At 55.5% G+C, this 46,832-nt stretch carries 40 protein-coding genes, 1 tRNA gene and 2 CRISPR repeat arrays; of the genes, 25 read left to right on the plus strand and 16 right to left on the minus strand.

Annotated elements, in window-relative coordinates; translation table 11 throughout:
• From HJW02_RS11590 to HJW02_RS11610, 4 genes are all read left to right on the plus strand, one after another.
• The coding region (locus HJW02_RS11590) for an RHS repeat-associated core domain-containing protein (protein WP_208050643.1) at nt 1–911 on the plus strand (911 nt) is incomplete at its 5' end.
• Between the two features lie 3 nt (nt 912–914).
• The gene (locus HJW02_RS11595; protein ID WP_146018220.1) at nt 915–1,358 is read left to right on the plus strand and encodes a hypothetical protein; all 444 of its coding nucleotides are present in this window, start codon (nt 915–917) and stop codon (nt 1,356–1,358) included.
• A gap of 609 nt (nt 1,359–1,967) precedes the next feature.
• Nucleotides 1,968–2,198, plus strand: coding sequence for a hypothetical protein (locus HJW02_RS11605; RefSeq protein ID WP_146023782.1), 231 nt, complete (start codon nt 1,968–1,970; stop codon nt 2,196–2,198).
• A gap of 6 nt (nt 2,199–2,204) precedes the next feature.
• On the plus strand, nt 2,205–2,672 hold the full coding sequence (locus HJW02_RS11610) for a hypothetical protein (RefSeq protein WP_146018218.1): 468 nt from the start codon (nt 2,205–2,207) through the stop codon (nt 2,670–2,672).
• A 100-nt stretch (nt 2,673–2,772) separates the two neighbouring features.
• Here the strand turns inward: HJW02_RS11610 and cimA are convergent, their stop codons facing one another.
• Nucleotides 2,773–4,407, minus strand: a complete 1,635-nt coding sequence (gene cimA, locus HJW02_RS11615; protein ID WP_102722259.1) for a citramalate synthase — start codon at nt 4,405–4,407, stop codon at nt 2,773–2,775.
• A gap of 121 nt (nt 4,408–4,528) precedes the next feature.
• Here cimA and HJW02_RS11620 point away from each other — a divergent pair, with 121 nt between their 5' ends.
• The 6 genes from HJW02_RS11620 (at nt 4,529) to HJW02_RS11645 (ending at nt 17,492) form a co-directional block, all read left to right on the plus strand.
• The gene (locus HJW02_RS11620) at nt 4,529–6,673 is read left to right on the plus strand and encodes a M3 family metallopeptidase (RefSeq protein WP_180971055.1); all 2,145 of its coding nucleotides are present in this window, start codon (nt 4,529–4,531) and stop codon (nt 6,671–6,673) included.
• A 224-nt stretch (nt 6,674–6,897) separates the two neighbouring features.
• The gene (locus HJW02_RS11625) at nt 6,898–8,157 is read left to right on the plus strand and encodes an efflux RND transporter periplasmic adaptor subunit (protein WP_102722257.1); all 1,260 of its coding nucleotides are present in this window, start codon (nt 6,898–6,900) and stop codon (nt 8,155–8,157) included.
• 68 nt (nt 8,158–8,225) lie between these two features.
• Nucleotides 8,226–11,441, plus strand: coding sequence for an efflux RND transporter permease subunit (locus HJW02_RS11630; protein ID WP_022397992.1), 3,216 nt, complete (start codon nt 8,226–8,228; stop codon nt 11,439–11,441).
• A gap of 42 nt (nt 11,442–11,483) precedes the next feature.
• Complete coding sequence (locus tag HJW02_RS11635; protein WP_102722256.1) at nt 11,484–12,923, plus strand: efflux transporter outer membrane subunit; 1,440 nt, start codon at nt 11,484–11,486, stop codon at nt 12,921–12,923.
• Nucleotides 12,924–13,624: 701 nt separating this feature from the next.
• A complete protein-coding gene (locus HJW02_RS11640; RefSeq protein ID WP_102722255.1) occupies nt 13,625–14,395 on the plus strand; it encodes a PEP-CTERM sorting domain-containing protein in 771 nt (256 codons plus the stop codon).
• A 91-nt stretch (nt 14,396–14,486) separates the two neighbouring features.
• The gene (locus tag HJW02_RS11645) at nt 14,487–17,492 is read left to right on the plus strand and encodes a GDSL-type esterase/lipase family protein (protein ID WP_102722254.1); all 3,006 of its coding nucleotides are present in this window, start codon (nt 14,487–14,489) and stop codon (nt 17,490–17,492) included.
• 137 nt (nt 17,493–17,629) lie between these two features.
• Here the strand turns inward: HJW02_RS11645 and HJW02_RS11650 are convergent, their stop codons facing one another.
• Both HJW02_RS11650 and HJW02_RS11655 read right to left on the minus strand, forming a co-directional pair.
• Nucleotides 17,630–18,250: a hypothetical protein gene (locus tag HJW02_RS11650; RefSeq protein ID WP_022397996.1), complete on the minus strand. Its 621-nt coding sequence runs from the start codon at nt 18,248–18,250 to the stop codon at nt 17,630–17,632.
• A gap of 98 nt (nt 18,251–18,348) precedes the next feature.
• A complete protein-coding gene (locus tag HJW02_RS11655) occupies nt 18,349–18,888 on the minus strand; it encodes a YcxB family protein (RefSeq protein WP_022397997.1) in 540 nt (179 codons plus the stop codon).
• 217 nt (nt 18,889–19,105) lie between these two features.
• Between HJW02_RS11655 and HJW02_RS11660 the strand changes: the two genes are divergently transcribed.
• The 3 genes from HJW02_RS11660 to HJW02_RS11670 all read left to right on the plus strand — a co-directional run bounded on the left by HJW02_RS11660 (nt 19,106) and on the right by HJW02_RS11670 (nt 22,835).
• Nucleotides 19,106–19,549 carry a PTS sugar transporter subunit IIA gene (locus tag HJW02_RS11660; RefSeq protein WP_180971054.1) on the plus strand — a complete coding sequence of 148 codons (444 nt, stop codon included), beginning with the start codon at nt 19,106–19,108 and terminating at the stop codon, nt 19,547–19,549.
• Nucleotides 19,546–21,336, plus strand: a complete 1,791-nt coding sequence (locus HJW02_RS11665) for a chloride channel protein (protein ID WP_022397999.1) — start codon at nt 19,546–19,548, stop codon at nt 21,334–21,336. The genes HJW02_RS11660 and HJW02_RS11665 overlap by 4 nt, the downstream gene beginning before the upstream one ends.
• Nucleotides 21,337–21,824: 488 nt before the next feature.
• Nucleotides 21,825–22,835, plus strand: coding sequence for a transposase (locus tag HJW02_RS11670; RefSeq protein ID WP_102722250.1), 1,011 nt, complete (start codon nt 21,825–21,827; stop codon nt 22,833–22,835).
• Nucleotides 22,836–22,966: 131 nt separating this feature from the next.
• Here the strand turns inward: HJW02_RS11670 and HJW02_RS11675 are convergent, their stop codons facing one another.
• Nucleotides 22,967–23,692, minus strand: coding sequence for a PEP-CTERM sorting domain-containing protein (locus HJW02_RS11675; protein ID WP_102722249.1), 726 nt, complete (start codon nt 23,690–23,692; stop codon nt 22,967–22,969).
• Between the two features lie 20 nt (nt 23,693–23,712).
• Here HJW02_RS11675 and HJW02_RS11680 point away from each other — a divergent pair, with 20 nt between their 5' ends.
• Both HJW02_RS11680 and gdhA read left to right on the plus strand, forming a co-directional pair.
• Nucleotides 23,713–23,961: a hypothetical protein gene (locus HJW02_RS11680; protein WP_146018216.1), complete on the plus strand. Its 249-nt coding sequence runs from the start codon at nt 23,713–23,715 to the stop codon at nt 23,959–23,961.
• A gap of 190 nt (nt 23,962–24,151) precedes the next feature.
• Nucleotides 24,152–25,507 carry an NADP-specific glutamate dehydrogenase gene (gene gdhA / locus HJW02_RS11685; RefSeq protein WP_102722248.1) on the plus strand — a complete coding sequence of 452 codons (1,356 nt, stop codon included), beginning with the start codon at nt 24,152–24,154 and terminating at the stop codon, nt 25,505–25,507.
• Nucleotides 25,508–25,893: 386 nt separating this feature from the next.
• On the opposite strand, the gene lpxB is transcribed toward gdhA, so the two are convergent.
• Entirely contained in the window at nt 25,894–27,000 is a 1,107-nt protein-coding gene (lpxB, locus tag HJW02_RS11690; RefSeq protein WP_240454313.1) for a lipid-A-disaccharide synthase, read from the minus strand.
• Between the two features lie 122 nt (nt 27,001–27,122).
• Between lpxB and HJW02_RS11695 the strand changes: the two genes are divergently transcribed.
• On the plus strand, nt 27,123–27,797 hold the full coding sequence (locus HJW02_RS11695) for a DedA family protein (protein WP_240454312.1): 675 nt from the start codon (nt 27,123–27,125) through the stop codon (nt 27,795–27,797).
• Nucleotides 27,798–27,814: 17 nt separating this feature from the next.
• A complete protein-coding gene (locus HJW02_RS11700; RefSeq protein ID WP_102722245.1) occupies nt 27,815–28,291 on the plus strand; it encodes a C-GCAxxG-C-C family protein in 477 nt (158 codons plus the stop codon).
• 56 nt (nt 28,292–28,347) lie between these two features.
• On the opposite strand, the gene HJW02_RS11705 is transcribed toward HJW02_RS11700, so the two are convergent.
• The 3 genes from HJW02_RS11705 to HJW02_RS11715 all read right to left on the minus strand — a co-directional run bounded on the left by HJW02_RS11705 (nt 28,348) and on the right by HJW02_RS11715 (nt 30,028).
• The gene (locus HJW02_RS11705) at nt 28,348–28,692 is read right to left on the minus strand and encodes a ferritin family protein (protein ID WP_102722244.1); all 345 of its coding nucleotides are present in this window, start codon (nt 28,690–28,692) and stop codon (nt 28,348–28,350) included.
• 296 nt (nt 28,693–28,988) lie between these two features.
• Nucleotides 28,989–29,333 carry a ferritin family protein gene (locus HJW02_RS11710; protein ID WP_022398007.1) on the minus strand — a complete coding sequence of 115 codons (345 nt, stop codon included), beginning with the start codon at nt 29,331–29,333 and terminating at the stop codon, nt 28,989–28,991.
• Nucleotides 29,334–29,524: 191 nt separating this feature from the next.
• Nucleotides 29,525–30,028, minus strand: a complete 504-nt coding sequence (locus tag HJW02_RS11715; protein ID WP_022398008.1) for a thioredoxin family protein — start codon at nt 30,026–30,028, stop codon at nt 29,525–29,527.
• Nucleotides 30,029–30,200: 172 nt separating this feature from the next.
• Here HJW02_RS11715 and HJW02_RS11720 point away from each other — a divergent pair.
• Nucleotides 30,201–30,275 (plus strand) — tRNA-Val (locus HJW02_RS11720).
• Nucleotides 30,276–30,690: 415 nt separating this feature from the next.
• On the opposite strand, the gene HJW02_RS11725 is transcribed toward HJW02_RS11720, so the two are convergent.
• Genes HJW02_RS11725 through HJW02_RS11740 form a run of 4 tightly spaced genes read right to left on the minus strand, consistent with a single transcriptional unit; the run spans nt 30,691 to nt 33,692 of the window.
• Nucleotides 30,691–31,572: a hypothetical protein gene (locus tag HJW02_RS11725; protein WP_146018215.1), complete on the minus strand. Its 882-nt coding sequence runs from the start codon at nt 31,570–31,572 to the stop codon at nt 30,691–30,693.
• Nucleotides 31,565–31,846, minus strand: coding sequence for a hypothetical protein (locus HJW02_RS11730; protein ID WP_102722242.1), 282 nt, complete (start codon nt 31,844–31,846; stop codon nt 31,565–31,567). The genes HJW02_RS11725 and HJW02_RS11730 overlap by 8 nt, the downstream gene beginning before the upstream one ends.
• The gene (locus HJW02_RS11735) at nt 31,843–33,477 is read right to left on the minus strand and encodes a portal protein (RefSeq protein ID WP_102722241.1); all 1,635 of its coding nucleotides are present in this window, start codon (nt 33,475–33,477) and stop codon (nt 31,843–31,845) included. Before HJW02_RS11735 ends, HJW02_RS11730 begins: the two co-directional genes overlap by 4 nt.
• Nucleotides 33,478–33,485: 8 nt before the next feature.
• Nucleotides 33,486–33,692, minus strand: a complete 207-nt coding sequence (locus tag HJW02_RS11740; RefSeq protein ID WP_146018214.1) for a hypothetical protein — start codon at nt 33,690–33,692, stop codon at nt 33,486–33,488.
• A gap of 289 nt (nt 33,693–33,981) precedes the next feature.
• Between HJW02_RS11740 and HJW02_RS11745 the strand changes: the two genes are divergently transcribed.
• The 3 genes from HJW02_RS11745 to HJW02_RS11755 are packed head-to-tail and all read left to right on the plus strand — an operon-like array spanning nt 33,982 to nt 35,206.
• Nucleotides 33,982–34,602, plus strand: a complete 621-nt coding sequence (locus tag HJW02_RS11745; protein ID WP_022398013.1) for a hypothetical protein — start codon at nt 33,982–33,984, stop codon at nt 34,600–34,602.
• Nucleotides 34,603–34,652: 50 nt separating this feature from the next.
• Nucleotides 34,653–34,946, plus strand: coding sequence for a BlaI/MecI/CopY family transcriptional regulator (locus HJW02_RS11750; protein WP_022398014.1), 294 nt, complete (start codon nt 34,653–34,655; stop codon nt 34,944–34,946).
• Nucleotides 34,943–35,206: a hypothetical protein gene (locus HJW02_RS11755; RefSeq protein ID WP_022398015.1), complete on the plus strand. Its 264-nt coding sequence runs from the start codon at nt 34,943–34,945 to the stop codon at nt 35,204–35,206. Before HJW02_RS11750 ends, HJW02_RS11755 begins: the two co-directional genes overlap by 4 nt.
• A 60-nt stretch (nt 35,207–35,266) precedes the next feature.
• Nucleotides 35,267–36,574: a CRISPR direct-repeat array (repeat unit 33 nt; unit sequence GTTTCAATCCACGCACTCCTTGCGGAGTGCGAC).
• Between the two features lie 202 nt (nt 36,575–36,776).
• On the opposite strand, the gene cas2 is transcribed toward HJW02_RS11755, so the two are convergent.
• From cas2 to cas4, 3 genes are read right to left on the minus strand one after another with little or no spacing between them, the layout of a single operon-like run.
• Nucleotides 36,777–37,067 (minus strand): CRISPR-associated endonuclease Cas2, encoded by a 291-nt coding sequence (cas2, locus tag HJW02_RS11760; protein WP_102722925.1) that lies wholly within the window; start codon nt 37,065–37,067, stop codon nt 36,777–36,779.
• 14 nt (nt 37,068–37,081) lie between these two features.
• Nucleotides 37,082–38,101, minus strand: a complete 1,020-nt coding sequence (gene cas1c, locus HJW02_RS11765; RefSeq protein ID WP_102722926.1) for a type I-C CRISPR-associated endonuclease Cas1c — start codon at nt 38,099–38,101, stop codon at nt 37,082–37,084.
• Nucleotides 38,098–38,769: a CRISPR-associated protein Cas4 gene (cas4, locus tag HJW02_RS11770; protein WP_102722927.1), complete on the minus strand. Its 672-nt coding sequence runs from the start codon at nt 38,767–38,769 to the stop codon at nt 38,098–38,100. The genes cas1c and cas4 overlap by 4 nt, the downstream gene beginning before the upstream one ends.
• A gap of 123 nt (nt 38,770–38,892) precedes the next feature.
• Here cas4 and HJW02_RS11775 point away from each other — a divergent pair, with 123 nt between their 5' ends.
• The 4 genes from HJW02_RS11775 to cas7c are packed head-to-tail and all read left to right on the plus strand — an operon-like array spanning nt 38,893 to nt 44,692.
• Nucleotides 38,893–41,268, plus strand: coding sequence for a CRISPR-associated helicase/endonuclease Cas3 (locus HJW02_RS11775; RefSeq protein WP_102722928.1), 2,376 nt, complete (start codon nt 38,893–38,895; stop codon nt 41,266–41,268).
• Between the two features lie 2 nt (nt 41,269–41,270).
• Entirely contained in the window at nt 41,271–41,984 is a 714-nt protein-coding gene (cas5c, locus tag HJW02_RS11780) for a type I-C CRISPR-associated protein Cas5c (RefSeq protein ID WP_102722929.1), read from the plus strand.
• A 1-nt stretch (nt 41,985) separates the two neighbouring features.
• Entirely contained in the window at nt 41,986–43,845 is a 1,860-nt protein-coding gene (gene cas8c, locus HJW02_RS11785; protein WP_102722930.1) for a type I-C CRISPR-associated protein Cas8c/Csd1, read from the plus strand.
• Nucleotides 43,832–44,692, plus strand: coding sequence for a type I-C CRISPR-associated protein Cas7/Csd2 (gene cas7c, locus HJW02_RS11790; protein ID WP_102722931.1), 861 nt, complete (start codon nt 43,832–43,834; stop codon nt 44,690–44,692). The genes cas8c and cas7c overlap by 14 nt, the downstream gene beginning before the upstream one ends.
• Before the next feature lie 86 nt (nt 44,693–44,778).
• Here the strand turns inward: cas7c and HJW02_RS11795 are convergent, their stop codons facing one another.
• The gene (locus HJW02_RS11795; RefSeq protein WP_102722932.1) at nt 44,779–45,291 is read right to left on the minus strand and encodes a GNAT family N-acetyltransferase; all 513 of its coding nucleotides are present in this window, start codon (nt 45,289–45,291) and stop codon (nt 44,779–44,781) included.
• A gap of 286 nt (nt 45,292–45,577) precedes the next feature.
• Nucleotides 45,578–46,777: direct repeats of the CRISPR family, unit length 31 nt; unit sequence GTTTCAATTCACGCACCTGTGAAGGTGCGAC.
• Nucleotides 46,778–46,832: the final 55 nt, after the last annotated feature.

The raw sequence follows: 46,832 nt of genomic DNA on the forward strand, positions 1-46,832 counted from the left end.
ATCCCGAACCTTTGCTGGTAAAGAGCTACCTGTGGGACCCGACGGAACCCATGGCCACACGCCTTTTGGCAGTGAACTGTTGGAAGAACAGCAGTAAGGAAATTGATAAACATTTTTACTTCATACACGATGCCATTAAAAATGTTACTTCCATCTTCGACGGACAGCAGACGAGAAGGGCTCTCTATGAATATGCATCCTTTGGTGATCTGCTGGCTACTGAAGGAGACATGGCTCAGGAAAACAAGTTTCGTTTTTCCTGTGAATATGTAGACGACGAACTGGGACTTGTGTATTATAATTACCGCTATCTCAATCCCACAGACGGAAGATGGATTAGCAGGGATCCTATCTCGGAACAGGGTGGGCGGAATTTGTATGGGTTTGTAAGAAATAATTCTATTATTGATTTTGATTTATTAGGAAAAATAACCTACCAAGAATGCACTAAAGAAGTTCAATATTTATTGAATAATCCTTCCGGATATCTAAAAGCTTCAATTAAAGCTATAAAAAGTAATAAAAAATGTGCATTTCCTTCAACGATATGTATGTGCAATCTGAATAAAAAGTCTACATTTTTAGGTGTTTATTATGCAATAAAAAATATCATAAATATTTATTACAATAAAATTAAAAACAAAACAACATTAGAGCAAATTTTAACACATGAATATATTCATGCATATCAGGAATGCGAAAGGCCTGGCAAGACAGGATGTAGAGAAATGGTAAAGAGAGAAATAGTAGCATATAAATATGATGGTAGATGTAAGGTTTTGCATAATACAATTCCTAATTTTGACGAATGTGTTAAAAAAGGTGCAACAAGGTCTGCAGCTCCTTCCTGTGGTGGAGAAACATCTGCAAGAAAAGTAGTAGATGAGATTTATCCTCAAATAAAAATATAGTTTATGAAAAAATATTCTATAGTATTATCTATATTATTTTTAATTACCTCGATTTCTCATGGGGAAGACAAAGATATAATTGAAATGCAAAAAAACACCTACAAAGAAATAGTAAAAATATCTAAATGTTGTAGCAGCATTAAATTATATTATTCCGACGACGAAGGAAAAAGAGAACTGGAGTTAAAAAATAACGATAAAGAACGTATAGCTAATCTACTGACAACTGTTTCTTATAAAAAACCATTAATAAATAAAGGTGTCCATGTATATCCTTCCTATTCTTTATCATTAAATATTATTAGCAAAAAGGAAGGAGAATACTCCATTGATATTACTCCAATGGGCGATATTCCGGAATATATGCCAATTGATCTTTCTGAGGATAGGAAAAAAACAATAAAAGAAATCATCAAACCATACATTAAACTTATTCTTTCGAAATAGAAAAATATAGGATTCTTTTTTATTGTAAACACAAATGCAATCATAAAATATTAATGGAATATATTCCATTAATTATTACTTAATTTCGATTCTCTTCTTCCTATCCCTGGTTCGCGTTTAATGAGATTCTATCTGATTTACAAAAAGTTATTTACTATTTCATGGATCTTAGCAAAAACAGAGGGATGACAGAACAGGTACAGGATGAGGAAACGGAAGAAATCAGAATCCTATTGGAAAATAAAAAGTCGAACTTTTAGTCAATTCCCGTTTTTTTAATCCTTGAAAACGGTAATAAAAAATTCTCGTAAAACAAGATTTCAACAAAGATTAATGCAATCCAGAAAAAGAAAAATATAACCCTTTCAAAGAAAGAGTTTCTCTACATAAAATACATTATCAAGTGGAAGATTTTTAAATTCAATTGCAATAATGAACGGACATATTTATTGATTTACATTATAATAAGATTTTCCAAGAAGGAAAAATGAAAAGGATATTTGCTAATTGTTTCGTTGTGTTCATTTGTTGCATTTTTTGGGGTTGATACTAGCCCAACCGATCCATGCCGACGCCAATTTGCTCTCTATGCCGTCTTCAAACAACAAGATGGTATTGGTGGAAATTAACCGGGAGGAGGTCAGCCACATTTACAGCTATCGGCGGCTGGTGGAATGGTGTGAAATGGAACGAAGCTTTAACTTGACCTCCCAGCTTTGGGAATTGAGTTTTGTACGCAGCTGCGGCGAGGAATTTGTAGAGGCCTACAACCGCAATACGATGCCTCCCCATCTATTATGGATGATGTTAAACCAGCCTCTTTGCCTTAATTATTTATGAACGGTCATGAGAAATCAACTGCCGGTCATACAGCGGGAATGGAGGTATTTATCTGCATTCCCGGAATGGCCCGGTTCCAAAGGATGGTTTCCAGTGCTGATCATTCCATTCAGTCAGGAACTCATTTTCCGCAATGGACGGCAACAATCCGCAAACCTGGGAAGCCACCCTTATTTATGCGTGGTTGTCCAGGGAATCGCATTGTTGGGCGAATACACCAGAAGGGATCAGCATGGAACGAATAAACGGTACGGCATTTTTTCCGCCGTTAACTGGACATTGATGTATGATGTAGAACATCATCGTTATGCAACTGAATTTCCAAGTACTGTCCAGGTATTTCATTTTAAACCTGAAAGCCGTCCCCTGACCATGAAGCAGGAGCCCGGTATACTTGATTACAACTGTCCTGTAGTCCTTCCTTTTGACCTGCCGGAAGATATGCCAACACCGGATGAAGTAAAATTCAAATGAATTTTATCCGGAGCGCGCCTTCTTTCCCTGCCGGAAGCCGCCGTGCGCTTCAGAGAGAATATAAGATCGTCAGGCAGTCAGCTTCCAGGGAGCCTGTCCATCAGCATTCCGCGCGCCATCTGGCCTGCTCCGTCTTGTAGAGCTTGTACGTGACGGCGTCCGCCAAGGCTTCCAGGCTGGCCTCAATGATGTTGTAGGAGACGCCCACCGTGGTCCAGGTGGCGACGCCGTCCGAGGATTCAATGAGCACGCGCACATTGGAGCCGGTGCCGTTTTCCTCCGCCGCGTCCGGAATGTTCGTCCGGGTGGGGGAGAGCACGCGCACCTTGTAGTCAATCAGGTGCATCTGTTCCAGTTCCGGGTACCAGCGCGTCAGGGCGCGGCGCAGGGCGCGGTCCAGCGCATGCACGGGGCCGAAGCCGCCGGCGGCGGTGTGCTCCACGTTGCCGTGGACGTCCAGCTTGAGGGAGGCTTCCACCATCATGTCCGGATCCATTTCATGGCGGGAGGTAAGCACCACGGTGCGCAGGATGTTGAAGTACGGCTTCAGCGCGCTGTCCGGCATGTGCCGCAGGAAGAGCAGTTCCGCGCTGGCCGGGGCGGCCACGTAGTCATACCCCAGCGCAGCGTTTTTTTTCACGGCGGCGGAGAGCACGTCCAGAAGCGGGTCCCCTTTCTCCAGTTCAAAGCCCAGGGTACGGGACAGGGAAAGGATGTTGCTTTTGCCTCCCTGCTCCGTCATCAGCACGCGCTGGGCGTTCCCCACCAGGGAGGGGTCAATGTGCTCGTACAGGGCGGAGTCCTTCATGATGGCGCTCACATGCACGCCCCCCTTGTGGGCGAAGGCGGCGTTCCCCACAAAGGGCTGCCGCCGGAAGGGGGCCAGGTTGGACACTTCCGAAACGAAGGCGGCGGTGGATTTGAGGCGCGTCAGGGAGGCGTCACTGAGGCAGGAAAAGCCCTCCATCTTCAACTGAAGGTTGGGAATGACGGAGCACAAGTTGGCGTTTCCGCAGCGTTCCCCGATGCCGTTCACGGTGCCCTGCACCTGGACGGCCCCGCTGTTCACGGCGGCCAGGCTGTTGGCGACGGCCAGCTCGCAGTCATTGTGGGCGTGGATGCCCAGGGCGGCATGCGGAAGGCGTTCCCTGACCGTCCGGATGATGGAACCGATTTCCTCCGGCATGGTGCCTCCGTTGGTATCGCACAGGACCAGGCAGTCCGCGCCGTGCTCATGGGCGGCGCGGAGCACGGCCAGGGCGTATTCCGGGTCCCGCTTGAAGCCGTCAAAAAAGTGTTCCGCGTCAAAAAAAGCTTCTTCCAAATTCTTTTTAAGGAAGGAGATGGAGTTGCCGATGATTTCCAGATTGCGTTCCCGGGAGATGGCCAGCGCCACTTCCACATGGCGGGGGCAGGATTTCCCGAAGATGGCGGCCACCCGCGCGCCGCTGGAAACCAGGGCGTTCAGCGTGGGGTCCGTCTCCGGCGTACTGGACGGATGGTGCGTGCTGCCGAAGGCGGCCAGCTTCGCATTCCTGAGCTCCACGTCCTTCATGGCCTTGAAAAATTCCGTCTCCACCGGGTTGGCGCCGGGCCAGCCGCCCTCAATGTAGTCCATGCCCAGATAATCCAGCTGCCGGGCGATGCGGACCTTGTCCGTCGCACTCAAGTTGACGTCTTCACTCTGCGCTCCATCGCGCAGCGTGGTATCATAGAGGAAAATTTTGGTGGACATCGCCTTTGTTCATACATGCAAACGTGGTTCCGTTCAAGACCGGGGCCCGGTTTTTCCCCGGATGCAGACACGAAAAGCACAAGGCTTGAAGGGGGAGAGGGCTTCCGGTAGGATAGCCGCTATGCGGTTACCCAGGCAGTTTTTCCATCTCCTTCTCCTTTTTCTTTCCGCGGCCCTTCCCTCTCCGGCGGATTCTTCCACCCACCCTTTTCTGGACAAGAGCCGCCCCATTTGCTGGAACCGCCTGACCCCGGACAGGCTGGAACCGGACATCCGGGAAGCGATGCGCCTCACCCGGTCCGCCGTGGAAGAGATCAGCCGTCTCCAACCGGAGGAAATGACGTTTGAAAACACGTTCGGCGCCCTGGAATGCAGCAATGACCTCCTCATGGAAGGCATGCGCAAGGCCTATGTCCTGAAAAGCCTGTGCGACAGCGCGGAACTGCGCAAGGCCATGGATTCGGTTGCGCCCCGCGTGTCCGCCTTCCTTTCCTCCGTCACGAAGGACCAGGCCCTGTGGAACGTCCTGAAAACCGCTGAGGAACGCCTGCGGCAGACCAATCCGGGCCCGGAACAGAAACGGTACATGGAGCTGACCATGCAGAGCTTCCGGGACAACGGGGCGGACCTGCCGCCGGACAAGCGCGCGCGGCTTGAGGCAATTGACAGGGAATTGACTCTCGCCTCACAGCGTTTCAACAATCTGTACATGGACGCGCGGAAGTCCTGGACCTGGACAGTGCGGGACGCCGCCTTTCTGGAAGGGATAGACAACAACGCTCTTCAACAGGCGCGGGAGGAGTTCCAGTCACGCAGCCCAGGCCATTCCGGCCCGGGCTGGACGTTTACGCTGGATTCCGCGGCTTCCGCCCGGGTGATGGAGAAGGCGCACTGCGAAGAATGCCGGAAGGATTTATGGGAACATCTCCAGACCGTCGCCACGGGAGCATGCGATACGGAACCCGTCATCCGGGAGATTCTTTCCCTGCGCCGTGAAAAGGCGCATTTGTGCGGGTATGGAACGTATCCGGATTACGCCCTGCGGGAGAGCATGGCGGGAAACGGGGAAAACGCCATGAAGTTCGTGAATGAGCTGCTGGACAAGGTAAAAGCCCCCTTTTTCCGTGAAATGGAAGCGCTGCGCCGACTCAAGGCCCGTCTCACGAGACAGGAAAACGCCCGTCTGAATCCCTGGGACGTGGCGTATTACACCAGTCTCCAGGCAAAGGAACAGTTCCGGCTGGACCAGGAGGAACTGCGCCGTTACTTCCCCCTTCCCCGCGTGCTGGACGGCCTGTTTTCCCTGGCGGAGCAGTTATACGGCATCCGCGTGGCGGAGGTTCCGGCAGGGGAAGGCGCAGGAGCCGTGGGGACCTGGCATCCGGACGTGCGCTTTTTCACCATTGAGGACGTCAGGGGCAACCGCCTGGGATCCTTTTACCTGGACCTCTTTTCCCGCAAAAGCAAAAGGGCCGGAGCATGGATGAACGCGCTGGACACGGGGAGCCCGGCCACGCGGGAAAACCCGGGCAAGCCCCGCCTGGGCATGGTCTGCCTGAACCTTCACCCCTCCGCAGAAGGAGCTGCGGTGCTTCTTTCACATCAGGAGACCAGGATTCTGTTCCATGAATTCGGCCATTTGCTGCACCTGATGTTTACCCGGGTTTCCATCCCCTCCCTGGCAGGGACCAGCGTGCCGCGGGATTTTGTGGAGGTTCCCTCCCAGTTCATGGAGAACTGGTGCTGGCATCCGGACGTGCTGAAAAGCTTCGCGCGCCATGAAAAAACGGGGCTCCCCATTCCGGAGGAAATGCTGCGCTCCCTGGACGCTTCCCGCGGCAATACTCCCGCCCTCGCCCTGGCCGGGCAGCTCCTGTACGCAAAAATGGACCTGGCCGTGCACACGGACCCGGAACGGTTCGCCGCCGGCCCCCTGGACGAGGTGGACGCCGCCGTAGCCGGAGACATGGATTATTTCAAGGATTTCAAACGAACCGGCAAGCTGCGCACGGCGCGCCATTTGTTTTCCTCCCCGGCGGGTTATGCCTCCTTTTACTTCGCCTACCGCTGGGCGGAAGTTCTGGACAAGGACATTTTCGAAGCTTTTGAACGGGCCGGAGGACCGGACAGGGAAACCGCCCGGAAATTCCGTAAGGCCATTCTGGAAAAGGGATATACAGTCCCGCCCATGCAGCAGTTCATGGATTTCATGGGCAGAAAACCACGCATGGACGCCATGCTCCGCAAGAGGCGGCTGGCCTCCTGAACGAAGGCGCGGAGAGGATCGCTGTTCCGCCTCCGCAGAGGAGCATGGAGGAGTCAACATATTATACATTTGTTTAATTAAATTATCCCTTCAATATGCAAAGGTTACGGATATTTCACAAGAATCAGAACACATCTTTGCGTTGACTTTATGAGAAAAAGAAGCAAAATTTGCTCGCTCTGCCGCATCTTCCGGCACCAGCTTGCAACCAACCGCATCCATTTATGTACAACAAGCCTTTGACGATTGCCGCCACAACTCTGCTCCTGTGCTCTCCGGTGATGATTTTAACTTCCTGTGAAGGGAAAAAGGATTCAGCAGGCCAGATGCCGGCGCTCGTTCCCGAAGTGCAGGTGACCAAGCTGGTAACCAGGGACGTTCCCATCAGGCAGGAGTGGGTGGGCACCCTGCGCGGTACGGAAGATGCTGAAATCCGCTCCCAGGTGACGGGATACCTTCTTTCCAAGGATTACAAGGACGGCGCCTATGTGAAGAAAGGCCAAGTGCTTTTCCAGATTGATCCCCGCCCGTTCCAGGCAACGCTGGACCAGGCCCAGGGGCGCCTGGAACAGTATGAAGCCACGCTGAAGAAGTACAAGCTGGACGTGGAACGCTACACGCCGCTGGTAAAGACCGGCTCCGTCAGCCGCAAGCAGCTGGATGACGCCCTGCAGCAGGTCCAGGAAACGGAAGCCGCCATCGCCACGGCAAAGGCCCAGGTGGACGAAGCGAAAATCAATCTTAAATTCACCACCATCACGGCCCCCATTTCCGGTCTGGCGGGCCTGGCAACTCCTTCCATCGGCAACCTGCTGACGCCCTCCAGCCCCAATCCGCTGACCACCATTTCCGCCATTGACCCCATCCGCGTGGACTTCTCCGTGAGTGAACAGGACTTCCTGAACTCCATGGACAGCAACCTGGCCAAGGAGAAGCACCTCAAGTTTGACGTCATTCTGGCCAACGGCACGGAATTCCCCATGCAGGGCGAACCCGTAGCCATTGACAGAAACGTGGACGCCCAGACCGGCACGATCAACATCGTGGGCCATATTCCCAATCCGAACCTGACGCTCCGTCCCGGCATGTTCGTCCGCGTCCGCGCCACGGTGAAGACTTTGGAAAACGCCACGCTGGTTCCCCCGCGCGCCATCCTCTCCGCCCAGAGCGCCAAATTCATCATTTATCTGGATGACAAGAACGTTCCCCACATGCAGGTGGTGAACCTCGGGCCCGTGGTGGACGGCATGCAGGTGATCAACATCGTTCCCATGCCGCACTCCTCCTTCACGAAGGACAGCCCCATCGTAGTGGAAGGAATCATGCAGGCGGCCAAGCTCCAGGGACAGTCCCCCGTGAAGCCCCTGCCCTACAAGCCTGTCGTTTCCCAGCCCGTCATGCCTTCCGTAGGAGCGCAGTCCTTTGAAAAGGCCAAGACGCCCGAAGGCATGAAGCACGACGAAGCCCAGCCCGCCGCCAAATAATCCCCCCCTCTCCTGGGAAGCCCCTCTCCCCTCCCCGCCTTTCCCGCGCACTCTCATGATTTAATACCATGTCCAGCTTCTTCATCAAACACCCGACCATCGCCATCGTCATCTCGATCGTGATGATCCTGCTCGGCGGACTGTCCCTGATGGGGCTCCCCATTGAGCAGTACCCGAACATCGTCCCGCCCACCATCAAGATGCAGGCGACCTATCCGGGCGCCAATGCGGAGACGGTGGCCAACTCCGTGGCCTCCCCCATTGAGCAATCCATTTCCGGCGTCGTGGGGATGGACTACATGACTTCCACCAACGCCAACAACGGCATCTGCTCCCTGAGCATCGTCTTTGAAGTGGGCACGGACCCCAACATGGACCAGACGCTGGCCTACATGCGCTACGGGCAGGCCACCGCCCAGATCCCTGCGGAAGTCTCCCAGATGGGCATCACCATCACCCAGTCCACGGGCAGCCCGCTGGCCGTAATCAACCTGTATTCCCCGGATGACAGCCTGAACGCCATCTTCCTGAGCAACTATGCGTACGTGAGCCTGGTGGACCCCGTGAAGCGCGTTCCCGGCGTGGGCGACGTGCAGGTGTTCGGCGCAGGACGCTACGCCATGCGCATCTGGCTGGACACCACCAAGATGGCCGCCCAGAACATCTCCGTGGGAGAAGTCCAGTCCGCCATCCGGGCGCAGAACACCGTGATTCCCGGCGGCCAGATCGGCGCGGAACCGGCCCCTCCCGGAACGGAATTCACGTACAGCATCCAGACCAAGGGCCGCCTCCAGACTGCGGAGGAATTCGGCAACATCATCATCCGTGCGGACGGGAACAAGCTCCTTTACCTGAAAGACATCGCCAAGGTGGAACTGGGTTCCCAGACCTACAACGTATCCAGTAAATACAACGGCAGGGATTCAGGCGCCATCGCCGTGTATGCCGCCCCCGGCTCCAACGCCATCAATACGGTGGACGCCCTGGTGAAGCTTTTTGAAGACCGCGCCCGCAGCTTCCCCGCCGGGATGGAGTACAACGTGACGCTGGACACCACGCTGGCCGTGCGCGCCTCCATTGAGGAAATCGAGCACACGCTGGTGGAAGCCCTCCTGCTGGTGGTGCTGGTGGTGTTCGTCTTCCTCCAGGGCTGGCGCGCCACGCTGATTCCGGCCATTGCCGTGCCGGTCTCCATCATCGCCACCTTCGCGCTGTTCCCGCTCCTGGGCTTCACCCTGAATACCATCTGTTTGATGGGCATGGTGCTGGCCATCGGCCTGGTGGTGGATGACGCCATCGTGGTGGTGGAAGCCGTTGAATCCCACATGGAACGCGGGCTGACTCCGCGCCAGGCGGCCTTCGCCGCCATGGAGGAAGTGTCCGGCCCCGTCATCGCCATCGCCCTGGTGCTGGCGGCGGTGTTCCTTCCCTCCCTGCTGCTGCCGGGCATTACGGGCACGCTGTTCCAGCAGTTTGCCGTGACCATCGCCATTTCCATGCTGATTTCCGCGTTCAACGCGCTAACGCTGTCCCCGGCCCTCTCCGCCATCCTGCTCAAGCCCAAGGACCCGAACAAGGGCGGTCCGCTGAAATTCTTCTACCGCATTTTCAACCGCGGTTATGACGCTACGGCCAGCGGCTACACCAAGGTGTGCCACTTCCTGACCCGCAAGCTCATCATCTCCATTCCCCTGCTGGCCCTGATCGCGTACGCCATCCTGCCCGTAGCCAAGCAGATTCCCAACGGCTTCCTGCCGGACGAAGACCAGGGTTACCTGTTCTCCGCCCTGATCATGCCGGAAGCCCGCTCCCTCCAGTTGACGACGGCCGCCGCGGACAAGGTTTCAGACCTCATCCGCCAGAACCCGAACGTGAAGGACGTGATCGCCATTTCCGGCTTCAGCCTGCTGACCGGGGTGCAGAGCACGAACAACGCCTTCTTCTTCGTCATGCTGAAGCCCTGGGAGGAACGCCCCAATCCGGACCAGAGCGCCAAGGCGGTCACCGCCCAGCTCAACGCCCTGCTGAGCACCAAGGTTCCGGAAGGCATCCCCATGTGCTTCCAGCCCCCGGCCATTGCAGGGGTGGGCTCCGCCAACGGCGTCACCTTCATGCTGGAAGACCGCGACGGCAAGGGCACGGAATACCTGGCGGAACAAACGGACATCTTTGTCAAGGAAGCAAGCAAGCTCCCGATATTCGACCCGCAGAAGAACGGCGGCGTGCGCAGCGTGATGTCCTTTGCCGTGGAGCAGAAGGACGTGCGGCTGGATGAAGAAAAGTGCGCCACGCTGGGCGTCAGCATCAGTGAGGCCAACAGCCTGCTCCAGGCCTACATGGGCTCCCTGTTCATCAACTACATCACCCTGTACGGCCAGCAATGGCAGGTGTACATCCAGGCGCAGGGCAGCGACCGCACCGGAACGGACATGCTCAAGAACTTCTATGTGAAGAATGACTCGGGCAGTTCCGTCCCCCTCTCCACTCTCGTGAAGATCACGGACATCAAGGGTCCGGAATTCCTGCTGCGCCAGAACCTGTACAACTCCTCCAAGCTCATGGTCACCCCGGCCCAGGGCTACTCCAACTCCCAGGCCATGGAAGCGCTGGAACAGACCTTTGAGGCCAGCATGCCCACGGACATGGGCTACAGCTACGCAGACATGAGCTATCAGGAACAAAAGATCCAGAACGGCATCGGCATCGTGCAGATCTTCCTGCTCTCCTCCGTCTTCGTCTTCCTGATCCTGGCGGCCCTGTATGAACGGTGGTCCCTGCCGCTCAGCATCTTCATGACGGTGCCCATCGCGGCCCTGGGCGCTTTCCTGGGCCTGTACTGGTTCGGGTATGAACTGAACCTGTACGCGCAGATCGGCCTGGTGATGCTCATCGGCCTGGCGGCCAAGAACGCCATCCTGATCGTGGAATTCGCCGTCATTGAAATGGAACGCGGCAAGACGCTGATGGAAGCCACGCTCTCCGCGGCCAGAATCCGTCTGCGCCCCATCCTGATGACCTCCTTCGCCTTCATCCTGGGCTGCGTTCCGCTGGCCCTGGCCTCCGGTTCCGGCGCCTACTCCCGCAACATCATCGGTATTGTGGTGATTGCCGGGATGACGATGGCGACGGTAGTGGGCGTCTTCCTGATCCCGTGCTCCTTCTACTTCATCATGAAGCTTTTCCGTGTCCGCATCGCCCGGAAGACGGTGGAAACGGAGGATCCGGATGAAATCATCGCCCGGAAGCACCTCTTCCATGAAGCCCATGAATCACTGAAAGGGTAAAAACCGCCCTTGAAACCATTTAAAAACAGACAAAACGCCATTATGCGACCGAACCAATACATCACACGCGCCATCCTGCTGGGCACGGCCATCACGGCTTCCTCCTGCATGATGGGTCCCGACTTCAAGCCGGTGGACATGCCCATGCCCACGGCGTTCAGAGGAGCCTCCGCGGCCACGGAGTCCATTGCGGACCTGCCCTGGTGGAAAGTTTTCAAGAACAAGGATCTCCAGGACCTCCTGACGGATACCTACCAAAACAACCGTGACCTGAAGGCCACCATGGCGCGCGTGGAAAAGGCCCGCCAGTACATCACCATCACGGAAGCCCCGCTCTTCCCGTGGGCGGATTATTCCGGCTCCCTCAGCAAGGGCTCCAACTACACCAGCGGCAACGTGGTCCAAACCTCCGCCGTTGGCAATACCTTGACGCCCGGATCCATTGACGCCGGCATCTCCTGGGAGCTGGACATCTGGGGCAAGACGCGCCGGATGACGGAAGCGGCCCGCGCAGACTACCTCGCTTCCGAAGAAGGCCAGCGCGCGCTCATGCTCTCCCTGCTCCGCCAGGTGGCCGACTCCTACCTCCAGCTCCTCCAGCTGGACGAACAGCTTGCCATTGTGCAGAAATCCGTGGAATCCTATTCCGAAAGCCTCCGCCTGTTCGACGAACAGCTTGAAGGCCAGGTGGGCGACAGGCTCCAGGTAGCCTCCGCCAAGGCCGCCCTGGCTTCCTCCCAGGCACAGATTCCCGCCATCCAGGTGCAGATCGCCAATCTGGAAAACGCGGTCTCCGTCCTGGCCGGACGCGCTCCCGGCCGCATCCGCCGTTCCGGCAGCACCCGTGACATCGCCTACAACGTGAAGGTTCCCGCCGGCATTCCGGCCTACATCCTTTCCAGAAGGCCCGACGTCCGCCAGAGCGAATACCAGTTGCGCGCGGCCAACGCGGAAGTGGGCGTAGCCATTGCCAACTATTTCCCGACCATTTCCCTGACGGCGGCCGGCGGCCTAGCCTCCGCGGACCTGCGCCACGTGCAGGGCCGCCGCGGCGGCTGGGGCTTTGGAACCAACCTGACCGGCCCCCTCTTCCAGGCGGGCAAGCTGACGGCTTCCGAAAAGGCAGCCAAGGCCGAATTCCTGGCAGCCAGCAACGACTATGAACAGACGGTGCTGAACGCCCTGGCGGAAGTCTCCAGCACGCTCATCCAGCGGGCCAAGCTGCGCAATATCACCTCCATCCAGTCAGAGGCCGTGGAAGCCTACCAAACAGCGGTGAAGCTCTCCTTTGAGCGCTACCGCACGGGCCTTTCCAACTACATTGAAGTGCTGTACGCCCAGCAGAACCTGTACCCTGCGCAGATTCAGCTTTCCCAGTACTACTATCAGCACGCCAGCACGCTGGTTTCCCTGTACACGGCCCTGGGCGGCGGCTGGAACATGAGCCACAAGGCTATCATGGATGGCCCGCCCAAGCGATAAAAAACGCTCCTCCCTTAAAATCGGGAGTTTCCTTGACTGTTTTTTTCATTCCCCGGCAAGTACAAGCTTGCCGGGGAATTTGCTCTCCGGCGGAGCGGAAAACAGGCGCGCCGCCTTCCCAGTCCCTGGCAGGCCGGGCATCCGCGGTCTTCCCGCTTCCGGCAGAAGAGATTGATGAGTCCGGAGCGGGACGGTCAATGGATTATCCACTGCTTGCGCCGCTTCACGGATTGCCGGGCATCGCATCTCCTGCCCACCTCCTTTTTCCCTTTCCCCGGCTCGGGTTCCGCGGGGGACGGAAGCAGTTTTGGAATTGATTTGGAACCAATTCATTTACAATCAAGATAGCGTAAAAGAATTGCATCGTGTTTTTCAGGAATTAATTATCCACGATTTTTCTATTCCATAATTACGGGCAACTCCATACTGCTCCTGCTCTTACAGCTGATTTCAAGCGCCTGGGCGGATTCCTAATCCGTCAACAATTAAAAATATTAACGGTAAATGTATTGTTTATCATAAAATATTGATATTCATCATAATTTAAAAGATCTGGTCTTTTCAGGACAATTCCTTTTCCCATGATTCTCTAGCCTTTATCCATGCTTGCATTGGATGGGTCCACAAGCGGATTAGGAATTCGATAAAAAACGGACGTTCTCTTGCGCGGGAACATTTCTCCAATCCGTACAGCAATCAATATGAAGACCACATACCTGACCCTCCTGGCCGCCGTTCTGGGAGGCAGTCTATCCTTCGCCGCTTCCATCAATGGAATGGATTCCTCTTATTCAAAGGGTTACACCATTTATGACGGAAGCAACGGAGACACCCTGAATGTTTCCTCTCCCTCCGTGCCCGTGCATACCGGCTCCGGAGCCACTCCATGGACCATGGCCCTGACCATTTCCGACCTGGGCACCACCTCGGGGACGGATGTAGGCCTGCTGTTTACCTATAATACCACCTCCAATTACAAGAACCTGGAGGGGATGGGTTACCGGCTGACGGAGTCGGGAGACCTCACTCTATGCGCAGGCGGCTTTAACTACAACGGAGGCACGGCAGGCACCTCCCCCTGGAAAACGCAAACGCTTTCCGGCTATTCCGCAGGACAGGCCCTTACCCTGTTTTACACATACAATGACGGGAATGTCACTATTTCCGCCATGCTGGGGGACGATACGTCCACCCTGACCACTCTGGCCTCCCTGAACGGCTCCGGGGTCAAATTCGGCAGCGTCACCATGAACCAGCTCAATTTTTCCGCCAAGGACGGTTCCGGAAACACCTGGACTCCTCCGGACGGCGTCACCGGGGAATATACCCTGAACAATTTTGACCTGTACCTGGGAGCACTGACAGAAGACCAGATGAAAGAATACGCCTTGAGCGCCGTTCCGGAGCCGGCCGCGGCCTCCCTCGGCCTGCTGGGCCTGGGCATGCTGCTGGTACGCCGCCGGAGAGCCTAGCCTTTTCCAGCCACGGCCATCCCTGTCCATTTAGGGATGGCCGTTTTATTCACTTTTTTCAAACATCCGTTTCATTCCCCTGCTCCCCTTGATGAAAACCAGGCTCCCTCTCTCCCTCCTGGCCGCCCTGCTGGCGGTTTTCCCCTCCGCCATCGCCGCCCCTGCGGGCACGGACCTGGGCAACGTCATGTACGTAGGCGATTCCATCACCCACGGCATGAACAGCGGCACTTACCGCTGGGCCCTCCATAAAATATTTGCGGACAACGGCATTTCCTACCATGCGGAAGGCGTGAAAACCGGCAACTATTCCGGAGGCGTCACCGCGGGAACCTCCTACGGCGGCCAGGTTTTCAACAACGAACATTCCTCCCAGGCAAGCGCAAGGGCCTGGGAAATATCCGGCAGGAAAACCGGAAGCAGGTTTGACGGCTCCAACATCTCCAACTGGCTGGGGCTTTCCGATGCCAAAGCAAACGGAGCAGCCTACCAGGGCCCGACCTTCACGGGAACGGACACGCCGGATACCTTTTTCGTGATGATCGGCACCAACGACCTTCTCTCCGACGGCGACAATTCCACCCTGGACAGCCGTCTTGATTCAGTCACCCGGGATCTTCTGGCGGACATGGACGCCATCGTAGACACCATGCACGCCGCCAACGGCAGCGCGAACGTCATCGTTCTCACCATTCCCTGCTGGACCCAGCATTCCAACGGCAATTCGGACGCCACCCACCAGGCGGTGGAAACCTATAACGCCTCCCTGAATTCCTGGGGGCAGTCCAGGCAGGGCGTCACGGTCATCGACGTCAACAGAGGGATCATTGACGTGGCTTCCTCCAAGCCGTTTTACGGGGTGCGGTCCATGTTCAACAATCCCGCGGCGGACGGACTCCACCCCAACGCCCAGGGAGACCTGCTCATGGCTGGCAACATCGCCAAAGCCATGGGCTATGCGGGCCGCTCTGCCGGACAACTGCGCCGGGACGCCGGGGAAATGGCCGTCAACTTCCACCAGGGCGCAGGAGCGCCCGCATGGACCGGAGTGCAGAACCTGGCGGATGCGGGCTTTTCCGTATCCAACATTGGCGTGAACGCGGAAGGAATCAGCCTGGGACAGGCGGGGACAAGTTCCATTTCCCGGACATGGACGGAGGGAACGGCCCTGAAAAACGGCTTTACCTTTGATTTCAACCTGGTCCTGGGAGACGGGGCGGCAAACGGCTGGAATCTCTCGGACCAGTTCAGCGTCAGCCTTGGGAACGGCTCTTTTTACGGCACGCTCAACATTAACGAGGCCTATATCAAATGGGGGGATACCATCCTGTATTCCCTGGACATGTCCGCCAATACGGAAAACCTGCGCATGGCCTACGTCACGGGCAATGAGCAGGAAGGGCTGAAAGGCGGCTATTACGTCTGGCTGGGGGACATGCTGATCGGGGAAGCGCTTTCCGTCACCTCCGGTTCCGGCTGCAACGGCGTCATCATCCAGTATGACGGCAGCGGAAACGCCATCCTGAAAGACCTGTCCATGGACGGCACAGGATCGTATGCCCCACCCACTTCCGGGCTGGTCAATGAAGGGGACTCCTTTATTTCCGCCGGAGCGGACTCCGGGGGCTCGTCAGGCACTCCGGAGGGCAACATCGCGTGGCCGGAAACTGGCTTCACGCATTCCGCCGCCAACCAGAATTGCTCCGGCGTCTTCGATGCCCGCGCCCAGGCGGACGCCTCCTCCGGGAGGCAGGGAAACTCCGTGAACGTCACCATCACTTCCGGAAACGCCACGCATGTGTATGCCAGCACCGGCAATTATACGGGGGACGTCTGGCTGACCATCGCCAAGGAAGGGCAGGCCTCCGCCTGGTACGGGGCCCATGGAAATTCCGGAACGCTGAACGGGAATGCCGCCCTGCGCTTTACGGACGCCGCCACGGGCGGAAGCACCGTCTTCGGCGCCGTGAACGCCTCCGGCGTGACCGGAAACGTTTATCTGGAATTCTCCGCGGAAAACGCCTCCTTCGGCACCTTCACCAGCAATAACGCCTCCTCCGTGGTCGGATCCTATGCTACGGATATCAAGGGGAACGTGAACATCGTGATTAACTCCGGCTCCTTCTCCAGCCAAATCATGGGCGGCATTTACGCGAATGCCAACAACGGCACAACCACCATCGGGGGAGCCACGCACGTTTACGTCAACGGAGGCTCCATTAACGGAGACGTGATGGGGGGAGGCCTGACAGGCTGCATTTCCGGCGGTTCCAACGCCACCGTCACGGGCGGAGTCATCGCCGGCTCCGTTTACGGCGCAGGCAAGGGAGGCTCCATCCGGGAGGGAAGCGCGGTACGCGTTACAGGGGGCACCATCAAGGGAGATGTGTATGCGGGAGGCTCCGGCGGCACCGTTCAGGGAAATACGTCCGTCACCGTGGCCGGAAACTCCGCCACGCTTCACAACGGGAAGTCCTGGAGCAGCATCTCCGGGGGCGGTTCCGGCGGCGCCGTCAACGGCAGCTCCATCGTGCGCATCCAGGATCTTTCCTCCGGGACGGCGGCCTACGGTTTTGACAAGTATGCCGGAACCATCAGCGGCGGCACGAATGTGAGTGGCGGCAGAAGCCTGGTGCTGGACCATGTGACCGTGGAGCATTTCCAGGCTTCCCTGAGCGACTTCACCCATGTTTCCGCCGTCAACCAGACCCGCACCACGCTGGATTCCCTGGGAGGAGCGCTCACCGTGACCATTGAAGCCGGAAGCGGACTCGTCCTGAACGGAGTTTCAGACATGACCACGCTCATTCTTGGGGAACACGCCTCCCTGACTCTTCAGGGACTTACCGCGGACAAGGTCATCGTGGACATTACGGGCACCAGCCACTACACGCTTTCCCTGACGGAGATTCCCGCCAGTCTGGACAACATCAAATTCCTGAACAACGGCGTCCTGTACGATGCGGCCATGTCCACGGACCTCCAGGCCAATTCCGCCATGGTCTTCGCCCAGGCGCCGGAGCCGGGGAGCGCTTCCCTGGGTCTGGCCGGACTGGCCGCCCTGCTGTGGCGCAGGCGCAGAAAAATCTTCCATTAACGGCCCTTTGTTTTCTTCAGGCCCTGATGGACGAAAGAAGCCCCCGCAGGCGTATGCCGCGGGGGCTTCCCATGGAAGGAAACGAAAGAGGAGGCGCATTGCTACGCCCGCCGGGCGCTTCATGGAAGCGCAAGGCTTCAGGCTCCCCTGTTTTTAAACAGCTCCAGCGCAAGCTGGGACCAGGTTTCCAGCTTCTCAAACATCTCCCCGGACAGTTCCTCCGGGGCCACGAAACGGAGATTGGCCAGCGCGGCTTCATTCGCGCGCACCCGGTCTGTATCCAGCTCAAACAGATGGACGATGCCCAGATGCACGGCTCCCACGTCATTGGAATCGTCATTGATCACGCCTAGCACCCGCTGGGTGCAGCTCCCGTCAATAACCAGTTCCTCGCGGATTTCACGCTCCACCCCGGCCAGATAGGTGGAAACATCGTCATGGCCGGACTGGCGGTCCACCGGATTGATATGGCCGCCGATGCCGATGGAGCCCTTGTCATGCAGCCGGGCCTCACCGCCGGAGCCGCCGCGCGTGTAATGCAGGATGCGGCCCTGGTGGCAGAAAATGGCATAGGCGATGATCTGCTTGTGGGAGGGGTCGTTTTCCGCCGCCTCCCGGTCCATGAAGGAGGAGACCCCCGGCTTCATGAACGCATTCAGATAATGATCCCCGCCTTCCCGGTGTCCCTGGAAATAACCCGCTTCTTCAAACGTGGCGCGGGGAACCACCAGAACCTGTTCTCCATTGTAACGTGACATGGAGACACCCTACCCGTTTTGACCCCGCGCTCAACAAAAAAGGCGCGGAAACGGCAAATTTGAGCCCCTTCCGGAACGGCCCCGAACGGCTTTCCGCCTCAGGAAATATCCCGGACTTCCACGCCGTGGTTCCGGAACCGGCGCATGATGCTTTCCAATTGATCCGTGCTCATGAGCTTGAGCGGCAGCCACAGCACCAGCTTCTTGCCGAACAGGAACAGCAGGGCGTGGCGCGTCTTGCACAGGGTAGTGAAGCGGTCGTAGGGGATATTCATGGGCTCGACGTCCTTGCTGGAGAAAGTCATGTAATCCTCATGGAAGACGTAATCCTTTTCCTGATGGTACATGGGCACCTTCTTGTTCGCGGCCAGGGCGGCCTTCGCCAGAAAGGGAACGTAGAACCAGGACAGGATGATCGCCATCAGCGCCCCGGCCAGGGACAGCCACGCGAATATGGGCAGCGGGCGCAGGGAGAAGGAGTACAGCGTCATCAGCACAAAAAAGGCGGTGATGGCCAGATCCAGCGGTTTCTTCCACTTGGGGCGCACCGTATTGTACCACATCACCAGCACCTGGGTCGCCAGGCGGTCGGAAGGCACGGGCTTGACGAGTTTGATGACCTCTGAATCCTGCATCATGGCGGCAGGGTAGCTTCATTCCCGCGGAAGAGAAAGCCTAAAAACAGGCCGTTCCGCCGCGTTTGTGTCAAAAAAGCCGCGCCGGAAAGGCGCGGGGGTCCTTTTTGTCCGCCCCAATTCACAGGGAAAGCCTCCTTCCCCGTACGCAGGCCAGAATTTCCTTGATAATCATGGTTCCCTTCATAGAATTAAAAGCCAAAAGCCTTTAGCAGACCCGGTGGCAGACAATCTTCAAATTCACGTACGCACGTTCCAGCCCGCAACCACTCAGGAACAGGCTCTGGAAACCTTGACGGATTCCATGGCGGAAGTCCTTGACGAACGTCAGCTAAGGCACATCAAGAATGCGGTCCTTCTGCGCGAGGAAACGCAAACCACCTATCTGGACCACGGCCTGGCCGTCCCCCACGGGCGCACCAGCGCGCTGGACTCCATGCAAGTCACCGTAGGCATCAGTCCGGAAGGCGTCCTCTGGCCGGATGACGCACGCAATGCCCACCTCATCGTGATGCTGGGCGTTCCCACCGCCATGGTGACCGGCTACCTGACCACCATGCAGAAGCTGCTGCGGTGGCATAAAAACGCTCCCCTGGGCCCCAACGGGGAATGGACGGGAGACGAAGCCAGCCTGCTGGCGTCCCTTCAACACGCCCTGCAATGACGGACAAGAAGAACCAGCCTGCGGCGAAGACGCGCATTTCATGGTCATGGCTGCGCATGGCGCTGAGCCTGCGTGAAAAGGTCAAGCTGGGTGACAAGCAAGTCATCTTCATCTGGGCAGTCGTCGTCGGCGCGCTGGGCGCCCTGACGGCCCTTGTTTTTGAAATGGGGGTGGAACTGGTGCAGGACGTCCTGACGGGACGCACCAGCTACAAGCAAATCCAGGTCTTTCAGGAAATGGCCAGCCAGGACTGGGCCTGGTGCATCTTCGTTCCGGCGGCGGGCGGCCTGCTGGCCGGCCTCACCCTTCTCTTCACCCACCGCTTTGTCCCGGCCAAGGCCACGGAATACATGGAAGCCGTGGCGCTGGGCAACGGCTATGTGCCGCCCAAGCCCAGCCTGCTGCGCTCCCTGTCCGCCGTTTTCTCCGTAGGTTCCGGCGCCTCCATCGGCCGTGAAGGCCCGCTGGTGCAGGCCGCCGCCGTGGTGGGGTCCGCCCTGGGCCGCTTCTTCCATCTCTCCGCCCCGCGCCTGCGCCTGGTGGTTGCCTGCGCCGCCGCCTCCGGCATGTCCTCCGCCTTCCATACGCCCCTGGCCGGCGGCCTGTTCGTGAGTGAAATCGTGCTGGGCGCGCTGACCATTGACTTTCTCGCCCCCCTGCTGGTGGCGAGCTGCGCCGGATACTTCACCATGGGCCTGTTCCATGAACCGGCCCCCATCTACCAGCTCCAGCAGGAAGTGTCCCTGACGGGCAACCAGCATGTGCTCTGGTGCGTTCTGCTGGGCGCGCTGGCCTCCCTGGTCGCCAGCTTCTGGCTCCTGATCCTCAAAAAATCGCGCCAGTACCTGAACGGGAAGCGCCAGTGGCTTCCCGTGCGCCTGATGGCCGCAGGGATGCTGGTGGGCGTCATCGCCATCTTTTACCCGGAAATCGTGGGGAACGGCAAAAACATCATCACTTCCCTCATTCATTATGAATTTGACGCCACGAGGGCCGGCATCCTGCTATTCCTGAAAATCTTCACCGTCGCCATCGTCTTCGGCGTGGGTACGGTGGGGGGGGCCCTGACGCCCAGCCTGACCATCGGGAGCGTCTGCGGCTTCCTGTTCAGCGCGGCGCTCACCCAGCTCGGAGTTCCGGGGGACCATGCCATCGCCTATTCCCTGGTGGGCATGGCCGCCTTCTTCACCACGGCGGCCAACGCCCCCATCACCTCCCTGGTGCTGGTAGTGGAATTCACCATGGCCGGGCACATGATGTTCCCCCTGATCATCGGCGTTCTGGTCTCCTACGGCATGGCGAGGCTCACCAAGGCCCAGTCCATGTACCATGATTCCCTGGCCTTCGGACCCAGAAGCACCTTTGACAAGCCCCTGGCCCAGGTGCAGCTCCAGGACGTGGCGCGCAAGGACCCGCCCGTGGTCCACCCGCTGGATAAATTCGGCACGATTGCCTCCATGCTCATCAAGAACCCGGCGCAGCCCATCTTCGTCACCTCCCCGGCGGGCAAATACCTGGGCAGCGTGGTAGCGGAAGATGTGGCGGCCTTCGCCCGCAACAAGGAACTGGCCCAGGCCGTCCTGGCCATGGACGTGCTGCGCAGCGACATGCCCACGCTTCCCGCGGACATGCACCTTCCGGAAGCTCTGGGCATCTTCTCGCGCCCCCACTGCTCGGAATCCCTGGCGCTGGTGAACCCGAACAACGATCTGCTGCTGGGAGTGGTCAACAAGACGGACCTTTACCTGGTGCTCTCCGAAATCATGCGGCGGGAAAAGCTGCAATAGGAGAGGCGTTTTCCGGGCCGCGCCCTGGTTCCGGGAAGACCCGCGGGAAGCGCACCAGGCCCCAGGGGCTCTTAAAAAATACACGGACAAAGGCAACCCTCTCCGTTAATTCAAAGGAAGCCTTCTCTTTTCTCTTCGTCCGCTGGCTCCCTTTTTCTTTTCCGTCGCCGCATTGGCATGCGGCGCTCCCGACGGAATTCAGGGAATAAAACACCGCGGCCTTCTCCGGCGCCTCATTCCTCCGCAGACCTTTCATGAAAAAAGACGGGGAAACGCCGGCATGGCTGCGCCGCTGCCATCCGGGCAAAGGGCTTCCCGGTCTTTCCCGGCAGCATCCTGTCCGGCGTTCACCGGAGGCGGGCTCCCCCTTTCCGGAAACACGGACCCGCTTAAAAACGCATTTTTTCCACCCTCTTTTTTCGCAATAGGGGTCAGGTTAAAAATAACAACAAACTTGCATTTTTGACCTCATCCGGTACGCTTCCGGCATGAGCCGTACCCTGAGAATAGAATACCCTGGAGCGGTCTATCACGTGCAGAGCGAGGGCAACCGCGGAGACGCCATTTACCTGGATGACGAAGACAGGGAGACCTTTCTGCGCACTTTCCAGGAGGCGGCCCGCAGAAGCGGCTGGACCGTGTACGCCTATGCCCTGATGGCCAACCACTACCACATTCTCTTCCAGACCGCGCGCGCGAACCTGGTGGACGGCATGAAATGGCTCCAGACTGCCTACACCCAGCGTTTCAACGCGCGCCACCGCATGCGGGGCCACCTGTTTGCGGGCAGGTACCACGCCATGGTGGTGGAAGCGGAAAACGCCCACTATTTTTCCACCATCATCGACTATATCCATCTGAATCCGGCGCGGTCCGGCCTGGCACGCCGCCACACGTTCCTTTCCGGCTGCAAATGGACCAGCCTGCCCGCATGGCTGGACGCGCCCGCCAAAAGGCCCAAGTGGATTCATCCGGAGCGCGGCCTCGTCTGCTTTGGCTGCGACGACACGGACGACGGCCGCCAGAAGTACCTTAACCACCTGATGGGCCGCTTTGAAGCGGAACGCATGGACGAACGCTCCCTGCTCCCCGCCGGCCATGTGGGCCCCGGCACCGTCCAGCGGGGCTGGTGCTACGGCTCCAGCGCCTTTCGCGCCAGGCTGGTGGGCGAACTTCCCCGGCTGGCGCGCAGAAAGCCCGTCACGACGGGCATGCGCGCCTCGGAAATAGGGGAATACCAGGCGGAGATCATTGTGAAAAACGGCCTGAAAGCGTTCGGGCTCTCGGAGGAGGACTTGCTCGTCACGCCCTACAGCCATCCGTCCAAGCTCATCATTGCCCTGGCCGTCCGGCAAAGCACGCTGGTTCCGTACGCCTGGATCAGCAACCGCCTGCACATGGGCATTCCCAAATCCATGGGCACCCTGCTCCACCGGGCCAAGAAGATGGCGGAAACGGACTTGAAGACGCGGGCATGGATCGAACGCCTGACCGCCTGATTTTTCCCTGCGGGAGCGTCCAAAAGAAGCTTCTCCCGGCCCGTCACATGGAAAAATCCGGAGGGAGGGAACCATGCCGTCCCTCCGGACATCACCCCGTGACAGGATAAAGAACGCCGGAGCGAACGATGTTATGCCCTGCGCCGGCGCACCAGCATAGCGGCCAGCCCAAGCAATCCCATGGATGCCGAAGCCGGTTCCGGAACAACTGAAAACGCCATGGCCGCAACCCCGGCTTTCTGCCCTCCGATACGGAAATCAAGAGTATCCGCCGTCGCCTCCCCTGTCCATTTGACCAGGGTCAGCTTGCCGTTGGCGAAGGAAGGCGTGGACGAAAAACCGGTCCCGTCCGTTGCCGCGTATTCAAAGGTGCCGGTTCCCCCGGTCACGGTAGTGGCCCCCGGAGCGGCCACGATACTGGAAATGAACATGTAAAATGTCACCGTGTCTCCCACCGTCAGCCCCCCCAATTGAATGGAGGATGTGGTGGAGCCTCCGGCGCCGGGAGCCATGTAGGAGGACAGCGCACCGTAATCAAAAGAACCGAGGGTATTGACCAGATCCGTCATCGCCGCCTTGTTCTGGTAATAGGCGTAATAGGCAGGGTCACCCTCCCCGGGAGTTACGGCGGAAAGCTCCGTGTTAAAGAAATTCCCGGCGCTTTTAACGATTTTAAGCGTGTAGGGAGTATCGCTTCCGGAAGCGTCCGCCAAGGGGAGAACAGCCGCAGCATTGGAAGTGTACTGGTTCATGCCGTCTCTGCCTGGGCCATCCCTGTACACGTCCACAAAAACGGAAGCCGCCTGGGCGATGGAAAAAGCCCCTCCGGAAATAAGCAGGAATAATGTTTTCTTCATGGTTTTTGACTATTCTGACAATGGAGGCCAGTTTAAGGATTTTGAATCCGGACAATCACGCAAGACGCAGAAAACCGCCTGTTTATAAAAAATGTCCCGTCCATTCATCACAGGCGAATTCCGCCTATGGCACAGCGGCGTTTCCTGATAACTTTTTCTTTTTCATTCATTCCTTATTGACACCGGATTCAAAATCCGCCTCCGGGGAAAAAGAAGCCGGATTACCAGGTATGTCCTCCGGTTTCCACCCCCCGGAATATGCCGTATGAACGAATATCCATCGTCCATAGGGGTCAGTTTACAAATTACAACATGAAAAGATATTTTCTATTTTCCTGCTGACCCTTTACACTTTCCGGGGAAAAAAATGATTGCCAGTCCGCGCCGCGGAATGATAAACGAAAAGCGCGTGCGAAAAACCGCGCGTGAAGCGTCAACCCAAATACAACAACAGAGAAGATGGCACAGACATATTCCCAGCGCGTGCTCGACTTGGTGAAAACCAGGAACAGCCACGAAAAAGAATTCATCCAGGCCGTTCAGGAAGTGCTCAACACGATTGAGCCGGTTCTGGCCGCGAATTCCAAGTATGAAGCCCACGCGATTCTGGAACGGATCGTGGAACCGGAAAGAACCATCCTGTTCCGCGTGCCGTGGATCGACGACCAGGGCAAGGTTCAGGTGAACCGCGGGTACCGTGTGGAATTCAACAGCGCCATCGGGCCGTACAAGGGCGGCCTCCGCTTCCACCCCAGCGTGAACCTCGGCATTCTGAAGTTCCTGGGCTTTGAACAGGTTTTCAAAAACTCCCTCACCACCCTGCCCATGGGCGGCGGCAAGGGAGGCTCCGACTTCGACCCCAAGGGCAAGAGCGATAATGAAGTGATGCGCTTCTGCCAGAGCTTCATGACGGAACTCCAGCGCCACATCGGCGCGGATACGGACGTTCCCGCCGGGGACATCGGCGTGGGCGGCCGCGAGATCGGCTACCTCTTCGGCCAGTACAAGAGAATCCGCAATGAATTCACCGGCGTTCTCACCGGCAAGAGCCTGAACTGGGGCGGTTCCCTCATCCGTCCGGAAGCCACCGGCTACGGCTGCGTGTACTTCGCCCAGAACATGCTCGCCACCCGCAACGACGATTTGCAGGGCAAGGTTTGCCTGGTGTCCGGCTCCGGCAACGTGGCCCAGTACACGGTGGAAAAACTCAACGAACTGGGCGCGAAGCCCGTCACGATGTCCGACTCCAACGGCTACATTTACGATCCGGACGGCATTTCCCCGGAAAAACTGGCCTGGGTCATGGAACTCAAGAACAATCGCCGCGGCCGCATTGCGGAATACGTGAAGCAGTTCCCGAAGGCGCAGTACTTTGAAGGCCAGCGTCCCTGGAGCGTCCCGTGCGACTGCGCCTTCCCCTCCGCCACGCAGAACGAAATCAACGGAGAAGACGCCCGCACCCTCATCAAGAACGGCTGTACTCTGGTAGCGGAAGGCGCCAACATGCCCACGGACCTGGAAGGCATTGAAACCTACCTGGCCGCCAAAATCCTGTACGGCCCGGCCAAGGCGGCCAACGCCGGCGGCGTGGCCACCTCCGGTCTGGAAATGTCCCAGAACAGCCAGCGCCTCTCCTGGACGCGGGAGGAAGTGGACCACAAGCTGAAGAGCATCATGGCCAACATCCACGCGAACGCCCTGGCCCACGCCCAGGAATACTCTTCCGACAAATCCTTCACCAACTACGTCACCGGCGCCAACATTGCCGGCTTCGTGAAGGTGGCGGATTCCATGATCGACCAGGGAGTGGTTTGAGTCCCGGTTGTGACACACTTGCTGCCAACGTAAAACACAACAGAAGCGCCGGGTTCGCCCGGCGCTTTTCTTTTATTCCTTTCAAGGGGCCTCTCCGGCCCGGAAATAGCTTTAAATGCTGCGCCCGGCAGAACGAGCAGGAACATTCCACAGAAGGATTTCTCTGCCTGAAAAACTACTTCCGATTCCAAAAGGAACGTTCACCGGGAATTCACGGCAACAAATCCCCTGGTCCGGACCGGGAGACAGAATGGAAAAACGGAACCGGCATTTCACCAGACAACGGCCACGGATGTATTTTCCCCATTCCGGTTGCGAACCCGTTTCCATCAATAAAACGGCCGGCGCAATTCTTCCCGGCTCAAACCGTGACGAAACCGGAGCCATTACTCCTTCAGCAGACGGCAGACGGCCTGGGCCGCATGTTCCGCCGCTCCGCCCTGCCCCAGCTTGTCGGAGGCCTGCTTCATTTCCGCCAGCAGGGCATCCCTGTTTTCCGGAACCAGCAGGCGTTCTATTTCCTCAATCACCTGGTCCGGCGTAAAATCAAACTGGATCAGCTCCTTGACTACGGATTTCCGCGCCAGAATGTTCACCATGCCGATGAAGCGTATTTTAATAAGCATGCGCGCCATCCAGTACGTCAGCAGGGGAACCTTGTACACCAGCATGTACGGAAGCCGGTGCAAGGCGGCCTCCATCGTGGCGGTGCCGGAAGCCACCACGCCCACGGCGGCGCGGTCCATCAGTTCATGATAGCCCCCCACCGTAATGTGGAACAGCTCCGGCGGCATGCCGGCCTTCTGCGCCATGCCGCGCATTCTTTCTGCAAGCGCCTCCGTGGAAGCTGCGGTTTCAAAAGACAGCTCCGGCCGTTCCCCGGAAAGGCGGTGGACCACCTCTATAAACACCGGGAAATGCCTGTCAATCTCACGGTTCCGGCTGCCGGGAAAGAGACCGACCAGGGACGCCTCCCGGACGTCATCCTTCCGGATGGAAGCAATCTCGTCCACCAGGGGGTGCCCTACGAACTCCGTTTTCAGCCCGGCTTCCTGGAACAAGGGAGCCTCAAAGGGGAAGATGCACATCATCAGGTCCAGCATGCGCACCATCTTGGGAATGCGGCCGCGGTGCCATGCCCATACCTGCGGGGAGATAAAATAAACGATTTTGGTATGCGGGCAGAACTTGCGCACCTTTTCCGCCAGACGCAGGTTGAATCCCGGGTAGTCGATCAGAATGAGGCAGTCCGGCTGGTCCTGCCGTATCCGCTCCAGAATGGAGAGAAAACGCTTCCGGAACCACCCGTACTTCTTGAGCACCTCCACCACGCCGATGACGGCGGCTTCATCCGCCCAATCCTCCACGCCGGAGCATAACGCATGCATGCCGTGGCCGCCCAGCCCCCTGACCTCCATGCCGGGCATCAGGCGCAGCAGATTCTTCAACAGCAGGGCTCCGTGAATGTCCCCGCTCTTCTCGCCTGCTATCATATAAAGCTTCATCACTCTCTGCAACGGCGCGCGCCGTATGCCTTCCAACCTTACCAGCCCCTTTTCCAAGGTGCAATAAAAGACTTTTCTTTCAAGGATTTTAATGCAAGATACGCGCCGTTATGCATGAGTTGATCTCACTTTGGATGTCCTGGGTGCAGGACTGGGGATATGCGGGCGTCATCGTCCTGATGGCCATGGAAAGCTCCATTTTCCCCGTCCCCAGTGAGGTAGTCATCCCGCCTGCGGCCATTCTGTCCGCCCAGGATGGAGCATCCATGAGCTTCTGGGGGGTGGTGGTTGCCGGAACGTTCGGTTCCTGGCTGGGATCCGCCATTACCTACGCCGTAGCCCGTATTGTGGGGCGCCCGGTCATCATGCGCTGGGGCAAATTCTTTTTCATGCCGCCCAACAAGGTGGAGAAGGCGGAAGTCTTCCTCCAGCGGTATGAGGTGTCCGGCGTTTTCTTCGCCCGCCTTCTGCCCGTCATCCGGCACCTGATCTCCATTCCCGCGGGCATTGTCCGCATGGGCTTCGGCGTCTTTTCCCTGGTCACCGTGCTCGGCGCGTTTGTCTGGTGCACGGTGCTCGCCTGGTACGGCCACCGCATCGGGGAACGGCATCCGGAACTGCTCAAGTCCCCGGAGGAGCTGATTTCCACCGTCAAGAGCGAAAGCCTTCCCCTTATTCTGGCCGTGCTGGTGCTGGCCGTTTGCTACATCCTCATGCTGCGCCTGACGGACCGCAAAAAACCGGAAGACGCCGCAGCGGACGCTCCCGCTGAAAAGGAGCAGTAAAAGAAAACCTTTTTCCCATGAACGGTTCCAAGGAAGACCGGGCAGTCCGGGCGCTGGATTACTTCCACCAGGGATACAACTGTTCCCAGTCCGTCTTTGCGGCTTTTGCAGACGTCTGCGGCCTGACGGAGGAAACGGCCCTGAAGCTCTCCTCCCCCCTGGGAGCGGGCATCGGACGCATGCGGGAAGTATGCGGCGCTTTTTGCGGACTGAGCATGCTGGCGGGGAGCCTGTATGGAAACAGCTCTCCGGAAACCGGAGAAAAGGAAAAAATCTTTTCCCTGGTCCAATCACTGGCCGCCTCCTTCAAGCAGGAATTCGGCACGCTTTACTGCAGGGAACTGCTGGGATTGTCTCCGGAACGCCTGGCTGCGGAGACGGCGCGCCCGGGAGAAAGAACCGCCGCCTATTACGCCTCCCGCCCCTGTGAACGCTGCATTGCCTTCTGCGCCCGCCACGGGGCCGAGCTGGAAGCAAAAGCCCGGCATCATTAAAATGCCCGGTCACCCATGGAGGGAAACCGGGCATTTTAATCAGACGGAAGATTCCGTCAATGAGCGGCCTGGGAACTGCATTTGCCGTCCGGGCAGGACGCCTTCAATTTGTCAATTTTTTCATTGGTTTCACCCATCCCTTCATCGTAGAAGCCCTGTTCATCCGGGGCCAGCACTTGAAGGAGGCGGAGGAATTCGCCCGCGTGTTCCTTTTCTTCATTGGAAATGTCCAAAAGGACTTCCTGCGCAAGCTTGTTATCGATGGATTCCGCAAGCTGGGTATAAAGCTGGATGGCCTCATATTCCGCAGCAATCATGAACCGGATGGCCCTTACCAATTCGTCATGGGTAAGCATCCGGTCTTCTTTTTGTCCACTAAATGCATTTGTAAATTCAGGCATGCAGGTATGACTCAAATCACCACTAATGTATTCAAAATGTTTTTGTCATATATTTTTCGCGACATTCTTTGAACTTTTTCCATTGAAAACGGTCTAAGGGATCCAGCATCGCATTCCGGCTTTTTTCCATAGGAGGAAACGGCAGTTTTTCCCTCCTCAATTTTCCCGCTGCGGGACTTTCCCCACTGTCGGCATGAAATGAAAGAGGCGAGCCGGGACACATGCGCGGCATGAGAAAACGCCCGGATTCTTCGTGAAAAAAACCGGGCGTCTTGCAGTGGCGGCTGGAAAGCCCTTTAATGGGCGGCTTGGGAACTGCATTTGCCGTCCGGGCAGGACGCCTTCAATTTGTCGATCTTTTCATTGGTTTCACCCATCCCTTCATCGTAGAAGCCCTGTTCGTCCGGGGCCAGCACTTGAAGAAGGCGGAGGAATTCGCCCGCGTGTTCCTTTTCTTCATTGGAAATATCCCAAAGAACTTCCTGGGCCAATTTGTGGTCAATGGATGCGGCAAGCTGGGTATAAATCTGAATAGATTCATATTCCGCAGCAATCATGAACCGGATGGCCCTTACCAATTCGTCATGGGTAAGCATCCGGCCTTCCTTCAATCCGCTAAATGCGTTTGTAAATTCAGGCATGCAGGTAGGACCGGATGGGCAAATCCTTCATTCAATATGCGTTTGTCATAATTTCATGGAGCTTCTTTTGAACTTGAGCCATCAAAAACAGTGTAGGGGAAATTTCTCATCTTTCTTCCCAAAACACGGCAGGAGCGACGGTTGTTCTGCCGCCGCTCCCGCTGAAAACGTTCCGATCCGGAACAAATACGTTACTTGGCCTCCGCAGTCTTGGGCGCGTACTTCTTGAAAAATTCAACGTACTGGACAGGAGTCTGGCCGGGAATATAACCCGTGCGGCCCAGTTCCTTGCCCTCCGCGTCCACCACGACCATGGCCGGAACGCCGGTGATTCTATACGTCTTGGCTTCCTTGGACTTGCTGAAATCCGAACTGCCGAACTCGAACTTGACGCCGATAGCCACGCCGTCCATGCCCTGCTTGAATTCCTTCTTGGAAAGGATTTCCTTCTCCAGCTTAATGCAGTAGCCGCACCAGGACGTTCCCGTGAAAAGAAGGACGATGGGAAGGCCGGTTTCCTCCGCCTGCTTCTGGGCGCTCTTCAGGCTCTTGCCCCAGCGGAATTTCACCTTCGCCGCCTTGGCGGCCTTGGCGGCGGCTTCCTTGTCCGCGGGAGTGCTCTGGGCCATGGAAACGCCGGAAACGCTGAATCCCAAAACGGCGCACAACGCAAAAATAAAATGTCTGTTCATCATACTTGTGAAATGTTCTTCCCAAATTAGCAAAAATACACCGCATAGGAAGAAAAATCAGCGTCTTCCTCCCGGCAGGAATGCTTCCTCCCCCTTTCACAAAATGGACCGCTTTCAAAAAAAGTATTGCTCTTTCCGCCTTAATCGGGTAATAATCCGCCCGCACTTCCAAAACGCGCGGTTAGCTCAGTGGTAGAGCAACACCTTGACATGGTGGAGGTCGTAGGTTCAAATCCTATACCGCGTACCATCTTCCTAAAATCCCGTCCCTTTCCGGACGGGATTTTTTATTGCCCCTCCCTGATGAATGGGATGATGCAGTCTGGCGCCTGTTGAAAAATGCCAGCATCAACGGACGGTTTGTGTAAAAATTGATGGAAGCTGCCTGAATAAGAATAAGTGTGGAAATACTATCCATACCTACTTACGGTAAAAGGTATAAGTCATATCTTCCTCCCTCCTCCATCCATACGGAAAAAAATATTTTTCCAACTTTTTTTGAACGCAAGCCCTGTTTCGGGACGCTAAAGGTATGAAGGCAGATGAAGGCCCCAGCCCTTGACCCTCCTTCCCTGATGAAATAATGACCATTAAAAGCCCGGCGGAAGAATTCTCCCGCCGGGCTTGCTTTTCAACCAATTCCGTTGCTGAAACGGCCCGGACGGCTACCGGGAAGTCAAACGGTCGTATAACTCATTGGCGTATCTGTGGTTGGGATGGTTCACATTCATATACGCCTCATAAAGCGGATGGGAGGGATCCGACTCCATGCGCATGGCTTCCTCTGCCGGGGAGGGCGTTGCGGCCCCCGAATGATGAAGAGGAGCTTCATCAAGCAGGCGCGAGGCCTGGTACAGCAGGCGGATGACGTCCGGATTGGACCCTAGACCCGGATTGTCAAGCAGGGCATCCGCATCCACTCCCGTCTCGGACGCAAGCCGTTGGAGTGCGGCGGTAGCCCTGCCCATGTTGCGCTCATAATTGGCGCCCCATTCCTGCAGCAGGGACTGTTCCGCCTGCGTTTCCATCTCCATCCGGGAATCCGCCATCTGTTCCCGGGCCTCCTCATATGCCTGGGCCATCGTCTCCTGGAGAGCGTTCATGGCTTCCGGAGGTACGCCGTAACGGTAGGCCGTGCGGGCCATGCGTTCTGCGAGCCCTGCATTCCACTCGCTTTCCGGCGTGGACTCCGGACGTTCCAGGCGGTAATCTTCCTCCGATTCCGGCAGGCCGGCCATCCGGCGGAACCGAGCCATCTGCTCCTCATTCTCCACGCCGGGATAATGCCGCAGGCGCTCCAGCTCCGCATAACTCTTCGCCAGCGCTTCCGGCGTCTTGAACTTGGAAAGGGACTTCTCCATCCCCTTCAACTCATCAAACCGGGCATACCAATCCGGAACAAAACCGCCGTCCTCCCCCAGAAGGGAAGGAAGAGGCACGGCTTGAGCCGCGGCTTCTGTCAACGCTTCCGCCTCCGGGGAAACTGCCCCGGAAAAATCCGCCTCCCCGGAGGGAGCGGCCATACTATTATCAATGGAATCAATCATTCTTTTCTTCTGCTGTGGATTCTTTAATGGCTAACTGAACTTGACGGCGGATGTACAGGAAAACCTCCCTGTAGGCATCGCGCCTCATGGCGTCCAGGGGGTCATAACTCCCCGGGCTGCCTTGAAAAACGGGCAAATCAGTCTGGAAGCGGGCTTCCAGAAAGGTCAGCGCCTCCCGCCCGTCCGGAGTGTCAAACACCCGGAAAAGCTGGCGCCTTCTGAGACGGGCCTCCCGGACGGAGGCCTCCTGCTGCAATGTCGTATCCTGGTTCATTCCTGAATCGTGGTTAACTGGTCAAGCAAGGGATTGAGGGAAGCGTACGGATCCTCTTCCGCTGGAGCCTGTGCGGCCCCCTGCTGGCGGTCCGCCCGTTCCTTCCGCATGGCCTGGACATCGGCCCAGGGCCTCAGCATGCTCTCCGGAGCGCCGTCCACACGGGTGGACAGGCGGAAGCAATGGTCCCAGTCCACATGATCCGCCAAATCCGGAGCGGCCTGCATCATCATATTCAGGCGCTGAAGGCTGCGGTCCATCCCCTCGCTCTGCAAGCGCCTGAGCACCAGCGCAATCTTTGACTGGTACACCACCCGGGGCTCTCCGACGGCAATGGAACCGTCCCTCCCCTCCCGCAGAACGGCGCGGGGAGGCCTGGGAAACTTGCCCATGCGGAACAGCAGGGAGAAAATGCGCGTCATGGTGGAATACAGATCACTCACAAACAGCGTGAAGGACGGGGAAAACATCAGCACGCGCTCGTTCTCCCGGGCCATCACCTCCGTGGCGGTCATGCTGCCGCGGTGGCCGCTCCAAAGCTCCAGCATGGGCAGGTAATAGGCGCGCCGGATGGCGTCCTGCTTCTGCGCCAGACGGTCCATCCCGACGTCATACCTGCCCTGCGTGGCCCACTCCCGCGGAAGGTGGAGGGAGGCGGCCTCCGGGGTAATGACGGTTCTGCCGCCGGCACGCAGGTCCACCTCCCCAATCTGGTTGGCGAGCTCCAGAATGCGTGGGAAGGCGGCCACCTCCCCCAGCGTGTCCAGAATGCGGTTCAGGAACTGAACCTGCTGGATGGCGGGAAACACCAGCCTGCCGGGCGCGAGGCCGTACGGACCGCTGCCCCACTTCAAAAACCGGGTTACCAGGTAGGGAAACTCCATATATCCCCCCTCCTCCACGATCACCTGGTCGTCCAGGGACAGATACACGCTTTCAAACGGCATGTGGGCGGCCTGCTCCCTGCGGCGGCTCCGGCGGCTGCGCGGACGCACCACGTGCAGAAACCTCAGGGACGTGGCGTACGGATTGCCGCCGCGTTCCAGCACCTCCCGCGCCCTGGGCCCCAGGGCCTTCATGCCGAACATGGAACGCGCCTGGTGGGCGGTATAGGTAAACTCCCTGACGTAGGTATCCACCCGGCCTTCCGCATTCTCCGCACAGGCGAACTGACCGCACGGAATATTGGTGAACAGCAGCCTTCCGTCCGAGGAAGTTCCCGTAAACAAACTGCCGGTCCCCAAAGCCACGCGGTCCAGAAAACACTCATGGATCTCCGTATAGAAATTGGAAACGGACAGCTCCTTCAGGGCAATCTCCGAACACTGATTATACCAGGCCTCCGCCTCGTCCCCTCCCCGGTCGTCCGGAGCCGACCACTTGAACCACACGTCATGGCTGGGCGTAATGTAGGACATATGGCCGCTGGCCAGCTTCTGGCACGCCTCCACGGCAGTGGTATCCGTCATGCGGTCCATGGCGTCCCTGTTGGGGAGGGAAACCTCCCCTTCCCGGTTCAGGCGGCGGGGCAGCACGTAATCCCTCAGGCGGTCCCACCACGTCTCCCACGGCGCGCGCTGGGCGGCCAGGGACTTGTACACGGAATTCAGCTCCGCAACTCTCTCTTCCATGGCGGTGCCTATCCCAGGGTTTTCCTAAGCAGGGTCCGGGGATTGACCTCCCCCTGCCCGGCGGAAGAATTGCGGCGCGCCAGAATGGTGGAAATCATCCCCTGCCTCTGCCGCTCCCGGGCCTGATAATCTTCTCCCACTTCCTCTCCCACGCTCTCCGCCTTGACCGGGATGGTCTGCTCCGGAGCTGGAGTGGAAGGAGTGGACGGTTTCATGAATCCCATAATCTCTTTTACTTTCTATGCATGGTTTATACTGATGGCCCCTTCCGCCTGCCGCACGGACGATCCATGCGGCGGGAGCGTTCGCTCCCCGCGGAGGAAAAGGGCGGTCTCCTCACCTGCCCGGAATTGCCCGGGAAGGTGCATGCATTTATCAAATAGATGAATTGGAGGAAAATGCATCCGGGGAAAAACCGGGCGCATACGTGCCACCGGTGGCATCAAAGAGGGTGTTCCCAAACGTGATGCATTCCGCATCCGTTTCCGCCAAACATGTGGCGTTATGATCAATGAATCCTTACTTCAGCCGGACACTCCCTCCGCGCTGGACATCTGCAACGCGGCGCTCTCCAAAATAGGGGAGGCTCCGCTGGACGCGCTGATTGCCAATGAATCCACGGCATCCCGTCTCTGCGTTCTTCATTACCACCCGGCACGGAGGGAAACCCTCTGCATGGCGCGCTGGACCTTCGCCACCACGCAAACCACGCTGGACTCCGTCTCCGCTCAGGCGCCCAACTCCCTGACACCCTATCAATTCACCCTGCCTGCGGACTGCCTGCGCGTGCTGGATGTGGAATGCACGGAATGGAAAATGCAGGGAAGGCGCATCCACGCCTCCCGCGCGCCGCTGCCCATGAGCTACATAGCCGACATTGAAGACGCCGAACAATTCGATCCCCTCTTCATGGACGCGCTGGCTACCCGCCTGGCAGAAAAGCTGGCCATGCCCCTGACGGGCAACCAGAGCCTTCGCCAGAATCTTCACCAGGAATTCCATAAAATCATTCTCCCGCAGGCGGCAACCGTCAATGCGGTGCAGAGCTTCTCCAACGACTCCCACCCCCTGCTGGACCTGCTGAGGAAAATCAAGTCGCCCGCCTGCCCGGAGGAATGTGAATAACAGGAGAATAACAAGGCAGCAACATAACAACAACTTGTGAATACAAGCTCATGAAAGCCCTGGACTTCATACAGATATTCGCCTCCAACGTCCGCAGGCTGGACTTCCGCCTCAGCAGCGCCCAGGTCATCCTGGCCGTCATTGCCGGATACAGGCGCCACAGTACCATTACGGAAGCCACGCGCTTGCATCCCAATACCGTTACCAACATCCTGCAGGACCTCATTGCACAGGGATACATCAACCGCTTCGGGGACAGCCGCCCTTACGTCTACCGCCCCACCGCGGATGGGGAACAGCTTGCAGGAAACCTGCTGGATAAAAACACCCTCCCCAGCCCATGAAAGAGCCCCTGCTCAGCACGGAAGAAAAACGCCGCTGGCTGGCCCGCGTCTTCCGGGATACGGATGGAGAATACTCCCAGGCGGACAAATTCAAGGCGCTGGTGGAAGATACCAAACTGGCGGCCCTCCAGCAGGAAGAGGAGGAATTCAAACGCCAGCGGGAAGCGGGCGCCGCACCGCAGGACCCCATTCTGACCCTGCTCCAGTCCCTCCCTCCCGCAGAACTCGATCTGAACCGGCAGCCCCCGGCTGAAAAATAAACAACGAAACCCGAAAAAAAGCTCTCCAGACCAAACAAGCCTGGAGAGCTTTTCATTTTTAGGAAGAGTTACGCACTCCTTGCGGAGGGCGACATTCCAAGTTGATTCCCACTAATGCCCTGGGGCTGTTTCAATCCACGCACTCCTTGCGGAGTGCGACCAAAAACGACGCCGAAAAGCTGGCGATCCTCACGGTTTCAATCCACGCACTCCTTGCGGAGTGCGACGACCTGCAATGTCATCGACGAAACCTATATCCAGTTTCAATCCACGCACTCCTTGCGGAGTGCGACTCCTTCCAATCATCGACATTTCCCCGGCTGAAATGGTTTCAATCCACGCACTCCTTGCGGAGTGCGACCGGACGAAGTGAACCGCTACGGGCATAGCGGGCAGTTTCAATCCACGCACTCCTTGCGGAGTGCGACCGGACGTGACGGACGCTATCACCTACTCTGTTTACGTTTCAATCCACGCACTCCTTGCGGAGTGCGACCCTAATTCCTACCGTTGTAGTAGGGATATGGTTAGTTTCAATCCACGCACTCCTTGCGGAGTGCGACCGGACTTTACGGACTGGGAAGGCATGATATTGAGGTTTCAATCCACGCACTCCTTGCGGAGTGCGACGAAGATTTAACCGCTGATGAGGTGTCCGAAATTATCGTTTCAATCCACGCACTCCTTGCGGAGTGCGACCGGGACAGGGACGGGTACTGGCGCAGTTTATCGGTTTCAATCCACGCACTCCTTGCGGAGTGCGACCGGGCGCTCTTCGGTTTAACGGCTGGATTGCCGGTTTCAATCCACGCACTCCTTGCGGAGTGCGACTGACCTGGACACGTTGAAACGGCTCATTCCCGCAGTTTCAATCCACGCACTCCTTGCGGAGTGCGACCAGAGTCGGGCGGCCTGCCGGGTCAATCGTAATGTGTTTCAATCCACGCACTCCTTGCGGAGTGCGACCGCCCGCACCAGAGGACGCCGCGTGCCTGACCCGGTTTCAATCCACGCACTCCTTGCGGAGTGCGACGCTGCTGTACATCCAAAAAACAAAAGTTTATGAAGTTTCAATCCACGCACTCCTTGCGGAGTGCGACATGATGGCGCCGGCCATGTCTTCTGTTTTTTCCAGTTTCAATCCACGCACTCCTTGCGGAGTGCGACACATGCGGGGAATACCTACTCCGTGGGCGACGCTGTTTCAATCCACGCACTCCTTGCGGAGTGCGACTATGGGTAAATCCTGGTCGCTTCTCAAATGCATGGTTTCAATCCACGCACTCCTTGCGGAGTGCGACCGCATGACCAGTACAAAAAACTCCGGCAAAACGGGTTTCAATCCACGCACTCCTTGCGGAGTGCGACTGCGCCTGACCATATACATTGTTATTCAACAGCGCAAACGATACTTTGCGCCAACCTCCCGAAGAAGGCCATCATCACCTAGCCTTCTCTTCTAAGTATTCATCTGTCAATCTTCCATTCCCAATGTATTACGCCAATCGCCGATCTCCCGGGAAATTGGTGTGAGCTTGGGGTTGGCGCAAAGGCCGTGCTCAGACAGCTTTTAAATGATCAAAGGGCCGGAAATGTCGAAACTCTTCTCCTTGCCCAATTGCTCTATTTTATGATGCCAATTGGACCCCATGTGATAAATTCTCAGGCTGTCGCTCTCGTTATCAATAATCTTAAGCAGCTTGTTCCTGATGTCAACCAATTGGGCCGGAGCCAGCTCACATTCAAACACGGAATTCTGCACTCTCTGACCGATATTTTCACAGGCGCGGGCAACTTGACGCAACCGCCGCTGTCCGGCCTTGTCATCCGTAGCTACATCATAAGTAATGAGAATATACATGGCTAAGGAGCGTTTTACTTGCCAATAAACGGAGGATAGCAGTCCAGGTCTCCGCGCAAATGACGTGCTAGCAAAAGGGCCTGGATGTGAATCAGCAATCCCTGTGTCGTCTTTTCCTGAAGGAAGGGGTGCACCAAAACGGTCTTCTTGCGCTCCTGCCAGGCATTCAATACTTTCTTACGGGAATCTTCCTTCAAAAAGACGGCGCCGGATTCCTCCTTGTCGAAATCATCTGCGGAAATTTGCTTGCGGTTGATTAGCGTAAGAGCCAGGCGATCAGCCAGCGGCGCCCGGAATTCTTCCATCAGGTCCAAGGCCATTCCGGGACGCCCCGGACGGTCGCGATGCAGAAAACCGGCGGCCGCATCAATGCCGGCGCTTTCAAGAGCGGACCTGGCATCATGGCACAACAGACTATATAGAAAAGATAGAAGGGCGTTAAAACAATCCTTGGGAGGACGCCTGTTGCGGCCTTCAAACACTAACTCCGGCTCTTCCGTCCTCTGGCAATGGGACACGCAGGAAAAATATGTTTCCGCAGCGGAACCTTCAATGCCCCGCAGCATATCGCCGGAACTGCACCCGCGGGCCATGCGGCAAAAAGCAGCCAGACGGTCCACCGCTTCCGACAAATCTTTCCCGTAAGTTCTCTGCGCTCTTAAAAGCAAACTGCGGCAATTGGCAATTTTGGCTCCTATCATTTCCCGGGCAACGCCAACCCATCTTGCCTCATCATCAGCCCAGCGGTATTGCTCCCGGCGCAGCAGGATATTTCCCTTCATGAAGCCCTGGACGCCAGCCAGGAATTTACCGTAAGGATTGCAGAAGGAAAGCGTGATGCCGCGCTCCGCACAGGCCCCCATCAAATAAGGGGAAACTCCTATGTCCCATCCCAGCGTCACAATACCCTCCAAATTATGGAGGGGAACCCGCAGCAAACATGTTCCTTCCGAATTGACTTTCACGGTATCGCCATCCTTGGACAGCCAGCATCCCTCCAGCGTCACAAACAAGGTATTTAAATGTTTCTTCATAAATCATCAGCTTCACTTGCACCAAGACTATCTTCAAACACACTATCCACCCGGGCCTTCATGGTCTGCCTGTGCTCTCGGCAAACGTCAGGAAGACAATCATTGACCAGGGAACAGGACTTGCAGCCCTTGGAATAACGGGGCAACGGCGTAACGATGCCCGTCAACACCTCTCTGGCATTCTGGATAACCAAGGCTGTCAAGGAACGCAGCTCCTTGTCAAACGGCACCTCAAACCTTCTCTGGGTTTTTCCATAAAACAGAAAACCGGCAGGGACTTCTATGGCAAACATCTCCTCCAGGCATAATGCCTGGGCACACACTTGAACCTCATCCGCACGATGCGGCTTCGGCTTGCCAACCTTATATTCCACAGGCGTCATGGCAACCACCTCCCCTCCCTTTTTGGAATAAACAGCTTCCACGACATCCGCAATACCGTGAATACCCCACTGTCCGGAAGAAACGTGCAGAGAGCGCAGCACTTTTTTCAATCCGCGGGTTTCCGTCATCCCGGAATCGGATCGTTCATGAAACACGTTCCCCTCTGCCGTGAACTGGTTCTCCTCCCATGCACATTCCAGATGAATCAAAGCACACTGTCTGGGACAGTACAGGTAATGCTGCAATGCCGCCAAGGGTACGGAATATGAGAGACGAGTACTCATAAAATAGAAACAGGCATCTGGCGGAAAAGCATCTCATACTTCGGCGCCGGACTCAATGTATAATGTAAAAAATATTTAAATATATATTGATTTTCCCAACATTTTCATACCACAATATGTTATATGAATAATGAGAAATTTCCTATTGCCCACCGTAAATGGCTGGACAATGAAACATCTGTAGACGAGCCTCTTTACACATTTCCAAATGATAAGACAGATATCCCAGGACATCTGAACATGGTACGGTATTATGTGGGTCAATTGACCAAGGAGTTACCCGAGTCCATACGTGAAGCATGGCTCCAATGGGCTGAAGCCGCCGCACTCTGGCACGATCTGGGAAAGTTTTCCGAGGAATTCCAACGGCATATATGCCTTTCTTCGTCTTCTTCAGAAACTGTGGAACAACATTCTGGCAAAAAAGTAGACCATTCCACTGCCGGAGCAAAACACGCCAGCACCCATTGGGGCACCTCCAAAACACCCTACGGCGATATGCTGGCTTACGTCATTGCAGGCCATCACGCAGGACTTCCCAACGGCGCCGACCTTTTCCTTGAACGGTTTTACAAGGATATCCCCGAGTGGGAATCCTACGCTCCTGCCGAAGTATGTTCCTTCATAGAGCCTTCGCCTCCGCTTCTCTGGCACAAAAAATCACAAGCCTCAAAACGCAACCTAGGCTTTGCTGTAGCCATGCAGATACGCATGCTTTTCTCTTTTCTGACCGACAGTGATTTTCTGGGAACCGAACACTTCATGTCCCAAGAGAAACGGAATATGAGGCCATCCTGGCCCGAAGATATCCTGGAACAGATGAGCCACAGGGTTGAAACGCATTTGAGCAACATGGAGAATGCTCCGGATCCTGCTCCTATTCAACATCTGCGGCACAGGATACATCATCAATGTCTTTCCCAGGCACAGGTTCCTCAGGGAATCTACCAACTCAATGTTCCTACGGGCGGGGGGAAAACCCTCTCTTCCCTCAGTTTTGCGCTTGCCCATGCCAGACACCGCCACATGAGACGCGTAATCTACGTGATCCCCTTTACGAGCATTATTGACCAGACATCGCGCACCTTTAGAGGAGTCATGGCTCCCTTGGAAGAACAATTCGGAATGGAATGCGTATTGGAACATCACTCCAATCTAGCGGCGGATAAAGACACGGAGAGAGTCAGGCTGATGTCGGAAAACTGGGATGCACCCTTGATTGTTACCACCAGTGTCCAGTTTTTCGAATCCCTGTTTTCCAACAGACCGTCCACCTGCAGAAAGTTGCACAGCATCGCCAACTCCGTCATTATTTTTGATGAGGCCCAAAGCCTGCCTTCACATTTGCTGGCCCCGTGCCTGGAAGCCATGAGAACCCTGGAAAAAGATTATGGCTGTACCCTGGTACTTTGCACGGCAACCCAGCCGGCTCTTGAGTGCAAGGAGGAATTCCCGATTGGCTGGCCTGCCGAAGAGCTCACCAGCCTGCTTGGGACCGACTTCGAACGCCAGCTGGAGCTATCCATGCAGCGTGTAACCATCCAGCACCTGGGCGAGATGGATCAGAACACTCTTATGAGTCATTGGAAAACGCTCCCGGACAAATCCGCCTTATTCATTGTCAACACCACCAAGGAAGCCCAATCCCTGTTTGACGCCTTTTCCTCCCAGACATCCACCCATATCCTGCACCTTTCCGCCAGAATGTTCCCCATCCACCGGGAGAGAGTCATTGAAACCGTCAAACAGGAGCTGGAGCAGGAAAAAAATATTATTCTTATTGCCACCAGGGTCATTGAAGCGGGTATAGATATTTCCTTCCCCGTAGTTTACAGGGCCTGTGCCGGAATTGATTCCATCGCCCAGGCAGCCGGCCGCTGCAACCGCCATGGCGAGAGGGGCGGAAAAGGGCTAGTTTTCATTTATGAATCCACGGATTTTCCTATTCCTGGCATCTTGGACGACCTCCGTGCAGCCGCTTCCGCCACCCGGGAGATTCTGGCTCAGGAACCGGATGCAGATCTTCTTTCTCCTGAAATTTCCAATCTGTTTTTCAGGACCTATTACAATAATCGTAAAGATCAGACAAATCTCTGGGACAGCAAGAATATTAAGGATATGACCCAACTCACGCCCGTACCTGAGAAAATGTTCAAGTCTCTTAAATTCAAAGATATTGATAAAAACTTTAAAATGATTCCCGATGCGTCCCGTTCAATAATGATCGCCATAGACCAGGAAGCGTGCCATATCCGGGAACGCCTAGAGATCCTTGATTCCCAAGGGCTTTATCCAGACAAAAACCTGCGGCGTGAAATTCAGCGGTACAGCGTACAAGTATATGATAACGAATGGCCTGTTTTACAAGATCATGGCATCGACTCATACATTGACGATACCATTCACGTTCTTCAGCCTTCCCAGGATGTTTACGATGAGCATAAAGGGATTTTATCCTTGCGGCAAAGCGATCCAGCGTATATAGGTTTCATCTGTTAGCCATGACTGAAACTGGAATTTTACTGCATGTTTGGGGAGAATGGGCCTGTTTTACAAGACCGGAATTAAAGGCAGAGAGATACTCCTATGAAGTCATGACTCCGTCCGCAGCCATAGGAATTTTAAGCGCCATTTATTGGAAACCTGAAATTCGCTGGCACATTGATAAAATTCATGTGCTAAAACCTATTAAGCTTGTTTCCATCCGGAGAAACGAAGTTTCGGCCAAAGCAACGGCGCCTAAATCCGACGTCATCAAAAATGGAGGGGAAGCCCGCCTGGGACTTCTGGTTGAGGATACCCGCCAGCAACGTTCCTCCACCATCCTTCAAGATGTAGAATACCTCATCGAAGCTCATTTTTCCGTCCTTAAGGCACAGGGAAATATCAATGACCAGGCAAAGCATCATGAAATGTTCAAACGCAGGGCCATGAAAGGACAGTCATTCCATCAACCTTATTTTGGAACAAGGGAATTTCCCGTTTCCTTCGAATGGTGGAATCAGCAAACGCCTCCGCCTTCTTCATTGCCTCCGGACCAACAAAACCGGAATCTGGGCATGATGCTGCATGAAATAGAATTCGTGCCTGACAGAAAAGGAAAAATTATCAGCTCCCATGATGGGAAGAAGCTTTCTGCGGTGCCCCATTTCTTTCCGGCTGAACTGAACTCAGGCATCCTTCATGTTCCATCCCTGAACCGTACCAATTCCTGATATGATCATTCCGGCATTAAGCGAGCTTTACGACAGATTGTCCCAGGATCCAGACGTCACGGCGAAAGGGGATTTACCTACCATCGGGAAAAGCCGCCAGAAAATTTCTTTCCGTATTATTCTGAAACCTGACGGAACCCTTGTAGGCATGGATGACATCCGGGCCATGGACGCCCCGGAGGGGAAAAAGGCAGCAAAACTTCATTCCATTCCTATTTTGGTCCTGGGCTCCAGCAAACCTTCCGGTTCAGGCTTGAACCCCTGTTTCCTATGGGATAACTGCGGATACCTGCTGGGATACAAAGGAGAAACAGGGGAAAAAGAACAGAAGCGCATCCGGGAAGCATTTTCCAGTTTCAGAGACAAGCATCTTTCCGTGGAAAGCTCCGTCAATCATCCTCATTTCTCTGCGGTATGCCGTTTTCTGGAGCAATGGGATCCCGGCCAAACACCTTCCCATCTGGCATCTCCCGATTTGTGGATATCCAATGGCATTTTCCGTATTGCGGGAGAAATGAAACATGTTCATGAAACTCCGGAAATTCAGGACTGGTGGTTCCATGGAGGCGAGGAGCAATGGCAGGGCAGCAAAAAGGAAAAGGAGAAAGGGATTTGTCTTGTTTCCGGAAAGGAAGAACCGCTGGCCCTTTTACATGAACCCGCCATTAAAGGGGTTCTGGGAGCTCAGGTTTCAGGGGCCAAGATAGTATCATTCAACTGCTCCTCTTTCACATCATACGGCAAAGACCAGAGCCTCAACGCTCCCGTAGGTGAAAACACCGCCTTTGCGTATTGCAATGCCCTCAATTACCTGCTCTCCCATTCCCAATACAACACGCGCATAGGAGATGCCAGCGTGGTCTTCTGGGCAGACGCCCCCAAGGAAACCATGGACATGGAGGCCTTCCTTTTTGGCGCTGTAACGACAGGCAAAACGTTGCCTCCTGCCATGGATCAGGCAGCAGTGGATCAACTCTCCAAGATCACAGAGTTACTGCGGAACGGGGAGCTTTCCAAAGGCAAACTGGACCATGCAGACGTACCCTTCTTCATCCTGGGAATTTCACCGAATGCCTCCCGCCTTTCCATCCGTTTCTGGTATCAATCGACCTTTGGAGAATTAATAGAAAATATCCAGACCCATTACCGGGATATCTCGCTTGCCCGTCAATGGACGGAAAAAAACAGTAACTATCCTGATCCGGAATTGCCAAAGCCCTTTGATATTTTAAAAGAAACCGTCCGGGATATGAAAGAGCTTCCTTCCCTGTACAGTGGAGTTCTGATGAAGTCCATTCTCTTCCATTTACCCTATCCGGACATCATTGCCCAAGCTATTATCAGGCGCATTAGAATTGACAAAAAAGTCAACTACATCCGTTGTTCCCTGCTCAAGGGATGGCTTTACAGAAAAACCAACAACCATGATCTTACGACCATGCAAACAATCAATCCAGACAATCACAACATCGGTTACCTGCTGGGCAGGCTCTTTGCCGTCTATGTAAAAACCCAGGAAGACGCCTTAGGGAAGGACCTCAACCGTACCGTCCGTGACTCCTATTTCTCCAGTATGTGCGCACACCCCCGCTCCGTCTATTCCACTGTTAATAAACTATACCAGTATCATTTAAAACAGCTTGTCAAGCAAAAGCATGGAGAAGGAACTAAAATTAACAGAGAAAAGTTGGTTCAGGAAATCAAATCCCACATTCCGGACAATGTTCCGGTCCATATGGGACTGGAACAACAAGCTTATTTCGACCTGGGTTTTTATCATCAAATGAACGACTTTTTCACAGAAAAAGAGATTTCTCAAACAACTAAAACACAAACCACTGACAATAATGAACAAAATTGACTTTCTCATTCTGTTTGACGTCACAGACGCCAACCCGAACGGTGATCCGGATGCGGGAAACCTGCCGCGCATGGATGCTGAATCCGGCCATGGCTTGATTACAGACGTATGCCTGAAACGCAAGGTCCGCAATTTCATTCAATTGACCAAGGACGGCGAACCCGGCTACGAAATTTATGTTAAGGAAAAAGCCATCCTGAACAACCAGCAGAACCGGGCCTACGTGGCTTTGGAGATCAACCAGAAGGATGCCAAACAGGCGGATTACGATAAGGCAAAATCCTGGATGTGCCAGACATTCTTTGACATACGCACCTTTGGTGCCGTAATGACTACGGGCGTCAATTGCGGACAAGTACGCGGCCCCATCCAGATATCCTTTGCCCGCACCATTGATCCCGTTTCCACCTCGGAATTTGCCGTCACCCGGTGTGCCGTAACAACGGAAGCGGAATCCATTAAGCAAAAAGGAGACAACCGTACCATGGGAAGAAAATTCACCCTTCCCTACGCTTTATACAAAACGCAGGGATGCTTAAACCCTTTCCTCGCTAAACAGACCGGATTTTCAGAAAATGACTGGAAGGTTTTTCAGAATGCCTTAGTCCACCTTTTTGATTTTGATGCGTCTGCCGCTCGTCCTTCCGGCTCCATGGCTATTCGTAAAATTGTTCTGTTCAAGCATGACAGCGAGCTGGGGAATGCTCCTGCCCACAAATTATTTGATGCCGTTTCCGTCGTCAAACATGAGAATGTGGAATTTCCTCGGTCTATCCAAGACTATGATATCACCATCCATCACGACTTAATTCCGGCTGGAGTCACCGTTGAAGAAATTGATTGCTGAGAAATCAGCAAGAATTCATTCATCGTTGAATTCAAAAGGCAGCTTCCATTATCCATGGAAGCTGCCTTTTGCTTTACCTCTAAATCTCATTCAACTAAACCACGCTGAGACCGGATATATTTTTCATCTGCAAGTACTACGGACGTTTCTATCTGTCTTTCCGGAACCGTCCAATACTTCTTTAACAGCAGCTTCCGTTCTTCAGGCCCTACCAAATGAAACCCGTTTTTCTGGTAGAAGTCGATCGCCCAGATCGCATCCGCCCACGTGCCTATTAAAACAGGTTTCTCCTGATCTTTTCGTAAATAGTTAAGAAGCTGGACTCCGATTCCTCCCCGACGGGCGCACGTCCTGACATAGGCGTGACGTATGAGCTTAACGTCATCCCGGTCCTGAATCCCCATGACGCCAAGAAGGCATCCCTTATCTTCAAAACAATAGAACACCACGCCATCTCTGATCTGCTCCTTTAATTCATCCACGGGCATGTAAGGTTCCTTCCATCTGTCGGTAGGAATCCTGTCTTTATAAACCACGGCTGAATCATTGATAATTTCATAAATTGTTTCCAATTCCGACTCCAAACACTTTCTAATCATTTCGTCTAACCCTCTCTTGATGCAAAATGCAACGGAAACCTAACATTCTATTGCCATACTTCAACAACAAATTCTTCTTGAAGAGAAGGTTTATTTATATCACAAACTACCTTTTTAAAGATGCAAGCTTCACTATTATTTTTCTTTATTACTCCAAGAAAGTCGGCTCCAAGTCCATTCTCCCTCAGCAACCTATACTTAATGAAATGCCATTTAGTAAGGCTGGTGTTTGATGTTCACATCTACATTTCCATGCAAGTGTGACAACCTTCCAAAACGTGTCCCTTGGCACATCCACGCACCCGTGAGGGTGCGACTGAGCCAGCGGGGGAGCAATGATCAGCATCCGTTGTTTCAATTCACGCACCTGTGAAGGTGCGACCCCTGCTGCGGGCGGAGATACACGGGGAGCGTGAGTTTCAATTCACGCACCTGTGAAGGTGCGACCCCCACTTAGGGCCGACGGACTGGACGACGACGGGTTTCAATTCATGCACCTGTGAAGGTGCGACACTTGGCGGGGGGTAGTTGTGTGGGACAAAACGGTTTCAATTCACGCACCTGTGAAGGTGCGACTAACAACCACTTTGTGGAAGAATATCTTTATATAGTTTCAATTCACGCACCTGTGAAGGTGCGACCAGGTGGACCTTTATCACCCCTGTACAGTACCGGGTTTCAATTCACGCACCTGTGAAGGTGCGACGGCCGTATGAAGAATACTACGGTGAAACAAGCAAGTTTCAATTCACGCACCTGTGAAGGTGCGACGCAATCCAAAGGTAGAATTTAGCAGGGAGCACACGTTTCAATTCACGCACCTGTGAAGGTGCGACAGTAAACTGCATATCTTGATTTACGAAGAAACAGTTTCAATTCACGCACCTGTGAAGGTGCGACAGGCCTACAAATACTTGACGAACAATGAATAACGTGTTTCAATTCACGCACCTGTGAAGGTGCGACCTGATAGAGTTGAGGTTACGGGTTTTCCGGGAAGAGTTTCAATTCACGCACCTGTGAAGGTGCGACGGTTAGGTTTATTTGTTCGTCCCCTTTCCTTCCGGGTTTCAATTCACGCACCTGTGAAGGTGCGACTACAAGAGTTTTTCCCTGGGGACGTCCAAGGGCGTTTCAATTCACGCACCTGTGAAGGTGCGACAAAGCGCGTGTTTGCTGGCATGTGGCGGGACGTAGTTTCAATTCACGCACCTGTGAAGGTGCGACCACATCGTGTATGCATTATGTAGTGCGTATTGTCGTTTCAATTCACGCACCTGTGAAGGTGCGACAGGTTGAAAGCTACAGGTCCATCGCACCAAGAATGTTTCAATTCACGCACCTGTGAAGGTGCGACTTGCGCTATGAGTGAACAAGTTAGAGATTCTTACGTTTCAATTCACGCACCTGTGAAGGTGCGACAGGAGACATTCCTACAGGGGCATGACCTTGTTAGTTTCAATTCACGCACCTGTGAAGGTGCGACTCTTTGTCTCTCTTTTGTGGGATATTACACGGAGTTTCAATTCACGCACCTGTGA

The sequence above is a fragment of the Akkermansia sp. GGCC_0220 genome, assembly GCF_017566105.1.
Taxonomy (GTDB): domain Bacteria; phylum Verrucomicrobiota; class Verrucomicrobiia; order Verrucomicrobiales; family Akkermansiaceae; genus Akkermansia; species Akkermansia massiliensis.

What these genes read in the sequence shown, in the direction of transcription:
- HJW02_RS11655 (WP_022397997.1), bottom strand. Translation starts at nt 18,888, where the DNA reads ATGATGCAGGATTCAGAGGTCATCAAACTCGTCAAGCCCGTGCCTTCC.
- lpxB (WP_240454313.1), bottom strand. Translation starts at nt 27,000, where the DNA reads ATGATAGCAGGCGAGAAGAGCGGGGACATTCACGGAGCCCTGCTGTTG.
- HJW02_RS11620 (WP_180971055.1), top strand. Translation starts at nt 4,529, where the DNA reads ATGCGGTTACCCAGGCAGTTTTTCCATCTCCTTCTCCTTTTTCTTTCC.
- HJW02_RS11670 (WP_102722250.1), top strand. Translation starts at nt 21,825, where the DNA reads ATGAGCCGTACCCTGAGAATAGAATACCCTGGAGCGGTCTATCACGTG.
- HJW02_RS11700 (WP_102722245.1), top strand. Translation starts at nt 27,815, where the DNA reads ATGAACGGTTCCAAGGAAGACCGGGCAGTCCGGGCGCTGGATTACTTC.
- HJW02_RS11630 (WP_022397992.1), top strand. Translation starts at nt 8,226, where the DNA reads ATGTCCAGCTTCTTCATCAAACACCCGACCATCGCCATCGTCATCTCG.
- HJW02_RS11745 (WP_022398013.1), top strand. Translation starts at nt 33,982, where the DNA reads ATGATCAATGAATCCTTACTTCAGCCGGACACTCCCTCCGCGCTGGAC.
- HJW02_RS11710 (WP_022398007.1), bottom strand. Translation starts at nt 29,333, where the DNA reads ATGCCTGAATTTACAAACGCATTTAGCGGATTGAAGGAAGGCCGGATG.
- cas1c (WP_102722926.1), bottom strand. Translation starts at nt 38,101, where the DNA reads ATGAAGAAACATTTAAATACCTTGTTTGTGACGCTGGAGGGATGCTGG.
- cas7c (WP_102722931.1), top strand. Translation starts at nt 43,832, where the DNA reads ATGAACAAAATTGACTTTCTCATTCTGTTTGACGTCACAGACGCCAAC.
- cimA (WP_102722259.1), bottom strand. Translation starts at nt 4,407, where the DNA reads ATGTCCACCAAAATTTTCCTCTATGATACCACGCTGCGCGATGGAGCG.
- HJW02_RS11755 (WP_022398015.1), top strand. Translation starts at nt 34,943, where the DNA reads ATGAAAGAGCCCCTGCTCAGCACGGAAGAAAAACGCCGCTGGCTGGCC.
- HJW02_RS11625 (WP_102722257.1), top strand. Translation starts at nt 6,898, where the DNA reads ATGTACAACAAGCCTTTGACGATTGCCGCCACAACTCTGCTCCTGTGC.
- HJW02_RS11705 (WP_102722244.1), bottom strand. Translation starts at nt 28,692, where the DNA reads ATGCCTGAATTTACAAATGCATTTAGTGGACAAAAAGAAGACCGGATG.
- cas4 (WP_102722927.1), bottom strand. Translation starts at nt 38,769, where the DNA reads ATGAGTACTCGTCTCTCATATTCCGTACCCTTGGCGGCATTGCAGCAT.
- HJW02_RS11740 (WP_146018214.1), bottom strand. Translation starts at nt 33,692, where the DNA reads ATGAAACCGTCCACTCCTTCCACTCCAGCTCCGGAGCAGACCATCCCG.
- HJW02_RS11640 (WP_102722255.1), top strand. Translation starts at nt 13,625, where the DNA reads ATGAAGACCACATACCTGACCCTCCTGGCCGCCGTTCTGGGAGGCAGT.
- HJW02_RS11645 (WP_102722254.1), top strand. Translation starts at nt 14,487, where the DNA reads ATGAAAACCAGGCTCCCTCTCTCCCTCCTGGCCGCCCTGCTGGCGGTT.
- gdhA (WP_102722248.1), top strand. Translation starts at nt 24,152, where the DNA reads ATGGCACAGACATATTCCCAGCGCGTGCTCGACTTGGTGAAAACCAGG.
- HJW02_RS11750 (WP_022398014.1), top strand. Translation starts at nt 34,653, where the DNA reads ATGAAAGCCCTGGACTTCATACAGATATTCGCCTCCAACGTCCGCAGG.
- HJW02_RS11605 (WP_146023782.1), top strand. Translation starts at nt 1,968, where the DNA reads ATGGTATTGGTGGAAATTAACCGGGAGGAGGTCAGCCACATTTACAGC.
- cas8c (WP_102722930.1), top strand. Translation starts at nt 41,986, where the DNA reads ATGATCATTCCGGCATTAAGCGAGCTTTACGACAGATTGTCCCAGGAT.
- HJW02_RS11695 (WP_240454312.1), top strand. Translation starts at nt 27,123, where the DNA reads ATGCATGAGTTGATCTCACTTTGGATGTCCTGGGTGCAGGACTGGGGA.
- HJW02_RS11675 (WP_102722249.1), bottom strand. Translation starts at nt 23,692, where the DNA reads ATGAAGAAAACATTATTCCTGCTTATTTCCGGAGGGGCTTTTTCCATC.
- HJW02_RS11650 (WP_022397996.1), bottom strand. Translation starts at nt 18,250, where the DNA reads ATGTCACGTTACAATGGAGAACAGGTTCTGGTGGTTCCCCGCGCCACG.
- HJW02_RS11730 (WP_102722242.1), bottom strand. Translation starts at nt 31,846, where the DNA reads ATGAACCAGGATACGACATTGCAGCAGGAGGCCTCCGTCCGGGAGGCC.
- HJW02_RS11610 (WP_146018218.1), top strand. Translation starts at nt 2,205, where the DNA reads ATGAGAAATCAACTGCCGGTCATACAGCGGGAATGGAGGTATTTATCT.
- HJW02_RS11665 (WP_022397999.1), top strand. Translation starts at nt 19,546, where the DNA reads ATGACGGACAAGAAGAACCAGCCTGCGGCGAAGACGCGCATTTCATGG.
- HJW02_RS11635 (WP_102722256.1), top strand. Translation starts at nt 11,484, where the DNA reads ATGCGACCGAACCAATACATCACACGCGCCATCCTGCTGGGCACGGCC.
- HJW02_RS11680 (WP_146018216.1), top strand. Translation starts at nt 23,713, where the DNA reads ATGGAGGCCAGTTTAAGGATTTTGAATCCGGACAATCACGCAAGACGC.
- HJW02_RS11595 (WP_146018220.1), top strand. Translation starts at nt 915, where the DNA reads ATGAAAAAATATTCTATAGTATTATCTATATTATTTTTAATTACCTCG.
- HJW02_RS11725 (WP_146018215.1), bottom strand. Translation starts at nt 31,572, where the DNA reads ATGATTGATTCCATTGATAATAGTATGGCCGCTCCCTCCGGGGAGGCG.
- cas2 (WP_102722925.1), bottom strand. Translation starts at nt 37,067, where the DNA reads ATGTATATTCTCATTACTTATGATGTAGCTACGGATGACAAGGCCGGA.
- HJW02_RS11735 (WP_102722241.1), bottom strand. Translation starts at nt 33,477, where the DNA reads ATGGAAGAGAGAGTTGCGGAGCTGAATTCCGTGTACAAGTCCCTGGCC.
- HJW02_RS11795 (WP_102722932.1), bottom strand. Translation starts at nt 45,291, where the DNA reads ATGATTAGAAAGTGTTTGGAGTCGGAATTGGAAACAATTTATGAAATT.
- cas5c (WP_102722929.1), top strand. Translation starts at nt 41,271, where the DNA reads ATGACTGAAACTGGAATTTTACTGCATGTTTGGGGAGAATGGGCCTGT.
- HJW02_RS11775 (WP_102722928.1), top strand. Translation starts at nt 38,893, where the DNA reads ATGAATAATGAGAAATTTCCTATTGCCCACCGTAAATGGCTGGACAAT.
- HJW02_RS11715 (WP_022398008.1), bottom strand. Translation starts at nt 30,028, where the DNA reads ATGATGAACAGACATTTTATTTTTGCGTTGTGCGCCGTTTTGGGATTC.